Genomic DNA, 55,670 nt, shown 5'->3' on the forward strand with positions numbered 1-55,670 from the left:
CGCGGCCCCCGCCGCCGGTACCGTCCGCCGCCCGGCGCTCCCGACCCCCGGCACCCCCGGCCGCCCGGCGGCCCCGGAAGAACACGAAAGCAGGACCACGTGCTGACCGTCGACTTCTCCCGGTTCCCGCTCGCCCCGGGCGACCGCGTCCTGGACCTCGGCTGCGGCGCCGGCCGGCACGCCTTCGAGTGCTACCGGCGCGGCGCGCGGGTCGTCGCCCTGGACCAGAACGGCGACGAGATCCGCGAGGTCGCCAAGTGGTTCGCCGCTATGAAGGAGGCCGGGGAGGCCCCCGAGGGCGCCACCGCCACCGCCATGGAGGGCGACGCGCTGGCCCTGCCCTTCCCCGACGAGTCCTTCGACGTCGTCATCATCTCCGAGGTGATGGAGCACATCCCCGACGACAAGGGCGTGCTCGCCGAGATGGTCCGGGTACTCAAGCCCGGCGGCCGGATAGCGATCACCGTGCCGCGCTACGGACCCGAGAAGGTCTGCTGGACCCTCTCCGACGCCTACCACGAGGTCGAGGGCGGCCACATCCGCATCTACAAGGCGGACGAACTCCTCGCCAGGATCCGCGAGGCCGGCCTCAGGCCGTACGGCACCCACCACGCGCACGCGCTGCACTCGCCGTACTGGTGGCTCAAGTGCGCGTTCGGCGTCGACAACGACGAGGCGCTGCCGGTGAAGGCGTACCACAAGCTGCTGGTCTGGGACATCATGAAGAAGCCCCTGGCGACCCGGGTCGCCGAGCAGGCGCTGAACCCGCTGATCGGCAAGAGCTTCGTGGCGTACGCGACCAAGCCGCACCTGCCGCCGGTGGGCGCCGCGTGACCACGCCCCGGACGGAACACCTGATCCTGCCCGGGGTCCTCACCGCCGACGAGGCCGCCGCGACCGTCCGCGGCATCCTCGCCGTCCAGCGCGAGGACGGCGCGATCCCCTGGTTCCGCGGCCACCACCTCGACCCCTGGGACCACACCGAGGCGGCGATGGCCCTCGACGCGGCCGGCGAACACGAAGCCGCCGCCCGCGCCTACGCCTGGCTCGCCCGGCACCAGAACGGCGACGGCTCCTGGTACGCCGCGTACGCCGACGGCGACGCCGCCGACGTCACCGACCGGGGCCGGGAGACCAACTTCGTCGCCTACGTCGCCGTCGGCGTCTGGCACCACTACCTCTCCACCGGCGACGACGCCTTCCTGGACCGCATGTGGCCGGTCGTCCACGCCGCCGTCGAGTTCGTGCTGCGGCTCCAGCGGCCCGGCGGGCAGATCGGCTGGCGCCGCGACGACGACGGTACGGACGCCACCGACGCGCTGCTGACCGGCAGTTGCTCCGTCCATCACGCGCTGCGCTGCGCGCTCGCCGTGGCCGAGCTGCGCGAGGAGCCGCAGCCCGACTGGGAACTGGCTGCCGGTGCGCTCCGGCACGCGATCCGCCGCCACCCCGAGCGGTTCCTCGACAAGGACCGCTACTCCATGGACTGGTACTACCCCGTCCTCGGCACCGCGCTGAGCGGCCCGGAGGCCAAGGCCCGCATCGAGGCCGGCTGGGACCGGTTCGTCGTCCCCGGCCTCGGCGTGCGCTGCGTCGTGCCGAACCCGTGGGTCACCGGTGGCGAGTCGGCCGAACTCGCCCTCGCCCTCTGGGCGATCGGCGAGTCCGACCGCGCCCTGACCGTCCTGCAGTCCATCCAGCACCTGCGGGACGCCGGCAGCGGCCTCTACTGGACCGGGTACGTCTTCGAGGACGACGCGATCTGGCCCAGGGAGCTGACCACCTGGACGGCCGGCTCCCTGCTCCTCGCCGTCGCCGCCCTCGGCGGCCACGAGGCCACCTGCCGGGTCTTCGGCGGCGACCACCTGCCCCGCGGCCTGGAGCCGGCCACCGGCTGCTGCGCCTGACCGGCGGCCACCGGCGCCGGCGGCCGAGGGTGATGACAGCCGCCGGGGATGCCCCGGCCCCCGGGCCCCCTGGTCACGCGACCGGTCGGTGTGCGGCGGGGGAACGGCGCGGTCCAGTGCCTGTCGTTTTGATCAGGTCGCGGGGAATCGGCTGTGCCTTCCCCGCGCCGGTGAGCCCCGCGTCTGCGGCGTGATCCGAACGACAGGCCCTCTAGTGCCGGTGCAGGCGGTTGGCGATGGCGTGGCCGACGAAGAGGTAGACGACGGCGGCGAGGCCGTACCCGGCCACCACCCGCGCCCACGCCTCGTCGAAGGTGAACAGGTCACGCGACCAGCCGGCCAGCCAGGCGGCCGCGTCATGGACGAACTGCACCAGGTCGTTGGCCCGGTTCGCGTCCAGCAGGTACATCAGAATCCACAGTCCGAGGATGACGGCCATGATGTCCGCGATCACCGCGACGGCCGTCCCGGCGGAGTTGGAACCACGAGTGCGAGACATGCCTTCCGTCTGGCCCCGTACGCCTGTTTGAAACCCGAGTCCCTTACGGCGGACGGCAGTTGAGCGGACGACGACGGCCCCCCACCCGGAGGCGGGGGGCCGTCGGGACGGGCCGGGCGGCGCTCAGCCGCGCTGGATGCCCGAGGTGTCCTGGAGCACGCCGCGGCGGCCGTCCTGCGTCTGGGCGACCAGCGCCGCACCGCGCTGCTCGACCGCCAGGTACCAGGTGCCCGGCGCCAGCTCCGCGACCGGCGTGGGCGAACCGTCCTCCGCGAACAGCGGACGCGGCACCGGCACCGCGAACCAGAACGGGGCGAAGTCCCCGGCCGGCGGCTGCGCCTGGCCCTGCGCGGCGTGCGCCTGCTGGGGCTGGGCCTGCTGCTGCGGCTGCTGCTGGGCCTGCGGCTGGCCCGGGTACCCGTAGCCGCCCTGCGGCTGACCGCCGTACGACGGCTGCTGCGCGCCCGGGTAGCCGTAACCGCCCTGCGGCTGACCGCCGTACGGCTGCGGCTGGGCCGGGCGGGGAGCCGGGAGGAGGGCGCCCTTGAGCGCCGGCACCAGCGGGGTGGCGACGGCCGCGGCGGCCATGACGACCGTGGCGATCAGGGCGAGGATCAGACCCGTGCCCGCGCCGATGCCGCTCCCGCCGCCGTTGTTGTCGAAGGCGCCGGCCGGATCGAAGACGTTGCCGAGCGCGCACCACGCGGCGAAGACCGTGAAGGCGGCGCCGAACTGGCCGAGGTCGAGACCGGCGACCTTGCGCGGCTGCGGCAGCGCGTGGGCCACGACGACGAGCGCGGCGCCGATGATCCCCGCCAGGACGACCCCGAGCACGATCGGCCCGCTGCCCCACAGGCTGGGGATGTCGGCGCTGTCCGAGGCGCCTTCGATCGAGTAGATGTCGAGGAACGACGCGATCAACAGCACCACCGCTGCCACGATCACCACGCCGTCGCCTCGAGTGAGGGAGCGGATATTCACTTCAGGTCCTTCGCAGGTCGTCGTCTCGTCGTCATCGGACGACACTATCCTCCGCACCTCGGGGCTGTCCGCCGGGATGGGGGCACCGATCGCTACCCGCGCAGGAAACTCACGATTCCCTCAGAGATCCCCTGGGCCGCCTTCTGCCGCCAGGCACCACTGGTCAGCAGCGCCTCGTCCGCGGCGTCGCGCATGTTGCCGCACTCCAGGAAGACCTTGGGCACCGTCGACAGGTTGAGGCCGCCGAGGTCGGTGCGGGTCACCAGGCCGGTGCCGTCCCCGAGGTAGTTGGCGGGCGCGCTGCCCGTCCGCTCGGCGAAGCGGTCCGCGATCCGCGCGCCGAGACGGGCGGAGGGGGCGACGATGGCGCGGGTGTCGGCGGCGCCCCGGTGCACGGCGCCCGGCAGGATCACGTGGAAGCCGCGGTTCCCGGCCGCCGAGCCGTCGGCGTGGATCGAGACCGCCGCGTCCGCGTGCGCCTGGTTGCCGATCCGGGCCCGCTCGTCCACACAGGGTCCGTACGCCCGGTCCCCGTCCTGCGTCAGCTTCACCGTGGCGCCCCGCTCGGCCAGCAGGTCGCGCAGCCGGTGGGCGACGTCCAGGGTGAAGTCGGCCTCCGGGTAACCGGCGTCGGTGGCGGTGCCGGTGGTGTCGCACTCCTTGTGGTGGGTCCCGATGTCGACCTGGCGGTTGATCTCGTCCGGGTGCCGGAAGTTCTCCGGGTTGTGGCCCGGGTCGATGACGACGACCTTGCCCTTCAGCGGCGCCGCGTCCTTCGCGTCCTCGTCCGGCGCCGCGGCCCCGCGTCCGGCCGCCGGCGCCGAGGACGCGCTCGCGGTGGACGCCCGGTCCGCCCGGCCGCCGCCCCCGTCGTCGCCGACCGCCGCGTACACCCCCCAGCCGAGCAGCGCGCCCGGCACCAGCGCGGCCAGCGCCACGGTCAGCGGGCGGCGCAGCGGGGAACGGGACGGACGGGGCTGGGGCGGTTCGGACTCCGGTGCTGTGTACGACACGTCCGCGACTCTAACCGCGCCCCGTGCCGCCCGCCTCCGCACGCCGCAGCACCCGCAGCGAGCCGGTCGCCGAGACCTCGGTGAACGCGCCGGACTCCAGTGCCCTGAGGTAGACCCGGTACGGGGCCTGGCCGGTGAACTCGTCCACCGGGTCGGGGAAGACGTCGTGCAGGACGAGCAGTCCGCCCTCGGCCACCCGGGGCGCCCAGCCCTCGTAGTCGGCGCCCGCGTGTTCGTCCGTATGGCCGCCGTCCACGAAGACCAGGCCGAGCGGCGCCCGCCAGAGCGCGGCGATCTGCGGGGAGCGCCCGACCAGGGCGACGACGTGCTCCTCCAGGCCGGCGCGGTACAGGGTGCGGCGGAAGGCGGGCAGGGTGTCCATCACGCCCAGCTCCGGGTCGACCGTCGCCGGGTCGTGGTACTCCCAGCCCGGCTGCTGCTCCTCGCTGCCGCGGTGGTGGTCGACGGTGACGGCGGTGACCCCGGCCGCGCGGGCCGCGTCGGCGAGCAGCAGCGTGGAGCGCCCGCAGTAGGTGCCGACCTCCAGCAGCGGCAGCCCCAGCCGGGCCGCGTCCACGGCCGCCGCGTACAGCGCCAGCCCCTCGTCGGCGGGCATGAACCCCTTCGCCGCCTCGAACGCGGCCAGGATCTCGGGCGGGGGTGCCGCGGGCATGGGGGCGGTCCTCTCGGTCGTACGGGCCGTACCGGTCGTACGGGGCTGACGGCGCACCATGCTGCCGCACCGGGGGGCGGGGGTGCGTGCGAAACCCGCCGAGGCTTGATTGTTAGCGCGACAACAGTTAGCGTGCTAACTATGGGTGGAGCGAAGCGTGAGAGCACGCTGGAGCTGATGCGGTGGGTCGTATGGGGACAGCGGCGCATCGCTGACGACTGGATACGGGAACGCGGCCTCACGCACGAGCAGAGCGCCGTGCTGGCGTACCTGTCGAAGAACCCGGACGCGATTCAGCGTGACGTCGCGCGGACCATGCGCACCAGTGCGCCGAGCGTCTCGCGGCTCCTGGCCGGACTGGAACGGCGCGGACTCGTGGAGCGCCGGACGCAGGAGGACGACACGCGCAGCCGTCGCGTGCATGTCACTCCGGCGGGCTCCGAACTGATCCAGGGGTTCGAAGAGGCCATGGACCGTGTCGAGGAGTCGATCCTCGCGCCGCTGGGCGCCGCGGAGCAGGCCCGGCTCCATGAACTCCTCGAACGGCTCGCCGCCCGGATCGAGCCACCCGGCTCCCCCTGACCCGGCTCCGCCACTCCGCCCGGGAGCCCTGCGGGCAGGACCGTCGGCTCCTCCAGCAGCAGTAAGGAATCAGGTATGACCCAGATCACGATCATCGGTGCCGGTCTCGCGGGTCTGACACTGGCACGAATCCTGGCGGTGCACGGAATCCCGTCCACGGTGTACGAGGCGGAGGCGTCCGCCCAGGCCCGGGGCCAAGGCGGCATGCTCGACATCCATGACTACAACGGACAGCACGGAATCCGTGCCACCGGTCTGATGGACGGCTTCCGCTCCCTCGTCCTCGAAGGCCGCCAGGCGTCCCGCGACGTGGCACCCGACGGCAGCATCCTGGCGGACCGGCCGGACGACCCCGCCGGGGGCCGCCCCGAGGTGCAGCGCGGCGAACTGCGTCAGCTGCTGCTGGAGTCCCTGCCCTCCGGCACGGTCGTCTGGGGCCACAGGACCCGGAGCGTGCGGACCCTCGCCGACGGCCGTCACGCGGTGACCTTCGCCAACGGACCGACGATAGCCACCGACATCCTCGTCGGTGCCGACGGTGCCTGGTCGAAGGTCCGGCCGCTGCTCTCCGGTGCCACACCCGCCTACGCCGGACGCTCGATGGTCGAGACGTACCTGTACGAGAGCGACACCCGCCACCCCGCCACCCTGGCGCTGGTCGGCGGGGGGTCGATGACCGCCTACGACGAAACCACCCGCATCGGTCTCGGCGTGCAGCGCGAGCGCGCGGACACCCTGCACTCCTACGCCATGTTCGACCAGCCGCTCGACTGGTTCGACGGCATCGACTTCACCGACGGCCCCGCCGCCGCCCGTACCGTCGCGGCGATGTTCGAAGGGTGGGCGCCGGAGCTCGTCGCCCTGGTCGCGGACAGCGACATCCCGCCGGTCTTCCGCCCCCTGTACGGGCTGCCGATCGGGCACCGCTGGGAACACGTACCCGGTGTCACGCTCATCGGAGACGCCGCGCACCTGGCACCGCCGGACGGCGAAGGGGCGAACTGGGCGCTCTTCGACGCAGCCCAGCTCGGCAACGCCATCGCCGGACAGCCCGAGGACGTCGACGCGGCCATCCGCGCCTACGAGGCCGCGCTCTTCCCACGGAACTTCGAGACCGCGACCGCCGCCGCGGCCTACTACCCCGGATTCAGCCCCGGCTGACACCGCCGTCGTCCAACGCCCGGGCCTGCCGCCCGGCCGCGCCCGGTCGACCGGGGCGGGCCGGCTCCCGGGTGGTCACGCGGGGACGGTCTCGCCCGGCAGGGAGAGGTCCAGGTCGACCGGGCGGCCGTCCCCGGCGTGGGTCGCCGAGTGGGCCAGCGGGCCGTGCCCGGCGGCGCGGGCGGCCAGCACGTACGGCCCGGCGCCCGGCACCGGGACCGCGTAGCCGCCGTCCGCCGCGGAGAGGGCCGCGCCCGCCTGCCGGCCGTGCCGGTCGATCACCGTGACCTTGGCACGGGCGACCGGCGTGCCGTCGGCGGCCAGCACCCGGCCGCGGAAACCGTGCAGCACCCCTTCCGCGCGGGCCAGGTTGGCGTCCTCCTCGCTGCTCGCGCGCAGTTGCGTGGTGGCCGACGGGCGGCGCCGGGGCAGGAAGAAGGCGAGGACCAGTCCGACGGCGACCGCGCCGGTCGCGATCAGGAACGAGATCCGGAAGCCGTGCATGGTGGGGACGGCGACCCCGCCGGCGTCGTCGGCCGTGTCGGCCAGCACCATGCCGATGACGGCGCTGGAGACGGACGTGCCGATGGACCGCATCAGCGTGTTGAGGCCGTTGGCCGCGCCCGTCTCGGAGGCCGGCACCGCGCCGATGATCAGGGCGGGCAGCGAGGAGTAGGCGAGCCCGATGCCCGCGCCGAGCAGCACCGAGGTGACGACGGTCTGCCAGGCGGCGCTCATCAGGCCGAGGCCGCCGCCGTAGCCGACCCCGATGACCAGCAGGCCGACGATGAGCGTGGTGCGGGGACCGTAGCGGGCCGACAGCCGGGAGTACACCGGGGCGGTGAACATCATGGTCAGTCCGAGCGGGGCCACGCAGAGCCCGGCGACGACCATCGACTGGCCGAGGCCGTAGCCGGTGGCGGACGGGAGCTGGAGGAGCTGGGGCAGGACCAGGGAGACGACGTAGAAGGAGACACCGACCATGATCGAGGCGAGGTTGGTCAGCAGCACCTCGCGGCGGGCGGTGGTGCGCAGGTCGACCAGCGGCGCCTTGACGCGCAGCTCCATCAGGCCCCACAGCAGCAGGACGACGGCGGCGGCGGCGAACAGGCCGAGGGTCGGCGGCGAGGACCAGCCCCAGTCGCCGCCCTTGGTGATGGGCAGCAGGAAGAGGACCAGGCCGGCCGAGAGGCCGAGCGCGCCGGGCAGGTCGAAGGTGCCCCTCGCGCGCAGCGGGGACTCCGGTACGACGAGCAGGGTCAGGGCGATGGCGAGGACGCCGAGGCCGGCGGCGCCGTAGAACAGGGCGTGCCAGTCGGCGTGCTGGGCGACGAGCGCGGCGGCGGGCAGCGCGAGGCCGCCGCCGACGCCGATCGAGGAACTCATCAGCGCCATCGCCGAACCGAGCCGCTCGCGCGGCAGCATGTCCCGCATCAGGCCGATGCCGAGGGGTATCGCGCCCATCGCGAAGCCCTGGAGGGTACGCCCGGCGATCATCGGGACCAGCGCGTCGCTGAAGGCGCTGAGCAGCGCGCCGGCCACCATCACGGCCAGGCTGAGGACCAGCATGCGCCGCTTGCCGTAGAGGTCGCCGAGACGGCCCATGATCGGGGTGGCGACGGCGCCGGAGAGCAGCGTGGAGGTGAGCACCCAGGTGGCGTTGCCGGGCGTGGTGTCCAGGAGTCGGGGCAGGTCCTTGATGACCGGGACGAGCAGGGTCTGCATCACCGCGACGACGATCCCCGCGAAGGCGAGCACCGGGACGGTCGTCCCGCGCGCGCTCCGGGTGGGCTCGCCGGTCGTCGTGTGGGTCATTGAGTGAGGTCCTCCGGGGCAGGGGGCGACCGTGTGCGGTCGGGAGCCAGGTATGTGTATTCCCAACTCCGTTGGCTGAGGCACCTATTCCGTTGCTTCGGGAGGCTAACGACATTTTGCCGTTTCTTGGGTTTGCGGCACTCGGCCGACGTGACCGGCTCCGCCGGCGTGGTGCCGGGGGAGGGCGCCCGGCGGGCCGCGCGGCCGGTTCCGGGGCGGGTCGGCACCGGGGCGGGTCGGCGCCGGGGCGGTGGCCCGCCGTGCAACCCGGCCGGGCGGAGGCGGGGCGCGCTGCCGGCCGAGGCGTCCTCCCGCGGTGGCGGCCGGGGGCCGCGCGCGAAGGCCCCCCGGCACTCGACCCGGTGAACGGCTCGGTCCGGTCAGCTCGTACGAGGTGTGGCGATGACGCGACCGCCACGGTGCGGCGCGGTCACCACGGTGCGCGCCTTGGCGCGTTCCGGCCCGGTGGTGGGGGCGGTCAGCTCGAACGTGAGCAGGATCCACCGGAGCAGGAGCCTGGACTCCAGCAGCGAGAACGCGGCGCCGATGCACCGCCGCACCCCGCCGCCGAACGGGAACCACGCGGTGGCGGGTGGCGGAGCGTCACCCAGGAAGCGCTCCGGCCGGAATCGGTCCGGTTCGGGGAAGTGGGCCGGGTTGAAGTGGGCCAGCGAGACGGATGCGGCCACCGACTCGCCCGCGGCCACGCGCACCCCGCCGATCTCCGCTTCCTCGGACAGGCCCCGGGACACGAGGGCGAGGACCGGATGGATGCGCATGCACTCCTTCACCACCGCGTCCAGGTAGGCCGTGTCGCCCTCCGAGGCGGCACGGCGGGCACGGTCCTGGACGTCCGGCATGCGCGCCAGGTCGTGCACGAGCCAGGTCATCGCGGTGGCGGTGGTCTCGTAGCCGGCCATCACGAGGGTCATCAGCTGGCCCACCAGCTCGTCATCGGACAGCCGGTCGCCGTCCACCTCGGCCTTCAGCAGCCGGGACAGCACATCGGACCGCGCTCCCGGACCGGCCTGCCGGTGCTCGGCGATCTGCGCCCGCAGTACCGCGACGAACTCCCGCCGCGAGGCGAGCCAGGTACGCCACGGCGGAAGTGGGCGCAGGCTCCGCCGGTGCAGGCCCATCAGCACCACGGGGCTGACGTCGGTCAGCGCGGGCACCAGGGCGTGCAGCCGCGTGAGCCTGGCCGGGTCGGTCACCCCGAACACCACGCGGAGGATGATCTCCAGCGTCACCCGTTGCATGCGGTCCTGCACGCGGAACGTCCGGCCGGTCGGCCACTGCCGGACCTCGTCCTCGGCCAGCGTGCCGATCATCGGTTCGTAGCTCCGCAGCGCGGCGCTGGTGAACGCGGGCGTGACCAGCTTGCGGGAACGGGCGTGCTCCTGGCGGTCCTGCACGAGCATGGACAGCTCGCTCACCAGCGGCGTGATGATCTCGTAGCACTCGCCCGCGTGCCAGGTGTCCGGGGAGCCGGCGAACACCTGCTTGACGTGGTCGGGGCCGTTGACGATCAGAGTGCCGCGCGAGGACAGGCCGGGGCCGTTGCGGTTGCGCGTTCTCAACGGGACCGTGTCGCCCCGGAGCCTCCGGTTCAGCCAGGGGCGGTGCCAGAGGAAAAGCATCGTGCCCGCCGAACCGGGAATCGGCAGTCGCTTGACGGAAGATTTCCTGCCCGTTGGGCCGCTAGGAACAGCCATGCCGCCCATTACACAATCGGCGGGGGAATGCTGCCTATAAGGCGGACGTAAGTATTATTATCGTTAATTTTAGGCGATATGGACAGTCCTCTGAATGGTGGATATGATTCATTTGCTCGACCTTTGATCGCCGGTCGGTAATCACTGATCAGCAATGGCTTCGATCAAGGTCTTCCTGCTGCATGCCGGTATGAGTGAGACGGGGGTCTCTGGCATGGAAATCGCGATGCGCGGAATCGGTTATCAAGTCGGCGGCGGAAAAGAACTGAACGCCGATGCCGCCGTACGGCTGGGACTCGACCGCGACTGGCTGGTCCAGCGCACGGGCATCCGGGCACGCCGCATGTGCGCCGAGGGCGAGGACGCGTCCACCCTCGCCGCGGACGCGCTCGGCAAGGCGCTGCGGAGCGCCGGGCTGGAGGCGGACCGGCTCGGCCAGGAGACCGTCCTCGTCCACATCGAGAACGGCTTCGTGAACCTCGCGCCACCGGCGGCCGTCGCGCTCGCCGCGAGAACCGGCCTGACCGACGTCAGGGTGCTGGGCGTCGACGGTGTCTGCTCCGAGCCGATGACCGTGCTGGACCTGGCGTCGTCGCTGTTCGAGACGGGCCGGGCGGACCGGGTCGTCCTCTCGGCCGCGTTCGACTACGAGCGGGTGCTCGACCCCACCGACGCGGGCACCGTCGGCCTGTTCGGGGCGGGAGCGTGCGCCGTCGTCCTGGAGCCGGCGGCCGCGGACGACCCCCGGCGGTTCACCCTGCTGGGCACGGCGTGGCGCACGGACGCCCAGGGGGCCGGACTCGGCGTCATCCCCGTCCGGCGGCTCCACCGGGACGCGCGCGGCGTGCACATCGACGCCGGGTTCTACGCCATGGACGGACAGGGTCTCACCAGGATCGGCCTCCGTGCCGTTCCCCTGGTGTACCAGGACGTTCTGCGCCGGGCCGCCTGGCGGCCCGACGACTTCGACCTCGTCATCGCGCACCAGCCGAACGTCAAGCTGCTGGAGATTCTGATGCGCAAGCTGGAAATCCCCATGCGCATGGTTCCGACACCGGTGGAAGAACTGGGAAACATGGGGCCGGCGAGTCTGCTGATCAACCTCGCCATCGCGATGGAGAAGGGACTGATCAAAAACGGCACCAAGGTCATGCTGCTCGCTTTCGGCCTCGGATTCTCCTGCGGCGCCGCCGCGATCGAGTTCCACTCCGACTTCTCCCTCCGACAGGGCAGTGCCGGGAAATGACGGAGGACACGTGGGGGACGCATGTCTGAGCTTGTGGTCAATGGTGTGACGGTGGTGTTCGAGGGGGTCAGCCGATTGGTGTGGCAGCGCGCCGCCCCCGACAGATGGACCCTTGTCGGAGTGTGGCCGTCACGGGAACGGCGGCGGACACTGCGGGCGGCCATGGACTCCGGGGAACAAGCCCTGGTCGTGCTCTCCGGCGACCGGGCCGCATCTACCCTTTTCTCGGAGGAACTCCCGGAGTCCTTCGCGCAGGGTCTTCCCGAAGAGTGCCTCACGGTACGCCCCGACCTGCAAGCGGGCATGATCGACATCGAGGTGCCACCGCTCGACTGGCTGCCGGAGGAGCACCGGACCCGCGGCCTGCGTTTCGCGGATTGGGCACGGCACCAGGTCGCCACGCTGCCCGCACTGGTGCTGCCCCACCTGCTGGTGGAGGACGGACCGCGGCGCGGTCCGCGGTTCGCCTTTCCCACCAGGCCGGTCACCCGCGCGCACGTGGGACTGCTGGAGCCGCTCGTCCGTCGGGTCTTCCCCGAGGACAGGCCCTCCCCGTGAGCCGGCAGGTCATCGCCGTGACGGGCGGCGGACGCGGCATCGGACTGGCCATCACCACCAGGCTGCTCGCAGCCGGGTACGGCGTCGTGGCCAACACACACCGGACCCAGGCCCTGCCCGGGGAACTGCTCGACAGCTACCCGGACCGGATCGTCACCGTCTCCGGGGACATCGGTGTGGAACGGACCTCCCAGGACATCGTCGAGGCCGCCCAGCGGCTCGGCCGGCTCCACGCGGTCGTGCACAGCGCGGGCGTCTGCCGGGACCGGCTGCTCATGACCATGGACAAGGCGGACTGGGACGAAGTGATCCGAGTCAACCTCGGCGGCGCCTTCCTCATCACCAAACACGCCCTCAAAGTGATGACCCGCCAGCGGTACGGCCGCCTCGTCTACGTGTCGTCCGCCGCGGCACTCATGGGAAACGCCGGACAGAGCAGCTACGCGGCGAGCAAGGCGGGCATCGAGGGCCTGAGCCGGTCGGTCTCCCAGGAGTACGCCAGGTTCGGCGTACGCACGGTCGCCCTGTCGCCCGGCCTGGTGGACGGCGGCCTCGGAGCACAACTGCCGCCGGCCGTCCGGAACGAGCGACGGGAACGCCAACTGCTCGGGGAGGCCGCGGTCCGGCACGTGGCGGGCACGGTGGCCTTCCTGGTCGGCCCGGACGCCGATCACATCAACGGCACGGTCGTGCACATGCACGGCGGCATCCGGTTCTGAACCCACCACCGGGCGGCCGAGCCGGCCGGCGGCTCCGACCGGCCCGGCACGCACCGTCCGACCGCAGCAGTTCTGAGCGCGGAGGCGCAATGAGCACCGACATCGTCATCACCGGACTGGGCGCGACCACCCCGCTGGGCGGCGACGTGCGAGCGACCTGGGACGCCCTCCTGGCCGGACGCAGCGGCGTGTCCCGGATGCGGGACGACTGGGTGGAGCGGTACGGCCTCCCCGTGCGCATCGCCGCCCGCCTGGCCGTCGACCCGGCCGGGGTGCTGCCGCGCACCGAGGCACGCCGCATGGACCGCTGCGAACAGGTCGCGGTGATCGCCGCCCGGCAGGCCTGGGCGGACGCCGGCCTGGGGGAGGACGGCGTCGACCGAGAGCGCCTCGGCGTCGTGCTCGGCACCGGCATCGGCGGCGCCGCCACCTGGCTGGACCAGGACCGCCTGCTGCGGACGGCGGGCCCGCGCAGGGTCTCCCCGCTCACCATCCCGATACTGATGCCCAACGGCCCCGCCGCCTACGTCGGGCTGGACCTGCGGGCCAGGGCGGGTGTGCACGCCCCGGTCTCCGCCTGCGCCTCCGGTGCCGAGGCACTGGCCTGGGCGTTCAGGATGATCAGGGCGGGCGAGGCGGACGTGGTCGTCGCCGGCGGCGCCGACGCCTGCATCCACCCCTTGCCGATGGCCGGCTTCGCCCAGGCCCGCGCCATGAGCACCCGCAACGACGAGCCCGAGAAGGCCTCACGCCCGTTCGACGTGAGCCGGGACGGCTTCGTGCTCGGCGAGGGCGCCGGAGTCATGGTGCTGGAGCGGGCGGACTTCGCCCGCGCCCGCGACGCCCGCATCCACGGCCGGCTGGCCGGGGTGGGCACCAGCTCGGACGGCCACCACATCACCGCGGTGGACCCCGAGGGACACGGCCAGTCCCGCGCCATCGCCGCCGCGCTGCGCGTGGCCGGCCTCTCCCGGACGGACGTGCGGCACGTGAACTGCCACGCCACGTCCACCCCGGCCGGTGACGTGACCGAGACGGTGGCGATCCGCAGGGTCATCGGCGACCATCCGGTCCTGACCGCTCCCAAGTCCTCCCTCGGTCACCTGATGGGCGCGGCCGGCGCCGTCGAGGGCGTGGTCACCCTGCTGTCGGTGCGGGACGACATCGTGCCTCCCACGCTCAACCTGGTCGACCCCGACCCCGCCGTACGGCTCGACGTGGTGACCCGTGAGCCGCGCCGGACCGGGATCGGAGCGGCGGTCAGCAACTCGGCGGGCTTCGGCGGCCACAACGTCGCCCTGATCTTCACGAAGGCGTGAGCTGCCATGACCTCCACCCACAGGGCACCGAGCGTGCTGGACGACCCGGAAGGCCATCTGTCGGTCGTCGACTTCACCAGCCATTTCCCCACCGTCTTCGAACGGGCCGGGCAGTCCCGCGACGTGACACCGCTGTACGCGGAGAAGTTCCCGCACCGCTACCTGCTGCGCACCGGCGACCACGCGATCGTGGACGAGCTGTGCGACGGCACCCGTTTCGTCAAGAACGTCAGCCTCGCGCTGGGACACTTCCGCCCCTTGGCCGGGGACGGCATGGCCACGGGCTACAACGACGAGCCGAACAGGAGGACCGCCCGCGAACTGCTGGCGCCCGCCTTCGCGATGAACGCCGTACGCGCGTACCACCCGAGCATGCTCACCGCCGCCACCCGCATGCTGCGGTCCTGGGACCGGGCCGCCGCCGACGGCCGGCCCGTACCTGTGCCCACGGACACCACCCGCCTGACGCTGGACGCCATCGGCCTGGCCGGGTGCGGTTACGACTTCGACTCGTTCAGCCGGGCCGAGCGGCATCCCTTCGCCACGGCGATGCTGAGTTCCCTGCGGTACCTGCAGCACAAGATCTTCGACCCGGACAGCGGGGACACCGCGCGGTTCGAAACCGAACGGGACCTCCAGTTCCGGCTCGTCGACCGGATCATCGCCGACCGGCGGGCCGGCGGCGACCCGTCCGCCTCCGACCCGCTGGGTCTGCTGCTGAACGCCCCCGAGGGCCTGCGGCTGCCGGACGAGAGCATCCGCAACCAACTGCTCACCCTGCTGATCGCCGGTCACGAGACCACGTCCGCCGCGCTGACCTTCGCGCTGTACCAACTCGCCCGCAACCCGGCGGCGCTGCATCTGGCGCAGGCCGAGACCGACGCGCTGTGGGGCGACGAGCCGGACCCCCAGCCGGCCTACGCGGACGTGGCCGCCCTGCGCTACGTCCGGCAGTGCCTGAACGAGTCGCTGCGTCTGTGGCCACCGGCGATCACCTTCGCCCGGGAGGCCCGGCACGACACCACGCTGGCCGGCCGGTACCCGCTGCGGGCGGGGGACGCCGTCCTGGTCAACATCCCCATGCTGCACCGGGACCCGGTGTGGGGCGACAACGTGGAGTGCTTCGATCCGGACCGGTTCGCCTCCGGAGCCGTGGCCGGCCGGCCCGCGGGCACCTTCATGCCGTTCGGCACGGGCGAGCGGGCATGCGTCGGCCGCCAGTTCTCCACCCACGAGGCGGTCATGGTGCTGGGCATGGTGGTCCACCGCTACCGCCTGGTGGCCGATCCGCGGTACCGGCTGCGCATCAGCCAGGCGATGACCATCAAACCGGACGGCTTCGAGCTGACCCTCGTCCGCCGCACCCCGGCCGACCGGGCGGCCAACGGAGCCGCGCTGTCCGTGCTCGTACGCCGGCCCGCTGCCGGCCGGCCCCCGGCCCCGGCCGGCCGGCCGGCCCGGGGCGCCCGGCTCACGGTCGCCCACGGTTCCGACCTGGGCACCACCGCCGAGTACGCCGCCCGGCTCGCCGGTGCGGCGGAGGAACTGGGCATCACGACCCGGCACGTCACGCTGAACGAACTGACCGGGGACCTGGGCACCGACCCCCTGCTCGTCGTCGCCGCCTCCTACAACGGACGGCCCACCGCTGACGCCGCCGACTTCGTCGCCTGGCTCACCAAGGCCCCCGGCGCCCGCGTTCCCCCCTTCACTGTGCTGGGCAACGGCGACCGCGGCTGGGCCGCCACCTACCAGCACGTACCCGCCCTGATCGACCGGCGGCTGGGCGAACTGGGCGGGCGGCGGACGGCCGAGCGCGGCGAGGTGGACCAGTCGGCCGACCCGACCGGGATGCTGCTGGACTTCACCGAGCGGTACCGGCGGGTACTGATCGAGATGTCCGGTGACGCCGGGGCACCCGCGCCGTCCGGGGCGAAGACGGCCCCGGCGCCGGAGTTCCGGGTGATGACGGTGACCGAGACCCGCGACCTGGCGCAGCACGGCCGGCCCAAACGGTTCGTCCGGCTCCGGCTTCCGCCCGACGTGGACTACCGGACCGCCGACCACCTCGCGGTCCTGCCGGAGAACGACCCGGCCACCGTACGGGCCACCGCCCGTGTGCTCGGCATTCCGGCGGGCCACCTGGCCGGCCGGGAGCCGGCCGGCCGGCTCACCGCAGAGCAACTGGCCCGCGTGGCCGGTGCGGCCCGGTGCCCTCGGGACGCGTCACGCATCCGCGCCCTGGAACCGGACGTCCACACCCTCGCCGGCCTGGTCGAACGCTTCCCGGCCCTGCGTGACGGCCTCACCTGGCCGGCCGCCCGGGACCTGCTGCCGCCGCTGCGGCCCCGTACGTACTCGATCTCCTCCTCCCCGGGGAACAGCCGCCGGCACGTGGACCTGATGGTCTCCCTGACACCCGGCGGCGTCGGCTCCGGGCATCTGCACCGGCTCCGGCCCGACGACACCGTGCTGGCCAGGGTCGTGCCCTGCCGCGAGACGTTCCGCGTCGACCACACCGTCCCGGCGATCATGGTGTGCGCGGGCACCGGGCTGGCCCCGTTCCGGGGCGCCATCGCCGACCGGTCCCGGCTCCGGCCGGAACAGCCCGCGTTGTGCTACTTCGGGTGTGCGGGGCGCGACCTGGACTATCTGCACCGTGCGGAACTGGAGGCCGCCGACGCGGCGCGGGCGGTGTCGATGCGACCCACGTTCAGCCTCCACCCGGAGAACGGCCACCGGTACGTCCAGCACCGCATCGCCGCCGAGGCCGAGGAGGTGTGGACACTGCTGGAGAACGGCGGCAGGGTGTACGTCTGCGGCGACGGCGAGGGCATGGCCCCCGGTGTCCGCGCAGCCTTCGCCGACCTCTGCCACCGCTTCACCGGCGAGGACGGCGAGATCCGCCTCCAGCGGCTCATGGAGGAAGGCCGGTACGTGGAGGACGTGTACGCCGGTCCCGGCTGACACCGGGCGCCGGTCTCCTCGTACGGTCCGGCCGTCCACGTCGTACCGCCGTACCGCCGTACCGAGCAGGAGAACCGTGCCCGTCGACGCCCCCGCGGCCCTCGCCGCCGCGCCCCGCACCGAACGGATCACCTGGGACCACCAGGACGTCCAGCTCTACCACCTCGGCGTCGGCGCGGGCGTCCCCGCCACCGACCCCCGCGAACTGCGCTACGTCCTGGAGGCCGGGCTGCGCGTCCTGCCGAGCTTCGCCACCGTCGCCGGCGCGGGCGTGCCCGGCGTGATCGACGGGCTGTCCCGGCCGGGCGTCGACGTCGACCTGGCCCGCGTCCTCCACGGCGGCCAGCGGCTCCTCGTCCACCGCCCCCTGCCGCCGCGCGGCACCGCGACCGTCACCTCCCGGATCACCGCCGTGCACGACAAGGGCACGGCGGCGGTCCTGGTCCTGCGGCGGGAGGCCGCCGACGCCGACGGCCCGCTGTGGACCGACGAGGCCGAGATCTACGTCCGGGGCGAAGGCGGCTGGGGCGGCGAGCGCGGACCCTCGGCGCGGACCCCGGAGCCGGCCGGCCCGCCCGGCGCGGTCGTGGAGCGGCGGACCCGGGAGGACCAGGCCCTGCTGTACCGCCTCAGCGGCGACCCGAACCCGCTGCACGCCGACCCCGCCTTCGCCGCGCGCGCCGGCTTCGACCGGCCCCTCCTGCACGGCCTGTGCACCTACGGCCTCACCCTCAAGGCGGTCGTCGACACGCTGTACGACGGTGACGTGACGCGGGTACGGGAGTACCGGGCGCGGTTCACCGGGGTGGTGTACCCGGGGGAGACCCTGCGGGTGCGGATGTGGGAGGGGCCGCGAGGCGTGACGGTGACGGCGGGGGCCGTGGAACGGGGGGACACGCGGGCGCCGGTGCTCATCGGGGTGGTCGGCATCCGGGGGACAGGGGCCACCGAGGCCGCCGGCTGAGGGACGGGGCCACCGCGACCGCCGCCGGCCGGGACGGAAACGGCTCCGGCCCCGCCCGTCGAGGTGACGGGCGGGGCCGGAGCCGTTCGCCGCGGAGCGGGTCCGCGTCTCAGGCGGCGGCCGTCCCGGACTCCCCGGACGGCTTGCGGTGCCGGCCCTGCGGGGCCCGCTCCCCGTCGTGCGAGGAGACCGGACCGCGGTGCCGGCCGTGACCGGAGCCGGCCGCCGTCCGGACGTCGGCACCGTCGGCCCGCATCGGCTGGTTCGTGCTGGCGTCGTTCATCGGAAGGAATTCACCCCGTCAATATGATCTTTCCTACAGCCGGAGGAGTTTATCCGGCGTGCCTCGGGGCGGATCCAGACGGCCGGGCCGACCGGCACTACTTCGTTACAAGCCGTGCCAGCGGCGCCTCCCGCAGCGGCACCGGACGCGGTGCGGCGGGCTCCGCCGGCCGCCGGCCCGCCGCCCCGCCCGCGCCCTCCGGCTCCGGCGCCGGCACGGTCAGCACGGCCACCCCGCAGGGCTGTTCCGCCGTGGCGTACGGCAGCCGCAGTGTCCCGTCGCCGGACCACCAGCCCGTGCCCGCCAGCCAGCCCCGGGGCGCCGGGAACTGGTACACCCGCCGCTCCGCCGGCCGCCACGCCGCCACCCAGCTCCCCGCCGGGCTGTCCACCCGCAACGCCACCGCGCACCGCTCCGGCGTCAGCATCTGGCCGGGCTGGATCGCGAACGGCGTCAGCACCCGGTCCGGCAGCCGCAGACAGCGCGGGAACCGCACCGGCAGCGTGCTGCCCAGCACTCCCCAGCCCAGCCGGCGCCGCCCGGGGGAGGGGGCGTCCGAGCGGATCAGCAGCAGCCCGCTGTCCGGGTCGGCCAGCAGCAGCCGGTCGTCGCTGTCGGCGGCGATCTGGAGCAGCGGCGACACCTCACCCCCGCGCTCCAGGTCCACGACGACCGTCTTGGCGACCGGCCCGGCCCCGTCGACCCGCCGGTCCAGCGCGAGTATCCGGGCCGTCCCGTCCAGCCACACCCCGCCCGAGCAGCGGCCCGGCACCTCGGCCAGGTGCTCGGGACCGAAGGAACCGCCGGCCACCAGCCACACGGACGTCGACCGCGGCCCGGTCTCCAGCGCGTACGCCGTCTCCCCGCCCGGCGCCGGCGGCAGCAGCCGCAGCCGCGTGCCGTCGTCCGGGCACTCCACGCCGCCCAGCGGCAGCTCCCCGGTGCCCGGCCCGGTCGGGTACAGCAGCGTGAAGACGTGCCGCCCGGCGGCCCGGCGGTGGATCAGCACCCGGCCGTCGCCCATCGGCTGGACCTCGGTGTCCGGCTCCTCCGGCTGGTTCCCCGGCAGCGGCACGGCGTACGGCTCCGGGCCGTCCAGCGTCCAGCGCTCCGGGTAGCGGGCCTCGTCGCCGCCCGCCAGCCGGGCCGCGTAGGCCCCGTCGACGGTGAGGGAACAGCCCGCCCGCGGCGGACCGCCGTCCGCGTCGGGGCCATGGTCCGCCGAAGGCTCGATAGCACAGGCTGTCATCGTTCGGTCACCTCCGGCGACGAAGCTAGTTTTCGTACGCACGGCCGTGGCATCGGCGGTCGCCACCTTCACACGAACGGATGGCCAAGAAACGGTTCTCCTGAGGAAACCGAGGCGGATGTGCTGACGGCCGGGCCGGGACCGCCGAGGCGCCGGAGCGGTCCGCCGGTGGCGGTTCGGCGCCGGGGAACAGGCAGGTAGCCTTGGCCCGTGCCCCGTCTGTCAGAAGTCATCGCCGCGCTGGAGAAGCTCTGGCCCGCCGAGCGGGCCGAGTCCTGGGACGCGGTCGGCACGGTCGTGGGCGACCCCGGACAGGAGGTCGGCCGCGTCCTGTTCGCCGTCGACCCCGTCCGGGAGACCGTCGACGAGGCGGTCGCGCTCGGCGCCGACCTGCTGGTCACCCACCACCCGCTCTATCTGCGGGGGACGACCACGGTCGCCGCGTCCACCTTCAAGGGCCGCGTGGTGCACACGCTGATCAAGCACGACATCGCCCTGCACGTCGCGCACACCAACGCCGACACCGCCGACCCGGGCGTCTCCGACGCGCTGGCCGGCGCCCTCGGTCTGAGGGTCGTACGGCCCCTCGTGCCGGACGCGACCGACCCCGCCGGACGTCGCGGACTCGGCCGGGTCTGCGCCCTGGACCACCCGCTGACCGTCCGCGAACTGGCCGACCGCGCCGCCGCGCGGCTGCCCGCCACCGCGCAGGGCATCCGCGTCGCCGGCGACCCCGACGCCCTCGTCCGCACGGTCGCCGTCAGCGGCGGCTCCGGCGACAGCCTCTTCGACCACGTACGCGCCGCCGGCGCCGACGCCTTCCTCACCGCCGACCTGCGCCACCACCCGGCCTCCGAGGCCCGCGCGCACGGCCCCCTCGCCCTGCTGGACGCCGCGCACTGGGCCACCGAGTGGCCCTGGTGCGAACTGGCCGCGAGCCAGCTCGACGAGATCTCCGACCGGCACGGCTGGGACCTGCGCGTCCACGTCTCGGCCACGGTCACCGACCCCTGGACCAGCCACTCCCCTTCACCTGGAGCCCCCAACTGAACGCCGCGCCCGCCGACCAGATCCGACTCCTCGACGTCCAGGCCCTCGACGTCCGCCTCCAGCAGCTCGCCCACAAGCGGCGCTCGCTGCCCGAGCACGCCGAACTGGAGTCGCTGGGCAAGGACGCCACCCAGCTGCGCGACCTGCTCGTCGCCGCGCAGACCGAGGAGAGCGACTGCGCCCGCGAGCAGACCAAGGCCGAGCAGGACGTGGACCAGGTGCGCCAGCGCGCCGCCCGCGACCAGCAGCGCCTGGACTCCGGCGCCGTCACCTCCCCGAAGGACCTGGAGAACCTCCAGCGCGAGATCACCTCCCTCGCCAAGCGCCAGGGCGACCTGGAGGACGTGGTCCTGGAGGTCATGGAGCGCCGGGAGTCCGCGCAGGAGCGGGTCGCCGAGCTGACCGAGCGGGTCGCCTCCGTGCAGACCCGCATCGACGAGGCGACCGGCCGCCGGGACGCCGCGTTCGAGGAGATCGACGCGGAGACCGCCTCGGTGACGAAGGAGCGCGAGGTCGTCGCCGGTTCCGTCCCCGCGGACCTGCTCAAGCTCTACGACAAGCTGCGCGAGCAGCAGGGCGGCATCGGCGCCGCCAAGCTCTACCAGCGCACCTGCCAGGGCTGCCGCCAGGAGCTGGCGATCACCGACATCAACGAGATCCGCGCGGCGGCCCCCGACACCGTCGTACGGTGCGAGAACTGCCGCCGCATCCTGGTCCGCACGTCCGACTCGGGCCTGTAGGGAGCGAGCCGGTGGCGGTGCGGGAGTTCGTGGTCGAGGCCGACGGCGGGTCACGGGGCAACCCGGGCCCGGCCGGGTACGGCGCGGTGGTGCGGGACGCGGCGACGGGGGAGACCCTGACGGAGGCCGCCGAGTACCTGGGCGTCGCCACCAACAACGTCGCCGAGTACCGGGGCCTGCTGGCCGGCCTGCGCGCCGCGCACGCCCTCGACCCGGCGGCGACGGTCCGCGTCCGGATGGACTCCAAGCTGGTCGTCGAGCAGATGTCCGGCCGCTGGAAGATCAAGCACCCCGGCATGAAGCCGCTCGCCACCGAGGCCCGGTCGGTCTTCCCGCCGGACCGGGTGACGTACGAGTGGATTCCGCGCGCCGAGAACAAGCACGCCGACCGGCTCGCCAACGAGGCGATGGACGCGGGCGCCCGCGGTGAGCGGTGGTCTCCGTCGGCCTCCACGGCGGAACTGGACCATCCCGGCGCTCCGGGGGCCGCGGACGTGAGCGCGGCGCAGGCGGTCGCCGCCCCCGGCTGGGGCCCCCCGGACCTGGGCGCCCCCGCCACCTTCGTGCTGCTCCGGCACGGCGAGACCCCGCTCACCCCGCAGAAGCGTTTCTCGGGCAGCGGCGGCAGCGACCCCGCCCTGTCGGCCGCGGGCCGCGAGCAGGCCGAACGGGCCGCCGCCGCCCTCGCCCGGCGCGGCACCGTCCAGGCGGTCGTGACCTCCCCGCTGGCCCGCACCCGGGAGACCGCCGCGATCGTCGCCGCCCGGCTGGGCCTCGGCGTCACGGTGGAGGAGGGCCTGCGCGAGACCGACTTCGGCGCCTGGGAGGGCCTCACCTTCGCCGAGGTGCGCGAACGCCACCCCGAGGACCTCGACGCCTGGCTGGCCTCCCCGGACGCCGCGCCCACCGGCGGCGGCGAGAGCTTCGCGACCACCGGTGCCCGGATCGCCGCGACCCGCGACAAGCTCGTCGCCGCCCACGCCGGCCGTACCGTCCTGCTGGTCTCGCACGTGACGCCGATCAAGACGCTCGTCCAGCTCGCGCTCGGCGCGCCCGCCGAGTCGCTGTTCCGCATGGAACTGTCCGCCGCGTCGCTCTCCGCGGTGGCCTACTACGCCGACGGCGGCGCCAGCCTCCGGCTCTTCAACGACACGTCACACCTGCGCTGAGGCGCCGCACACGTGCGCCGCGCCGAGACACGGCACGCCTGCGGCCGGGACGCCTGAGGCACCTCACACCTGCGCGCTGAGGCACCTCACACCCGCGCCGAGCGGCGCAGCTCCGCCGCCTCGCGGGCCAGTTCCTCGACCCGGCCCCAGTCCCGGCCGGCCACCGCGTCCGCGGGCAGCATCCAACTGCCGCCCACACAGCCGACGTTGGGCAGCGCCAGGTACTCCGGAGCCGAGCCCGGCCCGATCCCGCCGGTCGGGCAGAACCGCGCCTGCGGCAGCGGCGAGGCCAGCGCCTTGAGATAGGCGGTGCCGCCGGCCGCCTCGGCGGGGAAGAACTTCATCTCCCGCACCCCGCGCTCCAGCAGCGCCACCACCTCCGACGTGGTCGACACCCCCGGCAGGAACGGCACCCCGGACGCCCGCATCGCCGTCAGCAGCGTGTCCGTCCACCCCGGGCTGACCAGGAACCGCGCCCCGGCCGCCACGGCCTCGTCCACCTGGGCGGGCGTGATGACGGTCCCGGCGCCGACCACCGCCTCCGGCACCTCGGCCGCGATCGCCGCGATGGCACCGAGGGCGGCCGGCGTCCGCAGCGTGACCTCGATGGCGGGCAGCCCCCCGGCCACCAGCGCCCGCGCCAGCGGCACGGCGTCGGCGACGTCCCCGACGACCACGACGGGCACGACGGGCGCGAGGTCCAGCACGGAGACGGAGGGCGAGGGCAGCGCAGAGGTCATGCCCACATCGTGCCCACGAGTCGTACACCGCGCAATGGGCGTTGCGCAGCATGCAACGCCCGTCAGTGGACCTCGTCCACCAGCACATCCAGCGACCAGGCCCGCCCGGCCTTCCCGGGCGCCTCGGCCTCCACGACGTACCCCAGATCCCGCAGCGCCTCCACCAGCTCCGCCGGGCTCCCGGGCGCGGCCCCCGTCTCCAGCAGACTCCGTACGATCCGCCCCTTGGTCGCCTTGTTGAAGTGGCTGACCACCTTCCGCGTCGGCGCGTGCAGCACCCGTACCGACGCCGTCCGCCCGGCCACCTCGCCCTTGGGCTTCCAGGCCGCCGCGTACGCCGCCGACCGCAGGTCCAGCACCAGCCCGTCCCCGGCCGCCTCCGGCAGCACCTCGGCCATCGGCGCCCGCCAGTGCGCGGCCAGCGCGCCGAGCCCCGGCAGCCTGACCCCCATCGAACACCGGTAGGAGGGAATCCGGTCGGTCACGCGGACCGCCCCCCACAGCCCGGAGAAGACCAGCAGCTCCCGCCCGGCCCGCCGCCTGGCCCCGGCGTCCAGCGAAGCCAGGCCCAGCGCGTCGTACAGCACCCCGGTGTAGATCTCCCCGGCGGGCCGCGCCCCGGCCGTCCGCAGCCCGGCGTTCTTGCCGACCTCCCCGCGCAACCCCTCGCTGAGCCCGAGCACCTCCCGCGCCTTCTCCTCGTCCCCGGCGCACAGCTCGACCAGCTCGTCGAGCACGGCCGCCCGCGCCCCGGCCAGCCCCGGCAACGACAACGACTCCGGCTCCAGCGGCCCGCCCCGCCCGGACGGTGCCTTCCCCTCGGACGGCGGCAGCAGGACAAGCACACGTACTCCTTGGATCTCGTTCCGGGGTTCCGGGACAGGGTACGGCTCCGCGACCCGGCTCCGGCTCGGACCGGTACGTCCCACCCGGTACCATGGTCCCCACGGCAGACGAGCCGGGCGGACGGCCGCGTGGAGTTCCCTTCGAAGGGCTCCCCGAGGAACGTCCGGGCTCCACAGGGCAGGGTGATGGCTAACGGCCACCCGGGGTGACCCGCGGGACAGTGCCACAGAAAGCAGACCGCCGAGGGCTCCGGCCCCCGGTAAGGGTGAAACGGTGGTGTAAGAGACCACCAGTGCCCAGGGCGACCTGGGCAGCTAGGTAAACCCCACCCGGAGCAAGGTCAAGAAGGAAGCACCCCGGTGCTTCTGCGCGGACGATCGAGGGCGGCCCGCCCGAGTCCGCGGGTAGACCGCTGGAGGCCGGCGGCAACGCCGGTCCTAGATGGATGGCCGTCACCGGCCGGTCCGCGAGGACCGACCGGGACAGAACCCGGCGTACAGCCCGACTCGTCTGCCGCCCCAGGCTCCCTTGGCAGGAGGGTGTAGGCGGGGGCGAGGGGGCAGGTCGTGGAACCGGCCCGACCGCGATGAACGCCATGGCGTACCAGGTGTCACGTGCCGGCCACATCGAGTACACGCTGCGCCCATGGGTCTCGGGGGCGCTGGCCGCCGACATCGACGCGTTGACCGGCACCGGTGAATCGACCGGGCCGAAGGGCGGTCTGGTGCCTGCGGAAGCTTTTTGATCCTCCGGGCACCGGGACGCCTGTCAGTGCCTCCAGGTACCCTCGGACACGTCGTCAACGCGGCCCGACGGGCTTCCGTTCCACTTCGGTGGACTCCAGAAGGACATGCCCCCACCCGCGCGAGTCTCTTCGTGCTGCCTGGGGGAAGTCCTTGCTGTTCCGCGCGTCCGCGAAAACGGTCGCCGTCATGGCACTCGACGGTTCGCTGTTCCTGCACCTCACCGACCAGTTCGTTCACCAGCACGGCTATCGGCCCAGCGCCTCGGAGGCCCGTTCCTGGGAGCGCAGCATCCCCGTCCTGGTCGCCGCGCTCAACGAAGCCGGTCTGGGTGATGTGGAAGTCATGCTGGAGTACGCGCTCCCACTGAACAGCAAACGCGCCGACGCCGTCCTCGCCGGAGTGCACCCGGTCACGGGTGAACCGTCGTATGTCGTGGTGGAGCTGAAGCAGTGGAGCCAGGCGACTCCGCACGAGGAAGACCCGACCCTGTGCCACGTCGACGCCTACGCCCACCCGGTCCTCAATCCCGTCGAACAGGTCCGCCGCTACTGCGAGTACCTCGTCAACTTCAACGGGGCGGTGGCTGAGCACGGGCACCGGGTCGCCGGAGTCGCCTTTCTGCACAACGCCACCGAGTTCGGTGTGACCGGGCTGCGGGAAATCGAACGGGACGGCTACGGGCTGCTGTTCACCGCGGAGGGCCGCGGCGGCCTCATCGACCATCTGCGCACGAGGCTGAGCGTCGACCACCCGGGCTCCCCGGCAGCGGACGAACTCAGTTCAGGAGCCAAGGTGCCGTCGAGGCAACTCATGTCCGTGGCCGCGGAGGAGGTGCGCGAACGTACGCAGTTCGTCCTTCTCGATGAGCAGCAGGTCGCTTACCGCATGGTGCTCAACGCGGTGCAGAGAGCGAAGCACGCCGATCGCAAAGAGGTCGTCATCGTCACGGGCGGCCCCGGCACCGGCAAGAGCGTGATCGCGCTCCAACTGCTGGGCGAGCTGTACCGCCGCGGAGTGCCGGCCCTGCATGCCACCGGCTCGCAGTCCTTCACGAAGACGATGAGAAAGGTCGCGGGGGCCCGCAAGCGGGAGGTCCAGGACCTGTTCAAGTACTTCAACAGCTTCATGACGGCCGAGAAGAACAGCCTGGGCGCCCTGATCTGCGACGAGGCGCACCGCATCCGGGAGACGTCGGTCAACCGCTACACGCGTGCCGAGCACCGCACCGGCAGGGCGCAGATCGACGAACTCATCGACGTGGCCTACGTGCCGGTCTTCTTCCTCGACGAGCACCAAGTCGTCCGCCCTGGTGAGATGGGCACCGTGGCCGACATCAAGGCAGCGGCGGCCGGGCGCGGCCTCCCCTGCCACGTCGTCCCGCTGGACAGCCAGTTCCGTTGCGGTGGCAGTGACGCCTACCTCCGCTGGGTGGTCCGTCTCCTCGGCCTGGAGGAGGGTGGACCGGTCACCTGGGAGCCCGACGGCCGCATGCAGTTGCTGGTCGCCGACAGCCCGCAGGAGATGGAGGCCTTCCTCGAGGCTCGCCGGACCGAGGGCTACGGTGCCCGTATGTCCGCGGGTTACTGCTGGCGCTGGTCCCCGGAACCCAGGCCCGGTGAACCGCTTCCGCCCGACGTCACGATCGGTGACTGGGCCCGTCCGTGGAACCTGCGCGGCGACCGCTCCGTCTCCGGCGCGCCCCCGGCCGCCCTGTGGGCCACCGACCCGGCGGGCTTCGGACAGGTCGGCTGCGTCTACACCGCCCAGGGTTTCGAGTACGACTGGTCCGGCGTGATCATCGGCCCCGATCTGCTCTGGCGCGGCGACCGCTGGATCACGGACCGCACGGCGTCGAAGGACCCGGTCTTCACGAAGTCCACGCCGGACACCGATGTGGACCGCCTGATCCGCAACACGTACAAAGTGCTGCTGACCCGTGGGATGGTGGGCACGATCGTGTACTCGACCGACCTGGAGACTCGGGAAAAGCTCCGGGAACTGGTGAGTGGGGTCGCGAAAGAGACGGTGTCGGCCTGACGGACAGGCCGGCACTCGCGCCTTTGACCCGTTATTTCCTCGCCATGCTGTTCAGTTCGCACAGGGTCCGGTGATACCGCAGGTACGCCTCATCAATCCGATGCTCGGCGGTTACGTTGAGGCGCCCCAAAGAGGCTCTCGTGTGTATGTTCTTCACTGTTCCGTCAGCATCGACGTAGATCTCGAGTCCGTCGAAGAGAACGTGGTGGTTGGGACACAGGCAGAGGAGGTTCGACAGTTCGTCCGGACCGTCGTGCGGAGAACCGAGCCCTCGGATGTGGGCGGCCTCGCTGTACGCCATGTGCTTGTACTGAAGGCATTCTCCGCACACCTGGCAGGCATGCTCGTACAGCTCCTTCACCTTGCTGACGATCGCCGGGTTACGGATCAGTCGAGACGTGGTGGTCTTCCGGCGCGCGGTCGGACCGGCCGCCCGTTCTGCCGTGGCGGCTTCCTGGCCGTTGTCCCCGTCGTCTCCGTCGGGCAGGCCCTCGGCCGTGGCGTACCCGCCGAGACCCAGCCGGTCCAGCACGTTCCGCTGGTCGGCGTCATTGAGTTGGGTGCTGCACAACGCGGCAACGGCTTCCAGGCGGGTCAGCGGATTCTTCAGGAGGTCCGCGCTCTCATAGGTGAGACCCGCGACGGGTTGGGCCACGTCGAAAGCGCCTGGCTGCGGCATCGGACCTGCTTCGTCCGTTACCCCGTGGACCTCCCACAGGCCACTGTCCCGCAGGTACAGGAAAGGATATTCGGCAGTTCCCCTCGAGCCTGAAATGCCGAAGTCGGTCAGCAGAGGGCCTACCTCTGAGCGGAAAACGTCCCACGGTGCGAGGCGTGGCTTGCCCGCCGCGGCACGGGAGACCGCCCACAACAGGGAAATTGCTTGGTGCCGACTCGGTGCGGTGGCCTCCGAACGCCGACGAGCGCGGAGAGAGCGGAGCCGTTCCAGCAGAGTGTCCGGGGTCAAGGAGGGTGACGGGCTCGGTCGGTGCCTCGCCGGGAGCAGTGGAGCAACGCCACGGTAGCTGTCGGCCGACCGCAGGGTGAGGCTGCGCAGAGGAGCTGGAACGTTCAGGCTCCGTAGAACAGGCGCGGCCAACACGGGATCGGGGAACTTCTCGTAGTCTCCGAGCGCCATGATGTGTTCCCAGGTGGAACCGTCCTGGTCGGTGTCCCAGACCTCCCGTGCCACGAGCGAGCTGTCGAAGAGGTGGAGGATGCGAGCGCGGGCGATGAAGTGGTTCTCCGCGTAGAAGAGGACGTCATCGCCGACGCGACGGCCCCGCAGCGCTCTGGCTTTCTCATTGTTGGCCTGCGTGGTCGGGGTGGACCCCCACAGCCGTGCCACCCCGTCCGGGTACAAGGAGGTCAGTGTCCCGGCGTGCTCACCGAGCACGTGGCCTAGGGTGTCGAGGTGCACCCCGTCGTGCACCGACTTGGCGAAGTTCTGGGGCCCGCGATCTCGAGCTCCACCGCGAGGCTGGAGAACCAACTGCGGAGCTGCCGCCGGCTCGTCGTTCGTGCCGGCGGCTCCCTCTTGCACCGTGAAGCCCAGGGCGCGCAGACGGTGCGCCACCGTATGAGCGTCCTCGTCGGAATCGTCGGTAGACAGAAGGGTGCCGACGGAGTACAGATGCGCAACGGCGGCGATGGCCTTCGAGTCAAACCGGTCTCTGCCCAGGACCAGTTCGTATGTCGTAGCCGGACCGAACCCGTGCTGGCGACGAAACGTTTCGCGGCCCACATGCCGGTACTCCTGGACCGCAGCCAGTACTCCTGCGCACGTGATGTCTCCAAGTCCCATGACCGCGGAGCCTAGTAGGACAGTATGACAATCCTCTGTCCTCTCCGTGAGAGAACGTCCGTCTCCGGCGCCGCGTCGGTACCCAACACCCCGGCCTCCATGGCGTGTCGCGGTCCGGGAGGCGATCCCCGTGGAGCAGATGCGACCGCTGCTGCTGAGGGGCACCGCTCCTGTAGGTTCCTGCCATGAGACAGGGCAAGGGAATCGAGAACCCCGAGTCGCGCTTCTCCGCGGTGCTGGTGGGCGCCGCGAAGATGCCGGGTGTGCGTATCGACCGGGAGGCGTACCTCCGCAGTGCGCTGGCCCGGCACTGCCCCGAGGACGACATCCGAAGGGCGATCGAGGAGACTCCCGCCGCGGCGGGCATCCCTGCCGCGATCCTCGACAAGCTGGCCAACGATTCCATCCGCTACGAAGCCGGCAAGGTCAGCGCTCTCTCGGCCGCCGCCGGGATACCCGGCGTCTTCGCGCTCCCCGCCACCGTGCCCGCCGACATGGCTCAGTACTTCGGGCACATGCTGCGTATCGCGCAGAAGCTCGCCTATCTCTACAGCTGGCCCGATCTGTTCTCCGGCGACGGTGACGACGTCGACGACGCGACGATGGGCGTGCTCACGCTGTTCTTCGGCGTGATGTTCGGGGCCCATTCGGCGAACGCCGCTGTGGGGAAGGTCGCGGGGATGATGTCGGAGCAGGTCGCCAAGAAGCTGCCCCAGAAAGCACTCACACAGGGCCTCGTCTATCCCATGGTGAAGAAGATCGCGGGCTATCTCGGCGTCGAGATGACGAAACAGTCCTTCGCGAAGAGTCTCTCGAAGGCCATTCCGGTCGTCGGGGCCGTCGTCTCCGGCGGCCTCACGTTCGCGAGCTACCTTCCCATGGCCAAGAGGCTGAAGAAGCACCTTTCGAGCTTGCCGCTGACGGAGCCGAGGGAGCGGACCGGGGATGTGCAGGGGAAAGTGATTCGAGGCTCGGTCGTCGTGCAGCGGCCGGAGCGGTCCGACCGCCTCTGACACCGGGGATTCCCTCACGCGCAGGCGGCGGTGTGAGACTCCGAGGCGCCGTGCCCTCTTCAGTTCCCGCGCGTAGTCCTCGCGGCCCTCGTCGGCCAGGCGCACGGCTCTGTCCCGGTCGCCCGCGGAGTGCGACCGGCTGCTCGGCACCGACCACACGGTGACCCTGGGTGCCCGGCACCACCACGCGTGGACGCTGTACCTCCTGGGCCGGTTCCGGGCGGCTCCTGCACCTACCGCGCGAGGTCGATGACGTGACGGAATACGCCGACGGCGAGAGCACCCCGTACGGGGCCCGGCGAGCCGGCACGCTTCCGGCGCGACGGCTGACGCGCACGAGCCGGGCGAGCGTTCTCCCTGCTGGGGCGGGCTCGGCCTGCCGCCCACGACAGTGGCACCCTGGAGGAAACCACCCCGTCCACCGGAGGCCCCCGTATGCGTCTGATCCTCATCCGTCATGGCCAGACCCCGTCCAATCTCAAGCACCTGCTGGACACCGCCGCGCCGGGGCCGGGGCTGACGCCGCTCGGGCAGGAGCAGGCGGCGGCGTTGCCGGAGGTGCTGGCGGGGGAGGGGATCGACGCGCTGTACGTGTCCACGCTGGTGCGTACGCAGCTGACGGCCGCGCCGCTGGCGACGGCGACCGGGCTGGAACCGCGGGTGCGGGAGGGGCTGCGGGAGGTGGTCGCCGGGGAGCTGGAGATGCGCGGGGACGAGGAGGCCGCCGCGCTCTACCTCTCCACCGCGCTCGCCTGGGCCGCCGGGGACACCGGCCGGCGGATGCCCGGCGGGGAGGACGGCGTGGCGGCGCTGGGCCGTTTCGACGCCGTCGTCGCCGAGGCGGCGGAGAGCGGCGCCGGGACGGTGGCCATGGTCAGCCACGGCGCGATGATCCGTACGTGGGTGGCCGCGCGGGCGGACAACGTCGACGCCGGGTACGCGGCCGCTCACCCGCTGGCCAACACCGGGGTCGTCGTCCTCGACGGCTCGCCCGGCCGGGGCTGGCGCGTGCTGCTGTGGGAGGGCCGGCCGCTCGGCCCGGAGGGCGACTCCGCCGAGGATGCCGGTCCGGCGGGGGAGCCTCTCCCCGGGTACTGAGGCCGGGGCGGGGCGTGTCGCCGGGTTTCGGCGTGTCCGGCTGGGGCTGGGGGTGTCTGTGCCCGGGGTGCCCGGGCTGCCCGGATGCCGGTCCGCGCGGGGGGCCTCTCCCTGGGCATTGAGGCCGGGGCGGGGCGTGTCGCCGGGTTTCGGCGTGTCCGGCTGGGGCTGGGGGTGTCTGTGCCCGGGGTGCCCGGGCTGCCCGGATGCCGGTCCGCGCGGGGGGCCTCTCCCTGGGCATTGAGGCCGGGGCGGAGCGTGTCGCCGGGTTTCGGCGCGTCCGTCCGCGGCCGGCTGATGCGGTTCCGGCCGGGGAGCCCCTCCGGGTACTGAGGCCGGTCAGGGCGTGCTGCCGGGCTTCGGCGCGTCCGGCCGGGGTCGGGGGACCGCCTGCGCGCGGGCCGTCACCCGGGTCAGGTGGTGGGCGAACACCTCCCGTGCCTGGGGGGTCAGCGTGCGCAGCGCCACCAGCGCCGTGATGGCGACGTCGCACAGCTCCGCCTCCACGTCCTCCCACGTGTGGGTGACGCCCTTGCGCGGGTTCTGGCCGGTCGCGCCGATGACCGCCTCGGCCACCTCGCCGACCTCCTCGGACAGCTTCAGCATGCGCAGGAGCAGGACCTCGCGGCCCGGCCGCTCGGGCTGGTCCGCCTCCAGGTGGTGCCAGAGGCCGTCGATGGCGGTCCACAGGCCGGTGTGCTCGTCGCTCATGCCGGGCAGCTTGCCACGGCGGACGGACGGCAGCTCAGGGGAACAAAGGGTTCCTGCTCGCTCGCCGTCGGTCTCCGCGCCCGCCGGCTTCCGTGCTCATGCCGGGCAGGGTGCCCTGGCAGGTCGGCGGCAGCTCAGTCGAGCAGAGGTTGTTCGGGCGCCGTCGCCCCCGCGCCCCCGGGCCGGTGCTCATGCCGGGCAGGGTGCCCTGGCAGGTCGGCGGCAGCTCAGTCGAGCAGAGGTTGTTCGGGCGCCGTCGCTCCCGCACCCCCGGACCGGGGCTCATGCCGGGCAGCCTGCCACGGCGGGCCGGCGGCAGCCCGGCAGCTCAGTCGAGCAGAGGTTGTTCGGGCGCCGTCGCCCCCGCGCCCCCGGGCCGGTGCTCATGCCGGGCAGCTTGCCACGGCGGGCCGGCGGCAGCCCGGCAGCTCAGTCGAACAGCGGTTCCTGCTCGCCCGCCGCCGCCCTCCGCACCCGCCGGTTCCGCGCCCCGACGACCACCGTCGTCGCCGCCGCCGTCACCGCGAGGGCCACCGGCACCATCCAGTTCCGGTTGACCGCGTGCCCGAGGGCGGCGTCCACGGAGAGGCGGCCCGGTCCGGTGACGGCGAGGCCGGCCGCCGTCAGTCCGAGCGACGCGGCGTACTCGTAGCCGCCCTCCTGGGCGAAGAAGCCGTTGGGGGCGTGCACGGCCGCCGCGCCCGCCATCGCGCCGGCCGCCGCCGCGCCCGCGGCCGGGGTGGCCAGGCCCATCGCCAGCAGTGCGCCGCCGCCCGCCTCCGCGAGCCCCGCCATCGTCGCGCTCACCTTGCCCGGCGTGTACCCCATGGACTCCATGGCCTGGCCGGTCCCCTCGATGCCGCCGCCCCCGAACCAGCCGAGCAGCTTCTGCGCGCCGTGCGCGGCCAGCACCCCGCCGGTGCCCAGCCTCAGCAGCAGCAGGCCGACGTCACGCCGGTCGTAACAGCAGGTCATGGTGACTCCTTCGACGGTTCGGGCAGTCGGCAGCGGCCCCCTCCTCCTGTCACCGTCGCATCTCCACGTGTCCGGGACATCCCGCGGGCCCGTCCCGGGCGCCGTTCGGGTGGCGGGGCCCGGTGGGCGGTGTTTGGCTGCCGCCATGACGATTCAGACGACCCGCCTGAGCGACCCGGCCGTCCGTGCCTTCGTCGCCGCGGTGAACGCCCATGACCGCGAGGCATTCCTCGCGCTGCTCGCGCCCGACGCCACGATGGCCGACGACGGCACCGACCGTGACCTCGACGACTGGATCGACCGGGAGATCTTCTCCACCCACGGTCACCTGGAGGTCGACCGGGAGGCGCAGGGCGGCCGGGCGATCGTCGCCCGCTACTCCAACGACACCTGGGGCGAGATGCGCACCCGGTGGTCCTTCACCGTCGACGAGGACGGCCGGATCTCCCGGTTCGAGACCGGGCAGGCGTGACCGACGCCCCCCAGCGCACGCCCGTACATGGCAGCCGTCCCGCGCACCGGCGTGTACCCCGCGACGACGCGCGGGTCCACCCCCTGCCGGTGCCGCGGAACGGCTGCCCCTCCCCCCTCGGGATGGTCCGACGGCCGGCGGGTCCGCACGCGCTCGTGCACGTGCCCACCGGCGCTCCGAGTGTGAAGTTTCGGTGGAGGGAAGTTGAGCATATGTCAGCTACCCGCCGCAATACCGCGGACTCGATGATTCCGCTCGGGTAGCTCCGCTCAACCGCGCCCCACGTACGGCATCGCCGTCGCGAGCACCGTCGCGAACTGCACGTTCGCCTCCAGCGGCAGCTCCGCCATGTGCCGTACGGTCCGCGCCACGTCGGCGACGTCCATCACGGGCTCGGGCACCACCGCCCCGTTGGCCTGGAGCGCGCCCGTCCGCATGCCGTCGGTCATGTCGGTCGCCGCGTTGCCGATGTCGATCTGCCCGACCGCGATGCCGTACGCCCGCCCGTCCAGGGCCAGCGACTTGGTCAGCCCGGTCATCGCGTGCTTGGTGGCCGTGTAGGCGACCGAGTGCGGACGGGGCGCGTGCGCCGAGACCGATCCGTTGTTGATGATCCGGCCGCCCCGCGGGTCCTGCTCCTTCATCTGCCGGTACGCCGCCTGCGCGCACAGGAACGCCCCGTTGAGGTTCGTGTCCACCACGTGCCGCCACGCCTCGTAGGACAGGTCCTCCACCGGCACGCCGCCCGGCCCGAACGTCCCCGCGTTGTTGAACAGCAGGTCCAGCCGCCCGAAACGGTCGCGTACGGCGGTGAACAGCGCGGCCACGTCGTCGGGATCGGAGACGTCGGCGCGCACGGTCGGCGCGTCCGCCCCCGGCACCAGCGCGGCCGTCTCCTCCAGTGGGCCCGTGCGCCGCCCGGCCAGGACCACGGTCCAGCCGGCCCGCAGCAGTTCGGCGGCGACCGCCCGGCCGATCCCCGACCCGGCCCCCGTCACCACGGCGGTTCGCCCGGACACTGGCGCCTCACCGGCGTGACCGGCACTCATTCTCTCGGTGTTCATGCCACGGCAGCGTACGGGTGCGCCGTACCGCGCCGGGCGGCGGAACTCATCCGCACGTCATGCACCGGTCATGCCCGCGACCGTCGCAGGTCGTCCCCGGCCACTCCAATGCCCCCTGCACCCACCGCAAGGGGAGGACCGGATGACACCCGCGCACCACCAGCCTCAGCACGCCCCCGAACTCCGCGCCGCAGCCCGCCACCTGGGGCGCCGCCGCTTCCTCACGGTCACCGGCGCCGCCGCCGCGCTCGCCTTCTCCGTCAACCTGCCCACGGCCGGCGCCGCGAGCGCCGCCGAACTGGACGCCGCCCGGATCACCGAGGACCCGTTCACCCTCGGCATCGCCTCCGGCGACCCCCTGCCCGGCTCCGTCCTGCTCTGGACCCGGCTCGCCCCCGCCCCGTACCAGGCCGACGGCGGACTGCCCGCCCGCCGCGTCGGCGTCTCCTGGGAACTGGCCCTCGACGAACGGTTCCGCCGGGTCGTCAGACGCGGCCGGGCCACCGCCCATCCCGAGTTCCACCACACCGTGCACGTCGAGGTCGACCACCTCAGCACCGGCCGCGTCTACTACTACCGCTTCCGCGCCGGCCGCTGGACCAGCCCCGTCGGCCGCACCCGCACCGCCCCGCCGCGGGGCGGCCGCGGCCCGGACCTCACCTTCGGCCTGGTCTCCTGCCAGCGCTACGACCAGGGCTACTACACCGCCTACCGGCACCTCGCCGAGGAGGACGTGGACCTCGTCTTCCACCTCGGCGACTACCTCTACGAGTACGCCGTCAGCCCCGTCGGCGGCTCCCGCGCCTACCCGGCCGGCACCCTGCCCGGCCACTTCGGCCACGAGACCGTGACCCTGGAGGACTACCGGCTGCGGTACGCCCTCTACAAGTCCGACCCCGACCTGCGGGCCGCGCACGCCGCGCACCCCTTCGTCGTCACCTGGGACGACCACGAGACCGAGAACAACTACGCCGGCGACACCCCCGAGTCCGAGGGCCCCGCCGACGCCTTCCTGCTGCGCCGCGCCGCCGCCTACCGCGCCTACTGGGAGAACATGCCGCTGCGCCGCCCCCAGCTGCCCGACGGCCCCGACCTCAGGCTCTACCGGCGCCTGCACTGGGGCCGCCTCGCCCAGTTCGACGTCCTGGACACCCGCCAGTACCGCTCGGACCAGGCGTACGGCGACGGCTGGCAGTACTCCGGACCGGAGTCCGAGGACCCGGCCCGCACCCTCACCGGCGACACCCAGGAGAACTGGCTGCTCAAGGGCTGGCAGCGCTCCGACGCCCTGTGGAACGTCGTCCCGCAGCAGGTCACCTTCGCCCGGCGGTACAACTCCACCACCCTGCCGTCCAAGGTCTCCATGGACTCCTGGGACGGCTACCCGGCCTCCCGCGAGCGGGTGCTGGCCGGCGCGCAGGCCGCCGGGATCGAGAACCTGATGGTCCTCACCGGCGACGTCCACGTCCACTACGGCTTCGACATCAAACGGGACTTCGACGACCCCGGCTCCCGGACCCTCGGCACCGAGATCGTCACCACCTCGGTCACCAGCGGCGGCAACGGCTCCGAGAAGCCCGCCAACTGGGCGACGTACATGGCCGCCAACCCGCATCTGAAGTTCTACAACGGGCTGCGCGGCTACGCCACGGTCACCCTCGGCCGCCACCTCGCGCGCGCCGACTTCAAGACCGTCCCGCACGTCACGACCGAGGGCGCGCCGCTCACCACCGCCGCGTCCTTCGTGACGGAGGTGGGCGACCAGGGCCTCAAGCCCGCGTGAGCCCCGGCTCCTCACCGGGGTAGCGGACGCCGACGCGGTCCCGGACCGCGTCCAGCGTCCGCATCACCGCGAGGGTGCCGTCCAGCGGCAGCAGCGGCGACTCCGTCTCCCCGGCGCGCAGCGCCCGCATCACCTCCAGGGCCTCGTGCCGGAGGCTGTCCCGGGGACCGTCCGCCGGGTCGGCCGTGAACTCCTCCGGGTCACGGCCGTCCCGGTGCAGCACGAAGTGGGTGGGGAAGAAGAAGCCGTACGGCACGTCGATCCGGCCCGCCGAGCCGGTGACCGACGCGGAGTTGGCCGTGGCGCCGACGATCGAGCAGTGCAGCGCGGCGAGGGCGCCGCCGTCCCAGGAGAGCAGCGCGCCGGTCTGGAGGTCGACGCCCTCCTCGGAGAGGACGGCGCTCGCCGTGACCCGGTCCGGCTCCCCGAGCAGCAACTGCGCGAACGACACCGGGTACACGCCCAGGTCGAGCAGCGCGCCGCCGCCCTGCGCCGGGTCCCGCAGCCGGTGCGCCGGCGGGAAGGCGCCGTTCAGCCCGAAGTCCGCCTGGATCGTGCGGACCTCCCCGATGGCGCCGTCGTCGACCAGCGCCTTCAGCCGCCGGACCAGCGGATTGCAGGACATCCACATCGCCTCCATCAGGAAGCTGCCGCGTTCCCGGGCGAGCGCGACCAGTTCCGCCGCCTCCCGGGCGTTGAGCGTGAACGGCTTCTCGCACAGCACGTTGCGGCCCGCCTCCAGGCAGAGGCCGGCCGCCGCGCGGTGCGCCGAGTGCGGAGTGGCGACGTACACCACGTCGACGTCCTCGTCGTGCGCGAGGGCGTCCCAGCCGCCGTAGGCCCGCGCGATGCCGAAGCGCTCCGCGAACGCCTTCGCCGACGCCTCCGACCGCGACGCCACCGCGACGACCTCCGCGTCCGGCAGGTCCACCAGATCCGCCGTGAACCTCGCCGCCATCCCGCCGGTCGCCAGAACGCCCCAGCGCACCTTCTCTTCGGTCACCTCTGCCCCACCCTCACCGCATTGTCGTACAAGCAGATCGTTCGAGCTGAGAGCATAGGCGGGGTCCGCAACGGAGTGAGGGGGCGCATGGAAACGACCACGGGCACGGGAGCGGCCGTCCGGCCGGCCACCGCGGGCCGCCGTACCGGCCTGCTCGTCACCCTCGTCCTCGGCGGGCTCACGGCCACCCCGCCGCTCGCGCTCGACATGTACCTCCCGGCGCTGCCGGAGGTCACCGGCGCGCTGCGGGCACCCGCCGCGACCGTGCAGCTCACCCTGACCGCCTGCCTGGTCGGCATGGCCCTGGGGCAGCTCGTCATCGGCCCGCTCAGCGACCGGCTGGGCCGCCGCCGCCCGCTGCTGGCCGGCCTCGCCGTCTACGTCGTCGCCACCGCCCTGTGCGCGCTGGCGCCGAACGTCGAACTCCTCATCGCCTGCCGGCTGGTCCAGGGCCTCGCGGGCGCCGCCGGCATCGTCATCGCCCGCGCCGTCGTCCGGGACCTCTACGACGGTGTCGCCATGGCCCGCTTCTTCTCCACCCTCATGCTGATCTCCGGCGCCGCCCCGGTCCTGGCGCCCCTGATCGGCGGCCAGATCCTGCGCTTCACCGACTGGCGGGGCGTGTTCGTGATCCTCATCGCGGTCGGCCTGCTGCTCGGCGGGACCGTCCTGGCCCGGCTGCCCGAGACCCTGCCGCCCGCCGAACGCCACGGCGGCGGCGTCGGGGAGGCCCTGCGCGCCATGCGCGGCCTGCTCGCCGACCGGGTCTTCACCGGATACGTCCTCACCGGCGGTTTCGCCTTCGCCACCCTCTTCGCCTACGTCTCCGCCTCCCCGTTCGTCGTCCAGGAGATCTACGGTGCCTCCCCGCAGACCTTCAGCCTGCTGTTCGGCCTCAACTCCGTCGGCCTGCTGGCCGTCGGCCAGGTCAACGGCAAGCTCCTGGTCGGCCGGGTCTCCCTGGACCGGGTGCTGGGCGCCGGCCTCGCCGTCGTCACCGCCGCCGCGACCGCGCTGCTGCTGATGTCCCTCGGCGTCTTCGGCGACGTGGGACTGGTCCCGGTCGCCGCCGCCCTGTTCGTGCTGATGTCGGCGATGGGCGTCACCCTGCCCAACACCCAGGCGCTGGCCCTGATGCGGGTACGGCGGGCCGCCGGTTCGGCCTCCGCGCTGCTCGGCACCTCCACCTTCCTCATCGGCGCCCTCGCCTCCCCGCTGGTCGGCGTCGCCGGGGAGGACACCGCCGTCCCGATGGCCGTCGTCCAACTGGGCGCGGCCCTGGTGGCGGCCGCCTGCTTCATGGGAATGTGCCGTCCCTGGCAGGGGCGTCCCCGGGAGGCCACAACGGCGGGCGCGGGCGCGGAAGGGGAAGGGCACTGAGCGCACCGAGACTCCGCAGCGACGCGCCCGAACGGGCCGGACTCGACCCGGGCCGGCTCCGCCGGCTCGTGCGGCGGGTCCACGACCTCACCGCGGGCGACCGCCCCTGGGCGGCCGGAGCCGTCCTGGCCGTCGGCCGCGGCCCCGTGCTCGCCGTCGAGGAGGCGGCCGGCCTCGCCGTGCGGTACGCCTCCTACGACGCCCGCACCGGCACCGGCGTGGAGCTGCCGCCGGCCGCCCGGGTGCCGGTGACCCCGGACACGCCGTTCGACCTGGCCTCCCTGACCAAGCTGTTCACGGCGGTCGCCGCCGTGCAGCAGGTCGAGCGGGGCACGCTCGGCATCGACGCCGAGGTCGGCGCGTACCTGCCGGACTTCCACGCCGCCGCCGCGCACCGGCTCACCGTCCGGCACCTGCTCACCCACACCTCCGGGCTGCGGCCCGAGATCCCGCTGTACGACTGCGCCGACGCCGCCGAACGCCTCGACCGGCTGCGCGCCGAGGCGCCGGCCGGGCCGGTCGGCACGTACCGCTACTCGGACGTGAACATGCTGCTGCTCCAGCACGTCCTGCAACGGATCACCGGCCGTCCGCTGGACGTCCTGGTCCACCAGGGCATCACCCGGCCGCTGGGCATGACGGACACCCGGTTCGGGCCGTGCCCCGGCGCGGCGGCCACCGAGGACCAGCGGCGGCCCTGGGCCAAGGCGGACCGGGGGATGCTGCGCGGGGCCGTCCACGACGAGAACGCCTGGGCGCTGGGCGGGGTGGCCGGGCACGCCGGGCTCTTCTCGACCGCGCGGGACCTTGCGGTCCTCTGCCGGGTGCTGCTCGCGGGCGGCTCCTGCGGACCGGCCCGCATCCTGGGCCCCGACTTCGTGGACCTGCTGCTCGCGCCGCCGGGCCTGGGCTTCGCCGTGGACCAGCCGTGGTTCATGGGCGAGCTGGCCGGGCCCGGGGCGGCCGGGCACACCGGTTTCACCGGCACGAGCCTGGTCCTGGACCGGGCGACGGACACCTTCGTGGTCCTCCTCGCCAACACGGTCCACCCGTGCCGCCGCCCGCCCGACAGCCGGCCCCGGGCAGCGGTGGCGACGGAGGTGGCGCGGGCGGTGCGGGGGAGAGGGTGAGCGGACCCGTGCGGACGAGGTGAGCGGACGGGCCGCGGCCCTCACCAGCCCGCTCGCACGAGCGCCCGCGAACAGGCCGGCGGCCTCCGCCCACGCCGTAGAATCGGCGGGTGAACGCCCCCGCACCTCCCGCCGCCGACACTCTGCGCACCGCCCTCGCCGGGCTGCTCGACGGGATGCCGCCGCGGCAGGCCGCGCAGGCCGTCGAGCGGCTCATCGGCCACTACCGGGGCGCCACCCCCACCGACGCGCCGATCCTCCGGGACCGCGCCGACACGGCCGCCTACGCCGCCTACCGGATGCCCGCCACCTTCGAGGCGGTCCGCGCCGCCCTGGCCGCGTTCGCGGCGGCCGTGCCCGGCTGGACACCCGCCTCCCACACCGACCTCGGCGGCGGCACCGGCGCGGCGACCTGGGCCACCGCCGCCACCTGGGACGGCGAGCGGACCTCCACCGTGCTCGACTGGGCCGAGCCCGCCCTCGCCCTCGGCCGGGAACTCGCCGCCGCCGACCCCGCCCTCGCCGCCGTCCGCTGGCAGCGCGCCCGCATCGGGGCCGCGCTCGCCCTGGACCCCGTCGACCTCGTCACCGTCTCCTACGTCCTCAACGAGCTGACCGCCGCCGACCGCGCCGCCCTCGTCGACGCCGCCGCCTCGGCCGCGCGGGCCGTGGTGATCGTCGAGCCGGGCACCCCCGACGGCTACGCCCGGATCATCGAGGCCCGCGACCGGCTGACCGGCGCCGGGTTCCGCGTCGCCGCGCCCTGCCCGCACAGCGCCGCCTGCCCCATCGCCCCCGGCACCGACTGGTGCCACTTCTCGGCCCGGGTCAGCCGCTCCTCCCTGCACCGCCAGATCAAGGGCGGCTCCCTCGCCTACGAGGACGAGAAGTTCGCCTATGTCGCCGCCACCCGGCTCCCGGCCGCCCCGGCCCCCGCCCGCGTGGTCCGCCGCCCCCAGATCCGCAAGGGCCAGGTCCTGCTCGACCTGTGCGAGACCGACGAGGCCACCGCGCCGGTGCTCCACCGCGCCACGGTCACCAAACGCCACGGCGACCTGTACCGGGCCGCCCGCGACACCGACTGGGGCGACCCCTGGCCGCCCGCTTAGCGAGACGCCCCGTCTTGCGGCCCTGCTAGATTCGCCCCATGTCCGCTCCTCCGTCCGCCCCCAGGCGCCGCAGCGAGAGGTCCCGGCGCGCCATCTACGACGCCGCCCTCTCCCTCGTCGGCGAGATCGGCTACCCGAGGACCACCATCGAGGGCATCGCCGCCCGCGCCGGCGTCGGCAAGCAGACCATCTACCGCTGGTGGTCCTCCAAGGCGGACGTCCTCCTGGAGGCCTTCCTCGACCTCGGCGACGGACCGGCCCCGCCCGCCCTCCCGGACACCGGCGACCTCGCCGCCGACCTCAAGGCCGTCCTGCGGGCCACCGTCGACACACTGCGCGACCCCCGCTTCGACACCCCGGCCCGCGCCCTGGCCGCCGAGGGAGTCGTCGACGCCGAACTGGGCCGGCGGGTCGTCGCCCAGCTGCTCCAGCCCTCGCTCCAGCTCTACGTCGACCGGCTGCGCGCCGCCCAGCGCGCGGGCGACGTCCGCCCCGGGATCGACCCCCGCATCGCCCTGGAACTCTTCGTCTCCCCCCTCGCCCAGCGCTGGCTCCAGCACACGGCGCCCTTCTCGTACGAGTACACCGACACCCTCGTCGACTACGCCCTGTACGGACTGGTTCCCCGCTGACCTGGGAACTCTGTCCCTTCCCTGCCCCCGACGCACGGAAGGGTGGGACCATGGGGCATGCTGATGCGCACGACGGCGAGGCGAGGGGATAGATGAGCGCGGAGTTCGGCGGCCGTAGCGGCCTTCAGGGCAGGCTCTCCCAGTGGTTGCGCGGACGCCGCCCGAAACAGACCGCCGACGAGGGCGGCCGGGAGGCCCTGCTGCTCGCCGCCGCCGGGGCCGGACTGCCGCTCGCGCCCGCCGCGCACCCGGCCGGCTACCGCTGTTCCTGCGACCGGGTCGGCTGCCCCACCCCCGCCCGGCACCCGGTCTCCTTCGCCTGGCAGACCCAGTCCACCACCGACCGCGCCCAGATCGAGCGCTGGGCCCGCCACCAGCCGCAGGCCAACTTCATCACCGCCACCGGCATGGTCCACGACGTCCTCGACGTCCCCCTCCAGGCCGGCCGCGAGGCGCTGGAACGGCTGCTCGCCACCGGCGTCGAGGTCGGCCCGGTGGCCGAGAGCGACGACGGCCGGATGCTCTTCTTCACGCTCACCCGCGGCACCCCCGAGGACGAGGACGAGTGGTGGCCCTGCGAGCTGGACTGCCACCCCGACACCACGGACGAGCACCCCGGCCTGCGCTGGCACTGCCGCGGCTCCTACGTCCTCGTCCCGCCCGCCCGGCTGCCCGGCGACCACGGCGTGCACTGGGTACGGGGCCCGGAGCATCCGCTGCCGGAACCGCTCACCCTGCTGGAGGCGCTGACCGACGCCTGCGCCCGGCACGCCGGCAGCGACACCGACCAGGCGGACGGCGCCTGGCCGCTGCGCCACTGAGGCACCCCGGCTACTGCCCCTTCGCCGCGGTCAGCCCCTGCAGCCGGCCCAGGACCGCCACGTCGGCGTCGGCTCCGGCCGGCGGGTCGAGCGCGACCTCGTTGGAGACGAACTCCATCGTCAGCGCCTGCTTGATCTCCCCCTCGGTCAGCGCCAGCACGTCCCGGTTGGGCGTCGGCACCGAGGCACCGCTCGCGGCGGTCTGCTTCTCGTAGTGCCGGGTGGCGAAGAAGACCAGTGCCCCGCCGTCCTCGGTGCGCAGCGCCAGCGGCGCGTAGTCGCCGTCCGTCAGCGGCTCGTCGATGTACTGCGTGGCCAGCCCCGGCCGGCTCGCCTGCTTCGCGCGCTGGGCCCGCCAGGCGCTGGTGTGCGGGCCGGCCGCGAAGCCCTCGCCGCCGTCCTGCAAGTAGTCCGTGTAGCTCTTGCTCAACTCGGCGGGGGAGACGGCCAGTCGGGCGGTGTCGGCGGAGACGGCCTCCGCCCAGCCGTCCCGGTCGGTTCTGAACTCCGGTACGTCGCCGGGGGAGAGGAGCGTCAGATACGCCGCCTCCCAGGCGTCGTCCAGGCCGTCGCGGGTGAAGACCAGCAGCCAGCGCACGTCCCCGCCCTTGTTGCCGCGGGCGTCCGCGACGAACCAGCGCGGCCAGCCCGCCTTCTTCGGGATCGTGAACTCGGCGTCGGTCAGCTCCAGCGGCGTGTACGAGGGGTTGCCGCCGGGGTTGTTGGCCTTGCCGGCCTTCAGCCGGGCCGCGTCGATGGCGGCGAGCGCGCCGGCGGTGTGGTCCTCGTCCAGGGAGACGTCGTAGGCCCGGTCGGCCTCGTTGTACGCGGCGGTGAACTCCTCGAGGGCCTCGGCCGCTTCGGCGCGGGTCGCTCCGGGCAGCACCTCGCGCTCGCCGTGGACCACCACGCATCCGCTCGCCGTCAACGACAGCGCGGTCACGGCGGCCCCTATCAGGATGCTCCGGTCAAGCCTGCTCATCAGGTCCCTTCACCTTCCCCTTCCCGGAGGCGAACCCTACCGGTGTCCGGCGGCCCGCCGTACGGTCAGGGGTCGCGGCGCGGGGCGACGAGGACCGCCCCCGTGCGCGGGCGCCGCAGGACGTCGACCGGCTGGCCGTACACCCCGGACGGCGGGGCGCCGGTGACGACCCCGTCCGGCGGTCCGCCGGCGCCGGACCGCCCGGTCCGCAGCCCCGCCTCGCTTGGTCCGCGCGGGCAAGGGCCCGGGTTTGTTTGAATGCTGCGGTGACTGACTACGACGTGCTGCGCGTCTTCTGTGCGGCGAACGGCGGCTACGGCAACGAACTCGGCGTCGTCCGGGACGGTTCCGTCCTGCCGGACCCGGACGGACGGCAGGCGTTCGCCGCGAAACTCGGCTTCGGCGGGACCGTCTTCGTCGACGACCCCGAGCGCGGCGTCATCGACATCTGCACCCCCACCCTGCGCCTGCCCTTCGCCGGCACCCCCTGCGTCGGCACGGCCTGGCTGCTCGACGTGCCCGAACTGGTCACCCCGGCCGGGGTGGTGGGAGCCCGGCAGGACGGCGAGTTCACCTGGATCGAGGCGCGCGCGCAGTGGTCCCGGCCGCACACCCTGCGCCGGTACGGCAGCCCCGCCGAGGTCGACGACCTGCCGGTGCCGCCCAAGGGGGAGCGGGTCTACGCCTGGGCCTGGGAGGACGAGGCGGCCGGCCGGGTCCGCGCCAGGGGCTTCCCGGGCCGGGACGACGGCATCGACGAGGACGAGGCCACCGGCGCGGCGGCCCTGCTGCTCACCGACCGGCTGGGCCGGGCCCTCAACATCACCCAGGGTGCCGGCTCCCAGCTCCTCACCGCCCCGCAGCCGCGGGGCTGGGTCGAGCTCGGCGGACGGGTCCTGCTGGAACGCTGAGCCGCCACGCTCACGCGCTCAGCGGGAACTCCTCGCCGAGCGCCCGGAAGACGCCGGTGTTCAGCGCGAACGCCGTGCGGCACTCGGCCACGACCCGCTGCTTCTCCAGGTCGTCCGCGCGGATGCCGTCCAGCAGCTCCCGGTACTCCCGCTTGAACGCGGCCGGGTTGGCGATGCCCTCGAAGACGTAGAAGCGGACGCCGTCGCCCTTCCTCGCGAAGCCCCAGGTCCGCTCGGCCTTGTCCCGGATGATCTGGCCACCGGAGAGGTCGCCGAGATAGCGCGTGTAGTGATGGGCGACGTACCCGGCCGGCCAGCGCTCGGCGCACTCGCGCACCCGCTCCGCGTACGCCTCGGTGGCCGGCAGCGCGGACAGCGACGCGCGCCACCGGGCGCCGCGCAGGTGCGCCAGGTCAGCCTCAAGGGAGGCCAGCCGCAGCAGCTCGGGGCGGACGAACGGCCCGGCCACCGGGTCCGACGCCAGCCGCCCGGCGGCGGTCTCCAGTGCCTCGTACACGAACCACAGCTGTTCGGTGTAGCGCGCGTACGCCTCCACGCCGAGCCGGCCGCCCAGCAGGTCGCTCATGAACGTCGAGGTCTCGGCCTCCACATGCTGCGCGTGGGAGGCGGTGCGGATCAGCGTCGAGAAGGAGTCCATGCGCCCGATCTTCCTGGTTAGGGTAACCTAAGTCAACAGGTTGCCGACGCCTTGTCGGTAAAAGCGTACGCCTGGGCGCGCGAAAAGACCCGCCCTCCCTGGAGAGCGGGTCCTCGCGCAGTCCGGCGGCGGCGTCACGGCAGGGTCAGGATCTCCGCGCCGGTGTCCGTGACGACGAGAGTGTGCTCGAACTGGGCCGTCCGCCTGCGGTCCTTGGTGACGACCGTCCAGCCGTCGTCCCACATGTCGTACTCGTGCGTGCCCAGCGTCAGCATCGGCTCGATGGTGAAGGTCATGCCGGGCCGGATGACGGTCGTCGCGTGCGGACTGTCGTAGTGCGGGACGATCAGCCCCGAGTGGAACGACGAGTTGATCCCGTGCCCGGTGAAGTCGCGCACCACGCCGTACCCGAACCGCTTGGCGTACGACTCGATGACCCGGCCGATGACGTTGATCTGCCGGCCCGGCCGGACCGCCTTGATCGCGCGGTTCAGCGACTCCCGGGTGCGCTCGACCAGCAGTCGGCTCTCCTCGTCGACGTCACCGACCAGGTAGGTGGCGTTGTTGTCGCCGTGCACCCCGCCGATGTACGCGGTGACGTCGAGGTTGACGATGTCGCCGTCGCGTAGCACCGTCGAGTCCGGGATGCCGTGGCAGATGACCTCGTTGACGCTGGTGCACAGGGACTTGGGGAAGCCGCGGTAGCCGAGCGTGGACGGATAGGCGCCGTGGTCGCACATGTACGCGTGGGCCACCCGGTCCAGTTCGTCCGTGGTCACGCCCGGCGCGATCAGCTTCGCCGCCTCCGCCATCGCCCGCGCGGCGATCCGCCCGGCCACCCGCATCGCCTCGATCGTCTCGGGCGTCTGCACCTCCGGGCCGGTGTACGGCGCCGGGCCGGGCTTGCCGACGTACTCGGGCCGCCGGATGTTTCCGGGGACGGAACGGGTGGGAGACAGCTCCCCTGGTACGAGCAGCGACTGGCCAGACATGGTGCGAGTCTAACCAGCGGGCATACGAGACCATGTCCCTGGCGAAAGGAGCCGGTCATGGCCCTGTTCAAGAAGCGCACGGTCGGCAAACCGGGCGAGTGGTACTACTGCCTCCAGCACCAGAAGGTGGAGGAGGGGCCGGAGTGCCCCGCGAAGGACCGCTTCGGCCCGTACGCGTCCCGCGCGGAGGCGGAGCACGCGATGCGGACGGCGCGGGAGCGGAATCTCCAGTGGGAGAACGACCCGAAGTGGCACGACGCCCCGGCGGGCGGTCCGGACGACGACTGACGCCCGAGGGGCGCGGTGGGTTCTGTCGCGTCGCGGGTGCGGGTCGTCCGTGGCCGGTCGCGCGGTTCCCCGCGCCCCTGACGGCATGTCCCCGGGGGCGCGACCAAGTTACCCCGCGCCCGCGCCCGTCCACGAGACAGGAGCCCCGCATGACCGCCGCAGGCCCCGGAACCCCACCGGCCGGCATCCCCTTCCGCGCCGGCGAGGACGGTTACGCCAGCTTCCGCATCCCCGCCGCCGTCCGCACGGACACCGGCACGCTCCTCGCCTTCTGCGAGGCCCGCGTCGCCGGCCCCGCCGACCACGGCACCATCCGCGTCGCCGTCAGACGCTCCACGGACGGCGGCCGCACCTGGGGCCCCCTCGTCGTCGCCGCCGAGAACGGCGACGGCCTCGCCGGCAACCCCGCCCCCGTCGTCCTCGGCACCGGCCGCGTCCTGCTCGTCCACGTCCGCAACGCCGCCCACGCCACCGAGGCCGCCGTCCGCCGCGGCGAGGTCTCCGCCGAGGACGGCCGCCGGGTCTGGGTGACGCACAGCGACGACGACGGCCGCACCTGGTCCCCGCCCACCGAGATCACCGCCCGGGTGAAGCGCCCGGACTGGCGCTGGTACGCCACCGGCCCCGGCCACGCGCTGCGCCTGCGCGACGGCCGGGTCGTCGTCCCCGCCAACCACTCCCTGCCCGACGGCCCCGACGGCGGTCACTGCCTCATCGGCGACGACGACGGCACCACCTGGTCCCTCGGCTACGTCGACGACGGCGACGGGACCGCCGCCCGCGTCGCCGCCAACGAGTCCACCGCCGCCGAACTGCCCGACGGCCGCCTCTACCTCAACGCCCGCACCATGCCGCCCTCGCCCGGCCCCCGCGCCGACGCGTACTCGGCGGACGGCGGCCGGACCCTCACCGCGCCCTTCCGCCGGCAGCCCGGCCTGACCGGCCCCGTCTGCCAGGGCAGCGTCCTCGCCCTCCCCGACCACGGCGCCCTGCTGTACTCCGGGCCCGCCGACCCCGGTGCCCGCGCCCGGATGACCCTGCGCGTCTCCACCGACGGCGGCCGGAACTGGCGCCCGGCCCACACCCTCGACCAACGGCCCGCCGCCTACTCCGACCTGGTCCGCGTCGACGCCCGCTCGATCGGCCTGCTGTACGAGACCGGCGAGGCGTCGCCGTACGAGACGATCACCTTCCGGCGGCTGTCCGTGATGTGGCGTACCTGACCCGGTGGGCGGGACCGCCCGCACATAGAGTCGGGGGCATGACCTCTACCGACAGTGCCGCACAGCAGGCCCCCGCCAAGGACCCCTGGGACCTCCCCGACGTCTCCGGGCTGGTCGTCGGCGTCATCGGCGGGACCGGACCGCAGGGCAAGGGCCTGGCCTACCGGCTCGCCGCGGCCGGCCAGAAGGTGATCATCGGCTCCCGGGCCGCCGACCGCGCGCGGGCCGTCGCCGACGAGATCGGCCACGGCGTCGAGGGCGCCGACAACGCCGAGACCGCCCGGCGCAGCGACGTCGTGATCGTCGCCGTGCCCTGGGAGGGCCACGGCGACACCCTGACGTCCCTGCGCGAGGAGCTGTCCGGCAAGCTCGTCGTGGACTGTGTCAACCCGCTCGGCTTCGACAAGAAGGGCGCCTACGCCCTCAAGCCGGAGGAGGGCAGCGCCGCCGAACAGGCCGCCGCCCTGCTCCCCGACAGCCGGGTCACCGCCGCCTTCCACCACCTGTCCGCGGTCCTCCTGGGCGACCCGGAGATCGCCGAGATCGACACCGACGTGATGGTGCTGGGCGAGGTCCGCGCCGACGTGGAGATCGTCCAGGCCCTCGCCGGCCGCATCGCCGGCATGCGCGGCGTCTTCGCGGGACGGCTGCGCAACGCCCACCAGGTCGAGTCGCTGGTCGCCAACCTGATCTCCGTCAACCGCCGCTACAAGGCACACGCCGGACTCCGCGTCACGGACGTATGAGGCGATGGGGGACACTGGTGGTCAGCAGCCAGACCGCCCGTGTCCCCCGACAGGAGCCGACCCCATGCCCCGCCTCGCCCTCTACGCCCTGATCGTCTGCGTGCTCGCCGTGGTGGCGGCCGTCGTCTCCTTCACCCAGGGCGTCGTCCTGGTCGGCGTCGTCTGGGTGCTGCTGGCCGGCCTGTCCTCCAACATGTGCTGGTACTACCTCAAGCGCCGCCGCGCCTGACCCGCCGCTCAGCCGCCCATCGCGCAGATCTCCGCGGTCTGCCAGAAGCGGTACAGCTCGAAGCCGCAGTACGTGTCGTAGTCGCCGATGCCCAGCCCGCGCAGGACCGCGTCGATGACGTCGAAGAACGCGCCGTTCAGCGCCGGCACCCACAGCAGCGCGAACACGAACAGCAGCCCGAACGGCGCGAACGGCTCCACCTGGCGCCGCACGCCGTACGACAGCCACGGCTCGATCACCCCGTAGCCGTCCAGGCCCGGCACCGGCAGGAAGTTCAGGATCGCCGCCGTGACCTGGAGCAGGGCCAGGAAGGCCAGCGCCAGCCGGAAGTCGCGCGGCACGCCGTCCAGGGCGTCCAGCCAGAACGGGGCGGTGCACACCACGGCGAACAGCACGTTGGTCAGTGGTCCCGCCGCCGAGATCAGGCTGTGCCGCCACCGGCCCCGGACCCGCCCGCGCTCGATGAAGACCGCGCCGCCCGGCAGCCCGATCCCGCCCATGATCACGAAGACCACCGGCAGGACGATGCTCAGCAGCGCGTGCGTGTACCTCAGCGGGTTGAGCGTCAGATAGCCCTTGGCGCCGACCGAGATGTCCCCGCCGTGCAGGGCGGTGCGGGCGTGCGCGTACTCGTGCAGGCACAGGGAGACGACCCAGGCGGCCGTCACGAACAGGAACACCGCGAGCCCCGGCTGCTCGGCGAACCCGGTCCAGGTGGCCCAGCCGGTGACCGCGGCGACGGCGACGATCCCCAGGAAGACGGGCGACACGCGCCGGTCGGCGGGGCGGACGGAGGCGGTGGTCATGACGGCGGGGCTCCTGGAGATCGCGGATCGGCGCAAGGGCCGACCGTACCGGTGCTGCGGGAGGAACGTCACGCCCCCGCCCGGAGGTTCCGGGGCCGGTGAAACCCGGAGGCGGCGCGACGGCGTCCCCAGGGACAATGGACCCCGTGCGCTACCGCATCCTCGGCACCACCCAGGCAATCCGCCCCGACGGCAGCCCCGTCCCGGTCGGCGGGGCGCGGCTGCGCGCGCTGCTGACCGTGCTCGCCCTGCGGGCCGGCCGCAGCGTCCCGCCCGGCCTGCTGGTGGAGGAGGTGTGGAACGGCGACCCGCCCGCCGACGCCCCCGGCGCCCTCCAGGCGCTGGTCGGCCGGCTGCGCCGGGCGCTCGGCGCGGACGCGGTCGCCTCCGCCGACGGCGGCTACCGGCTCGCCGCCGTCCCGGACGACATCGACCTGCACCGCTTCGAGCGGCTGGCCGGCGAGGGCGCCCGCGCGCTCGCCGACGGCGACCCCGGCAAGGCGGCCGGCGTCCTCGACGACGCCCTCGGGCTGTGGCGGGACCCGGTCCTGGCCGACCTGCCCGACCGCACCGCCGAGGCGGCCCGCTGGGAGACCCGGCACCTGGAGGCGCTGCGCGCCCGGCACACCGCCGCCCTCGCCCTCGGCCACGCCGAGCGGGCGCTGCCCTCGCTGACCGCGCTGTGCGACGCCCACCCGCTGGACGAACCCCTCCAGGCCCTGCGGATGCGCGCGCTGCGGGACGCCGGCCGCACCGCCGAGGCGCTCGCCGCCTACGAGGACGTGCGCCGGCTGCTCGCGGAGCGGCTCGGCTCCGACCCGGGCCCCGAACTGCGGGCGCTCCACACCGACCTGCTGCGCTCCGGCACCGCGCCGGCCCCGCCGCCGTCCCCGGACCGGGACCGTCCCGCCGGCCACGCCCGGATCGGCTCCCCGGCCCGCCCCCGGGGCAACCTGCGTGCCCGGCTCACCTCCTTCGTCGGCCGGGACTCCGACCTCCAGGCCCTCCGCACCGACCTGGCCGGCACCCGGCTGGTCACCCTGCTCGGCCCCGGCGGCTCCGGCAAGACCCGGCTCTCCCTGGAGGCCGCCGAGGCCGCCGGCGACACCGCCCGGGACGGGGCCTGGCTCGCCGAACTCGCCCCGGTGGACGACCCGGCCGCCGTGCCCGAGGCCGTGCTCACCGCCGTCGGCGCCCGCGAGACCGTGCTCTACGGCGCCGGCGCCGAGGAGCTGCGGGCCGCCGCCGACCGGCCGGCCACCGCCCTCGAACGGCTCGTGGAGCACTGCGGCCGGCGCCGGATGCTGCTCGTCCTCGACAACTGCGAGCACCTCGTGGACGCCGCCGCCCGGCTCGCCGAGGAACTCCTCGCGCGCTGCCCCCACGTGACCGTCCTCGCCACCAGCCGGGAACCGCTGGGCGTGCCGGGGGAACTGCTGCGCCCGGTGGAGCCGCTGCCCGAGCCGTCCGCGCTGCGGCTGCTCGCCGACCGCGGCGCCGCCGCCCGCCCCGGCTTCCGGGTCGACGCCGACGAGGAGACCGCCGCCGCCTGCGCCGAGATCTGCCGCCGCCTGGACGGCCTGCCGCTCGCCATCGAACTGGCCGCCGCCCGGCTGCGGGTGCTCAGCCCCCGGCAGATCGCCGACCGGCTCGACGACCGCTTCCGCCTGCTCACCTCCGGCAGCCGCACCCTGCTGCCCCGGCAGCAGACCCTGCGCGCGGTCGTCGACTGGTCCTGGGAGCTGCTGGACGAGGAGGAACGCCAGGTCCTGGGCCGGCTCTCGGTCTTCGCGGGCGGCTGCGACCTGGCCGCCGCCGAGGCCGTCTGCGGCCCCGCCGCCCTGGACGCCCTCGGCTCGCTCGTCGACAAGTCCCTCGTCGTCGCCGCTCCCGCGGACGGCGGTGAGATGCGCTACCGCCTGCTGGAGACCGTCGCCGAGTACGCGCGCGAACGACTCGACGAGTCCGGCGGACGGGCCGCCGCCGCCCGCGCCCACCTGACGTACTACCGCGAACTCGCCCGCACCACCGACCCGCTGCTGCGCGGCGCCGGCCAGCTCGCGGCCGTCGCCCGCCTGGAGCGGGAGTACGAGAACATCCGCACCGCCCTGCGGTACGCGGTCGCCGAGCGCGACGAGCAGGAGGCGACGTGCCTGGTGCTCTCGCTGGCCTGGTACTGGCAACTGCGCGACCAGCGGATCGAGGCCCGCACCTGGACCAGCGAGGTCAAGGCGCTGGGCCCGGACCCGTTCACCGAGCCGGTCCGGCCCGCCGCGCCGGTGTGGGAGCCGTGCATCAGCGAGCCGCCCCCGATGACCGGCGAGGTCCTCGCCGAGGCCCGGCGCGGGGTGCACCTCGCCCACCTCGCCTGCATGGACACCGAACTGGACGCCTGGCAGACCCCCGAGGCACAGGAGAAGCTGCGGATCGTCGCGCGTACCTACGAGCCCGGCCTGCCGCAGACCTGCCGCGTCCCCGGCATGGTCTGGGTCTTCGCGGTCATCCTCACCGGTGAGGTGGAGCGGATGCGTTCGATCATGGACGCCAGTGTCGACACCTGCCGCCGGCACCCGGGCTTCGAGTGGGAGCTGGCCTCGGCGCTCCAGATGCGCGCCAACCTGCTGGCCAACCGGGTCGCCTGGGCCGGTGACGCCGGCCGCGACGCCGACGAGGCCCTGGAGATCTACCGGCGCCTCGGTGACATCTGGGGCATCGCCGAGGCCCTCTCCGCCCGCGCCGAGGCCCGCGAACGCGCGGGTGACTTCACGGGCGCCGCGGCCGACTACCGGGCCGCCGCGGAGCAGGCCGAACGCGTCGACGCCCACGCGCAGATGGACGTCCTCGACGCACGGCTGGGCAGCGTGCTGCTGGAGGCGGGCGAGACCGAGGAGGGCGAGCGGGTGCTGCGCGCGGTCATCGGGCGCACGGTGGACACGGTGCACAACGCGGCGATGCCCGCCGCCCGGCTGGCCCTCGCCGGCTGGTACGGCATAAACGGCCGGACCGGTGAGGCACGGGAGCACCTGCGGCTGCTGCGCGAGGAGTTCGAGATCGCGCACTTCGTCGTCTTCGACGCGCTCATCATGGGCGTGGAGTCCTGGATCGACGCCCTGGAGGGCAAGTACGCCGACGCCCTGGCCAAGGTCCGGCAGGCGCTGGAGCGGGCCGAGTCGCCGATGTCCGAGGCCATCGCCCCGCACATGCGCTCCGCCTACCTGGCCATCGCCGCGCTGTCGCTGGCCCTCGACGACGGCGGACGCCGGGCCGTGGACGCCGCCCGGTGCCTCGGCGCCGCCGACGCGCTGCTCCCGCCCGGCCATGTCCTGACCGGCATGGAGCGGGCCTCCTGGGACCTGTCCGTGGAACGGACCCGCGCCGCGCTCGGCGAGGAGGCGTACGAGGCGGCGTACGCCGAGGGGCGCGGCCTCTCCGTGGAAGAGGCCGTCGCCCTCGTCTGACGGACGCCGCTCAGCTCTTCGTACGGAACTTGTGGATCGCCACCGGCGCCATCACCGCGGTGATCGCCACCGACCAGCCGAGCGTGATCCACAGGTCGTGCGCGACCGGGCCGCCCACCATCAGGCCGCGCGCCGCGTCGGCGAGCGTGGAGAGCGGGTTGTAGTCGGTGAACGCCTGGAGCCAGCCCGGCATGGACTGGGTCGGCGCGAAGATGGACGAGCCGAACTGGAGCGGGAACAGCACCAGGAAGCCCATCGCCTGCACCGACTGCGCGTTCTTCAGCACCACACCCAGGGTGAGGAAGACCCACATGATGGAGGAGGCGAAGGCCGCGGAGAGGCCCACGGCCGCCAGCAGCCCGCCCCAGCGCTCGATGTCGAAGCCCACCAGCACGGCGACGATCATCAGCACGGTGGTGGCGAACAGCATCCGCGCCAGCTCCACCGTGATCTTCGCGAACAGCACCGAGCCGCGCCCGATCGGCAGCGACCGGAACCGGTCCATCACACCGGAGTTGAAGTCCTGGCTGAACCCGGTGCCGACGCCCTGGGAGAGCGTCATGCTCATCATCGCGATCATGCCGGGGATCACGTACTGCACATAGCCGTCCTGCCCGCCGCCCAATGCCTGCCCGATCGAGCCGCCGAAGACGTACACGAACAGCAGGGTGAAGACGACCGGCATCAGCACGGCGTCGAACATCGACTCCGGGTCCTGCCTGATCCACAGCAGGTTCCGGCGGATCAGGGCACCGGTGTGGCGCAGGTGCGCGCGGGGGGAGATACGGGCGTCGGGAGTGACGGTGGCGGCGCTCATACGGCGACCTCCTCGCGGGCGTCGGTGGCGGGCGCGGCGTCCTGCGGGGCACTGGCGCGGTGGCCGGTGAGCGACAGGAAGACCTCGTCCAGGCTGGGCAGTTCGGTGGTGACGGAGGCGAGCGTGACGCCCTGCGCGGTGACCGCGCCGACCACGGCGGTCAGCTGCTCGTCGCTGAGGATCGGCACCAGCACGGCGCCGCGCTCGGTGTCGACGGTGGTGGAGGCGAGCCCGGTGATGCCCAGCTCGTCCAGGAACGCGGCCAGCGGCCGCAGCTGCCCCGGGTCGGCCGGCCGGACCCGCAGGGTGCGCCCGCCGACCTTGGCCTTCAGCTCCTCGATGCCGCCGCCCGCGATGACCTTGCCGCGGTCCACGACGGTCAGCTCGGAGGCGAGCTGCTCGGCCTCCTCCATGTACTGCGTGGTCAGCAGGACCGTCACGCCGTCGCCGACCATGGCCTTGACCTCGTCCCACACCTCGTTGCGGGTGCGCGGGTCCAGACCGGTGGTGGGCTCGTCCAGGAACAGCACCGAGGGCCGCCCGATCATGGACGCGGCCAGGTCCAGGCGCCGCCGCATGCCGCCGGAGTAGGTGCTCGCGGGACGCTTGGCGGCGTCGGTGAGCGAGAACCGCTCCAGCAGTTCGCCGGCCCGCGCGCGGGCGTCCTTGCGGGACAGGTCCAGCAGGCGCCCGATCAGGTAGAGGTTCTCCCAGCCGGGGAGCTTCTCGTCGACGGAGGCGTACTGGCCGGTCAGGCCTATCACGCGGCGCAGCTGCCGGGGCTGGCGCAGCACGTCGTACCCGGCGACCACGGCCTCGCCCGAGGTCGGGGTGATCAGGGTGGACAGGATGCGCACCAGCGTGGTCTTGCCGGCGCCGTTGGGTCCGAGGACCCCCATCACCGTGCCCTCGCGCACGTCCAGGTCGACGCCGTCCAGCGCCTTGGTCTCGCCGTAGTGCTTGACCAGCCCCCGTACGCGGACGGCGAGCTGCCCGCCGTCGGGGCGGTTGTCGATTCGCTTCATGACGACGACACTGCCAGCCCCCGCCGACAGAGCGCCGACAGACCGCCGACACCCCCGGCCGGTACAGCGGGGCCCCGCCGACGGGGGAAGATCGGCGGGGCCCGGCGTCGTACCGCGGTGGCTCGGTGGTCAGTGGACGGAGTGCTCCTCCTGCGGGAACGTTCCGCCCACCACATCCTCGGCGAACGCCTTCGCCGCGTCGCCCATGACGGCGCGCAGGTCGGCGTACTTCTTCACGAACTTCGGCACCCGCCCGCCGGTCAGTCCGAGCATGTCGGTCCACACCAGCACCTGCGCGTCCGTCTCCGGGCCCGCGCCGATGCCGACGGTCGGGATGTGCAGTGTCCGGGTCACCTCGGCGGCCAGCTCGGCCGGCACCAGCTCCAGGACGACCGCGAAGGCGCCCGCGTCCTGCACGGCCTTGGCGTCGCGCAGCAGCTGCTGGGCGGCCTCCTCGCCGCGGCCCTGCACCCGGTAGCCCATCGCGTTCACGGACTGCGGGGTGAGGCCGATGTGCGCCATCACCGGGATGCCGGACTCGACGAGCAGCCGGATCTGCTCGTGCGAGCGCTCACCGCCCTCCAGCTTCACGGCCCCGGCGCCCGCCTCCTTCACCAGCCGGGTCGCCGAGCGCAGCGCCTGCACCGGGCCCTCCTGGTACGAGCCGAACGGCAGGTCGGCGACGATCAGCGCGCGGCTGGTGCCGCGGACCACCGCGGCCGACAGCATGGTCATCTCGTCCAGGGTGACGGGGACGGTGGTGTCGTACCCCAGGTGGCAGTTGCCCGCCGAGTCGCCGACCAGCATGACCGGGATGCCGGCCTCGTCGAAGACGGACGCCGTCATCGCGTCGTAGGCGGTGAGCATGGGCCACTTCTCGCCGCGCTCCTTGGCCAGGGCGATGTCCCGGACGGTGACGCGGCGGGTGCTCTTTCCTCCGTACAGCGCCTTGCCGCTGCCGTCGGAGGGTGTGCTCGGTGCGTTCTGGGCAGCGGAGAGCTGCGTCATGACAACGGCTCCTTCATGTCATCTCGAGGCGCCCTCACGGCGTCCCCGGACCACCTCCCATGGTGGCACCTCGTGCCGGGGCGCGGCTAGGGCCTGTCGGATGGATCACGGACGGGACGGACCGGGCGTCCGGCCGCAACCGCGCGCCCCCGCGCGCACGTCCTCGTGCCCGTACGGCCCTCCCGGGAGGGCGGGAAGGGCATGGTTCATCCCCTAGGGTTGTCGCACGGGGTGACCGTGTGCACAGCAGGCAGTGAGGCGACGACGGTATGGCGCAGCAGGCATTGGCGGAGACGGACGACGGCGGGGCGGAGACCGGACGCCGCGAGACCCGGCTGCGGCGCCTGCTGGACCGGGCGGCGCGCGGCCGTCGCGGCGACCGCCGGATCTGGCGCCGGGGCGTCGTCACCGCCGTGGTGGCCGTCCTGCTGGCGGGCGTGCTGGCCGGACACGCGCACATCCCCAACGCGGTCGGCAACCTGGGCAGCCTCACCGAGACGTTCCTGCCGTGGTCCGGCCTGCTCATCCCGGTCCTGCTGCTGATCGCCCTGGT

At 73.5% G+C, this 55,670-nt stretch carries 54 protein-coding genes and 1 other RNA gene (2 of these 55 running past the window's edge); 33 read left to right on the forward strand and 22 right to left on the reverse strand.

All coding sequences use genetic code 11. The features are described 5' to 3' along the window. The 3 genes in view from Sdagh_RS31050 to Sdagh_RS31060 are tightly spaced (each overlapping or abutting the next) and all read left to right on the forward strand, a layout consistent with a single transcriptional unit that may run on beyond the window. Positions 1-106 carry the 3' portion of a glycosyltransferase family 4 protein gene (locus Sdagh_RS31050; RefSeq protein ID WP_189413175.1) on the forward strand. 1,301 nt of this gene lie to the left of the window's left edge, so the window shows 106 of its 1,407 coding nt (coding positions 1,302-1,407); its start codon lies beyond the left edge, outside the window; it ends in the stop codon at positions 104-106. Next, a complete protein-coding gene (locus Sdagh_RS31055) occupies positions 100-834 on the forward strand; it encodes a class I SAM-dependent methyltransferase (RefSeq protein ID WP_189413177.1) in 735 nt (244 codons plus the stop codon). The genes Sdagh_RS31050 and Sdagh_RS31055 overlap by 7 nt, the downstream gene beginning before the upstream one ends. Continuing rightward, positions 831-1,907, forward strand: coding sequence for a prenyltransferase (locus Sdagh_RS31060; protein ID WP_189413179.1), 1,077 nt, complete (start codon positions 831-833; stop codon positions 1,905-1,907). Before Sdagh_RS31055 ends, Sdagh_RS31060 begins: the two co-directional genes overlap by 4 nt. A gap of 211 nt (positions 1,908-2,118) precedes the next feature. Here the strand turns inward: Sdagh_RS31060 and Sdagh_RS31065 are convergent, their stop codons facing one another. The 4 genes from Sdagh_RS31065 to Sdagh_RS31080 form a co-directional block, all read right to left on the reverse strand. Continuing rightward, a complete protein-coding gene (locus Sdagh_RS31065; RefSeq protein ID WP_189413182.1) occupies positions 2,119-2,406 on the reverse strand; it encodes a hypothetical protein in 288 nt (95 codons plus the stop codon). 123 nt (positions 2,407-2,529) lie between these two features. Beyond that, positions 2,530-3,387 (reverse strand): DUF5336 domain-containing protein, encoded by an 858-nt coding sequence (locus tag Sdagh_RS31070; RefSeq protein ID WP_189413184.1) that lies wholly within the window; start codon positions 3,385-3,387, stop codon positions 2,530-2,532. A 92-nt stretch (positions 3,388-3,479) separates the two neighbouring features. Further along, entirely contained in the window at positions 3,480-4,400 is a 921-nt protein-coding gene (locus Sdagh_RS31075; RefSeq protein ID WP_190077644.1) for an N-acetylmuramoyl-L-alanine amidase, read from the reverse strand. A gap of 10 nt (positions 4,401-4,410) precedes the next feature. After that, on the reverse strand, positions 4,411-5,073 hold the full coding sequence (locus Sdagh_RS31080; protein ID WP_189413189.1) for a class I SAM-dependent methyltransferase: 663 nt from the start codon (positions 5,071-5,073) through the stop codon (positions 4,411-4,413). A gap of 141 nt (positions 5,074-5,214) precedes the next feature. Between Sdagh_RS31080 and Sdagh_RS31085 the strand changes: the two genes are divergently transcribed. Together Sdagh_RS31085 and Sdagh_RS31090 are read left to right on the forward strand one after the other, a co-directional pair. Beyond that, positions 5,215-5,655: a MarR family winged helix-turn-helix transcriptional regulator gene (locus Sdagh_RS31085; RefSeq protein WP_189413191.1), complete on the forward strand. Its 441-nt coding sequence runs from the start codon at positions 5,215-5,217 to the stop codon at positions 5,653-5,655. Between the two features lie 75 nt (positions 5,656-5,730). Beyond that, entirely contained in the window at positions 5,731-6,816 is a 1,086-nt protein-coding gene (locus Sdagh_RS31090) for an FAD-dependent oxidoreductase (protein ID WP_190077645.1), read from the forward strand. Positions 6,817-6,891: 75 nt separating this feature from the next. Here Sdagh_RS31090 and Sdagh_RS31095 read toward each other — a convergent pair whose 3' ends face one another. Together Sdagh_RS31095 and Sdagh_RS31100 are read right to left on the reverse strand one after the other, a co-directional pair. Then, positions 6,892-8,631 carry an MFS transporter gene (locus Sdagh_RS31095; protein ID WP_190077646.1) on the reverse strand — a complete coding sequence of 580 codons (1,740 nt, stop codon included), beginning with the start codon at positions 8,629-8,631 and terminating at the stop codon, positions 6,892-6,894. 380 nt (positions 8,632-9,011) lie between these two features. Next, positions 9,012-10,211: a cytochrome P450 gene (locus Sdagh_RS31100; protein ID WP_190077647.1), complete on the reverse strand. Its 1,200-nt coding sequence runs from the start codon at positions 10,209-10,211 to the stop codon at positions 9,012-9,014. A 361-nt stretch (positions 10,212-10,572) separates the two neighbouring features. On the opposite strand from Sdagh_RS31100, the gene Sdagh_RS31105 reads away from it, so the two are divergent. The 6 genes from Sdagh_RS31105 (at position 10,573) to Sdagh_RS31130 (ending at position 18,119) form a co-directional block, all read left to right on the forward strand. Beyond that, positions 10,573-11,592 carry a 3-oxoacyl-ACP synthase III family protein gene (locus Sdagh_RS31105; protein ID WP_189413199.1) on the forward strand — a complete coding sequence of 340 codons (1,020 nt, stop codon included), beginning with the start codon at positions 10,573-10,575 and terminating at the stop codon, positions 11,590-11,592. A gap of 162 nt (positions 11,593-11,754) precedes the next feature. Beyond that, positions 11,755-12,150 carry a hypothetical protein gene (locus tag Sdagh_RS31110; RefSeq protein ID WP_226535992.1) on the forward strand — a complete coding sequence of 132 codons (396 nt, stop codon included), beginning with the start codon at positions 11,755-11,757 and terminating at the stop codon, positions 12,148-12,150. Continuing rightward, positions 12,147-12,869, forward strand: coding sequence for an SDR family NAD(P)-dependent oxidoreductase (locus tag Sdagh_RS31115; protein WP_189413211.1), 723 nt, complete (start codon positions 12,147-12,149; stop codon positions 12,867-12,869). Before Sdagh_RS31110 ends, Sdagh_RS31115 begins: the two co-directional genes overlap by 4 nt. An 89-nt stretch (positions 12,870-12,958) precedes the next feature. Beyond that, positions 12,959-14,188 carry a beta-ketoacyl-[acyl-carrier-protein] synthase family protein gene (locus tag Sdagh_RS31120; protein ID WP_189413213.1) on the forward strand — a complete coding sequence of 410 codons (1,230 nt, stop codon included), beginning with the start codon at positions 12,959-12,961 and terminating at the stop codon, positions 14,186-14,188. Positions 14,189-14,194: 6 nt separating this feature from the next. Further along, the gene (locus tag Sdagh_RS31125) at positions 14,195-17,155 is read left to right on the forward strand and encodes a cytochrome P450 (protein ID WP_190077649.1); all 2,961 of its coding nucleotides are present in this window, start codon (positions 14,195-14,197) and stop codon (positions 17,153-17,155) included. A gap of 76 nt (positions 17,156-17,231) precedes the next feature. Continuing rightward, positions 17,232-18,119 carry a MaoC/PaaZ C-terminal domain-containing protein gene (locus Sdagh_RS31130; RefSeq protein ID WP_190077650.1) on the forward strand — a complete coding sequence of 296 codons (888 nt, stop codon included), beginning with the start codon at positions 17,232-17,234 and terminating at the stop codon, positions 18,117-18,119. 109 nt (positions 18,120-18,228) lie between these two features. On the opposite strand, the gene Sdagh_RS31135 is transcribed toward Sdagh_RS31130, so the two are convergent. Next, positions 18,229-18,402 carry a hypothetical protein gene (locus Sdagh_RS31135; RefSeq protein ID WP_189413224.1) on the reverse strand — a complete coding sequence of 58 codons (174 nt, stop codon included), beginning with the start codon at positions 18,400-18,402 and terminating at the stop codon, positions 18,229-18,231. Between the two features lie 97 nt (positions 18,403-18,499). Further along, positions 18,500-19,651 carry a hypothetical protein gene (locus Sdagh_RS31140; protein ID WP_190008048.1) on the reverse strand — a complete coding sequence of 384 codons (1,152 nt, stop codon included), beginning with the start codon at positions 19,649-19,651 and terminating at the stop codon, positions 18,500-18,502. A gap of 210 nt (positions 19,652-19,861) precedes the next feature. On the opposite strand from Sdagh_RS31140, the gene Sdagh_RS31145 reads away from it, so the two are divergent. Genes Sdagh_RS31145 through Sdagh_RS31155 form a run of 3 tightly spaced genes read left to right on the forward strand, consistent with a single transcriptional unit; the run spans position 19,862 to position 22,610 of the window. Continuing rightward, positions 19,862-20,701 (forward strand): Nif3-like dinuclear metal center hexameric protein, encoded by an 840-nt coding sequence (locus Sdagh_RS31145; RefSeq protein ID WP_189413235.1) that lies wholly within the window; start codon positions 19,862-19,864, stop codon positions 20,699-20,701. Further along, positions 20,698-21,441, forward strand: a complete 744-nt coding sequence (locus Sdagh_RS31150; RefSeq protein ID WP_189413805.1) for a zinc ribbon domain-containing protein — start codon at positions 20,698-20,700, stop codon at positions 21,439-21,441. The genes Sdagh_RS31145 and Sdagh_RS31150 overlap by 4 nt, the downstream gene beginning before the upstream one ends. A 17-nt stretch (positions 21,442-21,458) precedes the next feature. Next, positions 21,459-22,610 (forward strand): bifunctional RNase H/acid phosphatase, encoded by a 1,152-nt coding sequence (locus Sdagh_RS31155; RefSeq protein ID WP_189413807.1) that lies wholly within the window; start codon positions 21,459-21,461, stop codon positions 22,608-22,610. A gap of 86 nt (positions 22,611-22,696) precedes the next feature. Here Sdagh_RS31155 and eda read toward each other — a convergent pair whose 3' ends face one another. Together eda and yaaA are read right to left on the reverse strand one after the other, a co-directional pair. Beyond that, positions 22,697-23,350 (reverse strand): bifunctional 4-hydroxy-2-oxoglutarate aldolase/2-dehydro-3-deoxy-phosphogluconate aldolase, encoded by a 654-nt coding sequence (gene eda, locus Sdagh_RS31160; protein ID WP_190077651.1) that lies wholly within the window; start codon positions 23,348-23,350, stop codon positions 22,697-22,699. Positions 23,351-23,412: 62 nt separating this feature from the next. Further along, on the reverse strand, positions 23,413-24,195 hold the full coding sequence (gene yaaA, locus Sdagh_RS31165) for a peroxide stress protein YaaA (RefSeq protein WP_190077652.1): 783 nt from the start codon (positions 24,193-24,195) through the stop codon (positions 23,413-23,415). Positions 24,196-24,304: 109 nt separating this feature from the next. Between yaaA and rnpB the strand changes: the two genes are divergently transcribed. The 3 genes from rnpB (at position 24,305) to Sdagh_RS31180 (ending at position 26,979) form a co-directional block, all read left to right on the forward strand. Continuing rightward, positions 24,305-24,709: RNase P RNA component class A (gene rnpB / locus Sdagh_RS31170), an RNA gene on the forward strand. A gap of 82 nt (positions 24,710-24,791) precedes the next feature. Beyond that, positions 24,792-24,941: a hypothetical protein gene (locus Sdagh_RS31175; RefSeq protein WP_190008052.1), complete on the forward strand. Its 150-nt coding sequence runs from the start codon at positions 24,792-24,794 to the stop codon at positions 24,939-24,941. 151 nt (positions 24,942-25,092) lie between these two features. Then, entirely contained in the window at positions 25,093-26,979 is a 1,887-nt protein-coding gene (locus Sdagh_RS31180; protein WP_190008054.1) for a DUF2075 domain-containing protein, read from the forward strand. Between the two features lie 31 nt (positions 26,980-27,010). Here Sdagh_RS31180 and Sdagh_RS31185 read toward each other — a convergent pair whose 3' ends face one another. Beyond that, on the reverse strand, positions 27,011-28,783 hold the full coding sequence (locus Sdagh_RS31185) for an HNH endonuclease (RefSeq protein ID WP_226535994.1): 1,773 nt from the start codon (positions 28,781-28,783) through the stop codon (positions 27,011-27,013). Between the two features lie 185 nt (positions 28,784-28,968). Here Sdagh_RS31185 and Sdagh_RS31190 point away from each other — a divergent pair, with 185 nt between their 5' ends. Then, on the forward strand, positions 28,969-29,796 hold the full coding sequence (locus tag Sdagh_RS31190) for a hypothetical protein (RefSeq protein WP_189413264.1): 828 nt from the start codon (positions 28,969-28,971) through the stop codon (positions 29,794-29,796). A gap of 435 nt (positions 29,797-30,231) precedes the next feature. Next, positions 30,232-30,894 (forward strand): histidine phosphatase family protein, encoded by a 663-nt coding sequence (locus Sdagh_RS31195; RefSeq protein WP_189413266.1) that lies wholly within the window; start codon positions 30,232-30,234, stop codon positions 30,892-30,894. A gap of 339 nt (positions 30,895-31,233) precedes the next feature. Here Sdagh_RS31195 and Sdagh_RS31200 read toward each other — a convergent pair whose 3' ends face one another. Beyond that, complete coding sequence (locus Sdagh_RS31200) at positions 31,234-31,605, reverse strand: MazG-like family protein (protein WP_189413268.1); 372 nt, start codon at positions 31,603-31,605, stop codon at positions 31,234-31,236. A gap of 429 nt (positions 31,606-32,034) precedes the next feature. Beyond that, complete coding sequence (locus Sdagh_RS31205) at positions 32,035-32,580, reverse strand: DoxX family protein (protein WP_189413270.1); 546 nt, start codon at positions 32,578-32,580, stop codon at positions 32,035-32,037. A 145-nt stretch (positions 32,581-32,725) separates the two neighbouring features. Here Sdagh_RS31205 and Sdagh_RS31210 point away from each other — a divergent pair, with 145 nt between their 5' ends. Further along, on the forward strand, positions 32,726-33,052 hold the full coding sequence (locus tag Sdagh_RS31210) for a nuclear transport factor 2-like protein (protein ID WP_189413272.1): 327 nt from the start codon (positions 32,726-32,728) through the stop codon (positions 33,050-33,052). A gap of 269 nt (positions 33,053-33,321) precedes the next feature. On the opposite strand, the gene Sdagh_RS31215 is transcribed toward Sdagh_RS31210, so the two are convergent. Beyond that, the gene (locus Sdagh_RS31215; RefSeq protein ID WP_189413274.1) at positions 33,322-34,116 is read right to left on the reverse strand and encodes an SDR family oxidoreductase; all 795 of its coding nucleotides are present in this window, start codon (positions 34,114-34,116) and stop codon (positions 33,322-33,324) included. Positions 34,117-34,258: 142 nt separating this feature from the next. Between Sdagh_RS31215 and Sdagh_RS31220 the strand changes: the two genes are divergently transcribed. Next, on the forward strand, positions 34,259-35,899 hold the full coding sequence (locus Sdagh_RS31220; RefSeq protein WP_190077396.1) for an alkaline phosphatase D family protein: 1,641 nt from the start codon (positions 34,259-34,261) through the stop codon (positions 35,897-35,899). Here the strand turns inward: Sdagh_RS31220 and Sdagh_RS31225 are convergent. Beyond that, positions 35,886-36,902: a Gfo/Idh/MocA family protein gene (locus Sdagh_RS31225; protein WP_190008058.1), complete on the reverse strand. Its 1,017-nt coding sequence runs from the start codon at positions 36,900-36,902 to the stop codon at positions 35,886-35,888. The genes Sdagh_RS31220 and Sdagh_RS31225 overlap by 14 nt on opposite strands. Before the next feature lie 87 nt (positions 36,903-36,989). Here Sdagh_RS31225 and Sdagh_RS31230 point away from each other — a divergent pair, with 87 nt between their 5' ends. The 5 genes from Sdagh_RS31230 to Sdagh_RS31250 all read left to right on the forward strand — a co-directional run bounded on the left by Sdagh_RS31230 (position 36,990) and on the right by Sdagh_RS31250 (position 41,974). Further along, positions 36,990-38,282, forward strand: coding sequence for a multidrug effflux MFS transporter (locus Sdagh_RS31230; RefSeq protein ID WP_190077395.1), 1,293 nt, complete (start codon positions 36,990-36,992; stop codon positions 38,280-38,282). Further along, entirely contained in the window at positions 38,219-39,412 is a 1,194-nt protein-coding gene (locus tag Sdagh_RS31235; protein ID WP_190077399.1) for a serine hydrolase domain-containing protein, read from the forward strand. Before Sdagh_RS31230 ends, Sdagh_RS31235 begins: the two co-directional genes overlap by 64 nt. Positions 39,413-39,522: 110 nt before the next feature. Further along, on the forward strand, positions 39,523-40,521 hold the full coding sequence (locus Sdagh_RS31240) for a small ribosomal subunit Rsm22 family protein (RefSeq protein ID WP_189413282.1): 999 nt from the start codon (positions 39,523-39,525) through the stop codon (positions 40,519-40,521). A 38-nt stretch (positions 40,522-40,559) separates the two neighbouring features. Further along, a complete protein-coding gene (locus Sdagh_RS31245) occupies positions 40,560-41,153 on the forward strand; it encodes a TetR/AcrR family transcriptional regulator (protein ID WP_189413284.1) in 594 nt (197 codons plus the stop codon). Between the two features lie 92 nt (positions 41,154-41,245). Beyond that, positions 41,246-41,974 carry a bifunctional DNA primase/polymerase gene (locus Sdagh_RS31250; RefSeq protein ID WP_189413286.1) on the forward strand — a complete coding sequence of 243 codons (729 nt, stop codon included), beginning with the start codon at positions 41,246-41,248 and terminating at the stop codon, positions 41,972-41,974. A gap of 10 nt (positions 41,975-41,984) precedes the next feature. On the opposite strand, the gene Sdagh_RS31255 is transcribed toward Sdagh_RS31250, so the two are convergent. Further along, positions 41,985-42,956: an SCO2278 family lipoprotein gene (locus Sdagh_RS31255; RefSeq protein ID WP_190077394.1), complete on the reverse strand. Its 972-nt coding sequence runs from the start codon at positions 42,954-42,956 to the stop codon at positions 41,985-41,987. Between the two features lie 266 nt (positions 42,957-43,222). On the opposite strand from Sdagh_RS31255, the gene Sdagh_RS31260 reads away from it, so the two are divergent. Beyond that, positions 43,223-43,867, forward strand: coding sequence for a PhzF family phenazine biosynthesis protein (locus Sdagh_RS31260; protein WP_189413292.1), 645 nt, complete (start codon positions 43,223-43,225; stop codon positions 43,865-43,867). Positions 43,868-43,877: 10 nt separating this feature from the next. Here Sdagh_RS31260 and Sdagh_RS31265 read toward each other — a convergent pair whose 3' ends face one another. Further along, entirely contained in the window at positions 43,878-44,525 is a 648-nt protein-coding gene (locus tag Sdagh_RS31265; protein WP_189413294.1) for a biliverdin-producing heme oxygenase, read from the reverse strand. A 134-nt stretch (positions 44,526-44,659) separates the two neighbouring features. After that, complete coding sequence (gene map / locus Sdagh_RS31270; RefSeq protein WP_189413296.1) at positions 44,660-45,517, reverse strand: type I methionyl aminopeptidase; 858 nt, start codon at positions 45,515-45,517, stop codon at positions 44,660-44,662. Between the two features lie 57 nt (positions 45,518-45,574). On the opposite strand from map, the gene Sdagh_RS31275 reads away from it, so the two are divergent. The 4 genes from Sdagh_RS31275 to Sdagh_RS31290 all read left to right on the forward strand — a co-directional run bounded on the left by Sdagh_RS31275 (position 45,575) and on the right by Sdagh_RS31290 (position 48,003). Further along, complete coding sequence (locus Sdagh_RS31275; RefSeq protein ID WP_189413298.1) at positions 45,575-45,805, forward strand: hypothetical protein; 231 nt, start codon at positions 45,575-45,577, stop codon at positions 45,803-45,805. 149 nt (positions 45,806-45,954) lie between these two features. Then, entirely contained in the window at positions 45,955-47,028 is a 1,074-nt protein-coding gene (locus Sdagh_RS31280; protein ID WP_190008065.1) for a sialidase family protein, read from the forward strand. A 38-nt stretch (positions 47,029-47,066) separates the two neighbouring features. After that, positions 47,067-47,774, forward strand: a complete 708-nt coding sequence (npdG, locus tag Sdagh_RS31285; protein WP_189413302.1) for an NADPH-dependent F420 reductase — start codon at positions 47,067-47,069, stop codon at positions 47,772-47,774. 64 nt (positions 47,775-47,838) lie between these two features. Next, positions 47,839-48,003: a hypothetical protein gene (locus Sdagh_RS31290; protein ID WP_189413304.1), complete on the forward strand. Its 165-nt coding sequence runs from the start codon at positions 47,839-47,841 to the stop codon at positions 48,001-48,003. 8 nt (positions 48,004-48,011) lie between these two features. On the opposite strand, the gene Sdagh_RS31295 is transcribed toward Sdagh_RS31290, so the two are convergent. Continuing rightward, positions 48,012-48,809, reverse strand: coding sequence for a site-2 protease family protein (locus Sdagh_RS31295; RefSeq protein ID WP_189413306.1), 798 nt, complete (start codon positions 48,807-48,809; stop codon positions 48,012-48,014). 137 nt (positions 48,810-48,946) lie between these two features. Here Sdagh_RS31295 and Sdagh_RS31300 point away from each other — a divergent pair, with 137 nt between their 5' ends. Then, complete coding sequence (locus Sdagh_RS31300) at positions 48,947-52,267, forward strand: AfsR/SARP family transcriptional regulator (RefSeq protein WP_190077393.1); 3,321 nt, start codon at positions 48,947-48,949, stop codon at positions 52,265-52,267. Positions 52,268-52,277: 10 nt separating this feature from the next. Here the strand turns inward: Sdagh_RS31300 and Sdagh_RS31305 are convergent, their stop codons facing one another. From Sdagh_RS31305 to panB, 3 genes are all read right to left on the reverse strand, one after another. Next, entirely contained in the window at positions 52,278-53,084 is an 807-nt protein-coding gene (locus Sdagh_RS31305) for an ABC transporter permease (RefSeq protein ID WP_189413310.1), read from the reverse strand. Further along, entirely contained in the window at positions 53,081-54,109 is a 1,029-nt protein-coding gene (locus Sdagh_RS31310) for an ATP-binding cassette domain-containing protein (RefSeq protein WP_189413312.1), read from the reverse strand. The genes Sdagh_RS31305 and Sdagh_RS31310 overlap by 4 nt, the downstream gene beginning before the upstream one ends. A 129-nt stretch (positions 54,110-54,238) precedes the next feature. Continuing rightward, the gene (gene panB, locus Sdagh_RS31315; protein ID WP_189413314.1) at positions 54,239-55,117 is read right to left on the reverse strand and encodes a 3-methyl-2-oxobutanoate hydroxymethyltransferase; all 879 of its coding nucleotides are present in this window, start codon (positions 55,115-55,117) and stop codon (positions 54,239-54,241) included. Positions 55,118-55,386: 269 nt separating this feature from the next. Between panB and Sdagh_RS31320 the strand changes: the two genes are divergently transcribed. Further along, on the forward strand, positions 55,387-55,670 hold the 5' end (the start) of the coding sequence (locus Sdagh_RS31320; protein ID WP_189413316.1) for an endonuclease/exonuclease/phosphatase family protein. 766 nt of this gene lie beyond the right edge of the window; 284 of the gene's 1,050 nt are visible here — the first part of the coding sequence; it begins with the start codon at positions 55,387-55,389; the stop codon falls past the right edge of the window.

It is taken from the genome of Streptomyces daghestanicus, from assembly GCF_020521275.1.
GTDB classification, from domain to species: Bacteria; Actinomycetota; Actinomycetes; order Streptomycetales; family Streptomycetaceae; genus Streptomyces; species Streptomyces griseoviridis.

Excerpts from the sequence above, each read along its gene's own strand:
- eda (WP_190077651.1), bottom strand. The coding sequence starts at position 23,350 with ATGACCTCTGCGCTGCCCTCGCCCTCCGTCTCCGTGCTGGACCTCGCG.
- Sdagh_RS31215 (WP_189413274.1), bottom strand. The coding sequence starts at position 34,116 with ATGAACACCGAGAGAATGAGTGCCGGTCACGCCGGTGAGGCGCCAGTG.
- Sdagh_RS31265 (WP_189413294.1), bottom strand. The coding sequence starts at position 44,525 with ATGGACTCCTTCTCGACGCTGATCCGCACCGCCTCCCACGCGCAGCAT.
- panB (WP_189413314.1), bottom strand. The coding sequence starts at position 55,117 with ATGACGCAGCTCTCCGCTGCCCAGAACGCACCGAGCACACCCTCCGAC.
- Sdagh_RS31245 (WP_189413284.1), top strand. The coding sequence starts at position 40,560 with ATGTCCGCTCCTCCGTCCGCCCCCAGGCGCCGCAGCGAGAGGTCCCGG.
- Sdagh_RS31175 (WP_190008052.1), top strand. The coding sequence starts at position 24,792 with ATGGCGTACCAGGTGTCACGTGCCGGCCACATCGAGTACACGCTGCGC.
- Sdagh_RS31230 (WP_190077395.1), top strand. The coding sequence starts at position 36,990 with ATGGAAACGACCACGGGCACGGGAGCGGCCGTCCGGCCGGCCACCGCG.
- Sdagh_RS31090 (WP_190077645.1), top strand. The coding sequence starts at position 5,731 with ATGACCCAGATCACGATCATCGGTGCCGGTCTCGCGGGTCTGACACTG.
- Sdagh_RS31220 (WP_190077396.1), top strand. The coding sequence starts at position 34,259 with ATGACACCCGCGCACCACCAGCCTCAGCACGCCCCCGAACTCCGCGCC.
- Sdagh_RS31250 (WP_189413286.1), top strand. The coding sequence starts at position 41,246 with ATGAGCGCGGAGTTCGGCGGCCGTAGCGGCCTTCAGGGCAGGCTCTCC.
- Sdagh_RS31290 (WP_189413304.1), top strand. The coding sequence starts at position 47,839 with ATGCCCCGCCTCGCCCTCTACGCCCTGATCGTCTGCGTGCTCGCCGTG.
- Sdagh_RS31210 (WP_189413272.1), top strand. The coding sequence starts at position 32,726 with ATGACGATTCAGACGACCCGCCTGAGCGACCCGGCCGTCCGTGCCTTC.
- Sdagh_RS31120 (WP_189413213.1), top strand. The coding sequence starts at position 12,959 with ATGAGCACCGACATCGTCATCACCGGACTGGGCGCGACCACCCCGCTG.
- Sdagh_RS31310 (WP_189413312.1), bottom strand. The coding sequence starts at position 54,109 with ATGAAGCGAATCGACAACCGCCCCGACGGCGGGCAGCTCGCCGTCCGC.
- Sdagh_RS31280 (WP_190008065.1), top strand. The coding sequence starts at position 45,955 with ATGACCGCCGCAGGCCCCGGAACCCCACCGGCCGGCATCCCCTTCCGC.
- map (WP_189413296.1), bottom strand. The coding sequence starts at position 45,517 with ATGTCTGGCCAGTCGCTGCTCGTACCAGGGGAGCTGTCTCCCACCCGT.
- npdG (WP_189413302.1), top strand. The coding sequence starts at position 47,067 with ATGACCTCTACCGACAGTGCCGCACAGCAGGCCCCCGCCAAGGACCCC.
- Sdagh_RS31305 (WP_189413310.1), bottom strand. The coding sequence starts at position 53,084 with ATGAGCGCCGCCACCGTCACTCCCGACGCCCGTATCTCCCCCCGCGCG.
- Sdagh_RS31300 (WP_190077393.1), top strand. The coding sequence starts at position 48,947 with ATGGACCCCGTGCGCTACCGCATCCTCGGCACCACCCAGGCAATCCGC.
- Sdagh_RS31065 (WP_189413182.1), bottom strand. The coding sequence starts at position 2,406 with ATGTCTCGCACTCGTGGTTCCAACTCCGCCGGGACGGCCGTCGCGGTG.
- Sdagh_RS31080 (WP_189413189.1), bottom strand. The coding sequence starts at position 5,073 with ATGCCCGCGGCACCCCCGCCCGAGATCCTGGCCGCGTTCGAGGCGGCG.
- Sdagh_RS31095 (WP_190077646.1), bottom strand. The coding sequence starts at position 8,631 with ATGACCCACACGACGACCGGCGAGCCCACCCGGAGCGCGCGCGGGACG.
- Sdagh_RS31200 (WP_189413268.1), bottom strand. The coding sequence starts at position 31,605 with ATGAGCGACGAGCACACCGGCCTGTGGACCGCCATCGACGGCCTCTGG.
- Sdagh_RS31255 (WP_190077394.1), bottom strand. The coding sequence starts at position 42,956 with ATGAGCAGGCTTGACCGGAGCATCCTGATAGGGGCCGCCGTGACCGCG.
- Sdagh_RS31135 (WP_189413224.1), bottom strand. The coding sequence starts at position 18,402 with ATGAACGACGCCAGCACGAACCAGCCGATGCGGGCCGACGGTGCCGAC.
- Sdagh_RS31275 (WP_189413298.1), top strand. The coding sequence starts at position 45,575 with ATGGCCCTGTTCAAGAAGCGCACGGTCGGCAAACCGGGCGAGTGGTAC.
- Sdagh_RS31185 (WP_226535994.1), bottom strand. The coding sequence starts at position 28,783 with ATGGGACTTGGAGACATCACGTGCGCAGGAGTACTGGCTGCGGTCCAG.
- Sdagh_RS31105 (WP_189413199.1), top strand. The coding sequence starts at position 10,573 with ATGCGCGGAATCGGTTATCAAGTCGGCGGCGGAAAAGAACTGAACGCC.
- Sdagh_RS31140 (WP_190008048.1), bottom strand. The coding sequence starts at position 19,651 with ATGACAGCCTGTGCTATCGAGCCTTCGGCGGACCATGGCCCCGACGCG.
- Sdagh_RS31125 (WP_190077649.1), top strand. The coding sequence starts at position 14,195 with ATGACCTCCACCCACAGGGCACCGAGCGTGCTGGACGACCCGGAAGGC.
- Sdagh_RS31190 (WP_189413264.1), top strand. The coding sequence starts at position 28,969 with ATGAGACAGGGCAAGGGAATCGAGAACCCCGAGTCGCGCTTCTCCGCG.
- Sdagh_RS31110 (WP_226535992.1), top strand. The coding sequence starts at position 11,755 with ATGGACTCCGGGGAACAAGCCCTGGTCGTGCTCTCCGGCGACCGGGCC.
- Sdagh_RS31085 (WP_189413191.1), top strand. The coding sequence starts at position 5,215 with ATGGGTGGAGCGAAGCGTGAGAGCACGCTGGAGCTGATGCGGTGGGTC.
- Sdagh_RS31205 (WP_189413270.1), bottom strand. The coding sequence starts at position 32,580 with ATGACCTGCTGTTACGACCGGCGTGACGTCGGCCTGCTGCTGCTGAGG.
- Sdagh_RS31195 (WP_189413266.1), top strand. The coding sequence starts at position 30,232 with ATGCGTCTGATCCTCATCCGTCATGGCCAGACCCCGTCCAATCTCAAG.
- Sdagh_RS31295 (WP_189413306.1), bottom strand. The coding sequence starts at position 48,809 with ATGACCACCGCCTCCGTCCGCCCCGCCGACCGGCGCGTGTCGCCCGTC.